This window comes from Streptomyces sp. NPDC001717 (assembly GCF_042892775.1).
Classification (GTDB): Bacteria; Actinomycetota; Actinomycetes; order Streptomycetales; family Streptomycetaceae; genus Streptomyces.
The window spans coordinates 16,537-71,873 of record NZ_JBIAUK010000005.1; the positions used below are offsets into that span (position 1 = coordinate 16,537).

Below are 55,337 nucleotides of genomic sequence, written 5' to 3' on the forward strand. Positions count from 1 at the left end.
CCTCCCCCCGGCCGGGGGGCGCGTCACCCGCCCGGGCGGGGTGAGTGGCCCCCCCGGGTCCGGGCAGAGCCCGGGGAACGGTGGAAGGGCGGGGAGGGGCAGGCCGCCCGCAGGGCCCGTCCCGCCCCTCAGCCGCGGCCCCGGAGGGGGCGACGCAGGCGCAATGCCGCCAGGCGGGCCGACGCCGCCGTGGTCGCGGAGGACCAGCGGGCGGAGACGGCCCAGGAGAGGCGGGCCGCCGAGCGCGGCAGCAGGAGCGCGCGCAGGCGCGACCGGCGGGACAGCGCCGACAGGAGGCCGGCGCGGGCCAGCAGGACGTCGGAGGCCAGACCGGGGTACGAGTCCTCCGCGCCGGGCGGCGCGTACAGGGAGCGTTCCACCGCGCCCGCCACCCGGTGCACGGCAGCCGCCGCGTCCGGCTCCAGCCGGCCCAGGTCCACCACGCGCGCCGCGGCCCGCCGCGGGGACAGCGCCCCGTCCGGCGGCACGCCCACGTCCCACGCCGCGTCACCCAGCTCCCGCCAGGCCGTCAGCACGTCACCCGAGCCCAGCCGGCGCGCCCGCAGCCTGCCGCGCCACAGCATCGGCAGCAGCGGGAGGCCCAGCACCGCCAGCGCGGCACCCGCCCACAGCGCGACCGTCGTCGCCGACGGCCCGCCGCCACCCGTCGAGCCCTGAGCCGCCTTGGCCGCACCGCACTCGCCGAGCTTCTTCATGTCCGGCGGGCAGTCGTCCGCCTGCGACGGGGCGGCGGAAGGCGCGGGCGTGCTCGCCGACGGCAGCGGCGCCGGCGCGGACGGCTGAGCCGGCTGCGCCTGCGGGCGGGAGTAGTCCGGAACCGTGATGCCCGACCGGGGCGTCGGCTCGAACCGGGTCCAGCCCACGCCCTCGAAGTACAGCTCGGGCCAGGCGTGCGCGTCCCGCATCGAGACGTTCACGCTGCCGTCCGCCTGCTTCTCGCCGGGCGTGAAGCCCACGGCCACCCGCGCCGGGATCCCCAGCGAGCGGGACATCGCCGCCATCGAGAACGCGAAGTGGACGCAGAAGCCCTCCTTCTGGGCGAGGAACTTCGCGACCGCCTCCGAACCCGTGCCCGAGGCGGTCTTCGTGTTGTAGCGGAAGCCGCCGTTCACCGCGAACCAGTCCTGGAGCCGGACCGCCCGCGTGTAGTTGTCCTTCGCCCCCTGCGTCACCTGGCGGGCGGTCTCCGCGACCACCGGCGGCAGGTCGTCCGGCAGCTTGGTGTACTCGGCCAGGACGGCCGCATCCGGTGCCGGGGCCTTGGAGAGCTGTTGGGCCGTCGGCTTCAGCAGCAGGCTCCGTACGGTGTACTGCGCGCCCTGGACGTTCTGGAACCTGTCCTTCGCCAGCTGGTCGCCGACCAGGGTCCGGCCCTCCGGCTCGAACCGCCACTTCCCGCCGATGTCCACCTGCGTCGCCGGATACGGCATCGGCAGGTAGCGCTGGGTGTAGCTGTCCGCCGCCGAGACGCTCGTCCGCACCTCGATCGCGCCCGCCCGGACCGCCGGGCTGAGCCCCGCGGGCTTCGGCAGTTGCTCGGGGACGTCGGTCAACGCCCGCCCGGACGCCTCCCACTTGACCCCGTTGAACTCGTCGAGGGCCAGGATCCGCAGGTACTGGTCGCTCTGCTGGGGGCTGTCGGTGCGGTACTTCAGCACCACCCGGTTGTCCTGTGCGTTCAGGCTGCTCTGCAGGGACACCAGCGGGTTCACGGCCGAGATCGTCCCGCCGACACCGCTGCCGCCGCCGTCCTCGCCCCGCGCGCCCAGCAGTCCGCCGCCGAGCGCGGGCAGCGCCGCCGGAACCGCCAACGCGACCCCGAGCGCCACCGCGCCGATCCGCCGCCCGGTCCGCACCGGGGCCGTCGCGTGTCCGCCCGTACCGCCACCCAGGCCGGTGGAGGCCGAGACCCGGTCCCGGGGGGCCGCGCCGAAGACCCGGCCCCACTGGGCGAGCCGGTCGCGGCCCTCGGCGAGCAGCATCAACAGGTAGCCGCAGCCCGCCAGGAGGAAGGAGAACCAGGAGGCCTTCCCGCCACCCGACAGGCCCGCGGCCACCGAGTACAGCGCGAGCAGCGGCAGGCCGGCCGCCGCGGCGGTCCGTGCGGTGACCGCGAGCGTGTCGACCAACAGTCCGATGAGCAGCACCCCGGACAGCAGGAGCAGCCGTATGCCGTCCGTCAGCGGGGCGGGGATCGCGAACTCGTTCACGTCCTGCACGCCTTGCGCGTACAGCGCCCCGAAGTCCGTGACGAGGTAGGCGAACGGCCCCTGGCCGGTCGACTCGCCCTTGCCCAGGAACACGAACATGAGCACCAGCAGCGACACCAGGGCCTGCGCGGCCACGGTCAGCGACCGGGCCAGCGGCACCCGCTGGGCCCCGGCCCCCACCGCGCTCTGCACGGCCAGCAGCAGCGCCGCCTGGAGCAGCCAGGCCGACGACTGCACCAGCGGGGTCAGTGACCACGAGGTGAGCAGGGTCGCCAGTGCCGCGAACAGCGTCAGTCTCGCCCGCCCGCTCATCCGCGTCCTCCGGAGGTTGCCGTGCCGAGGGGAGCGGCCCCGGCGTGTCGCCACAGCTCGCCGAAGGCCGCCCCGGGCGGGACGGCCACCGCCGTCCAGCCCGCGTCGCGCAGCCTGCGCAGCCGCTCCGCCGGCGAGGGCAGGTCCTGCGCGAGCGCGGGTTCGCCGGCCCAGGTCGCCGAGTCGAGCACGAAGGCCACCGCGGCCCCGGCCCGCTGGCGCATCCTGGCCGCCAGCTCCGTCTGTACGTCGTCCAGGTCCCCGAAGAAGGCCACGAGGAGGCCGTCGCCGCCGAATCCGCCGCCCTGGCCGGCGCCGCGCAGCGCGTCGTGTGCGCGGGAGATCCCCGCGCCGTCGGAGTGCCCGATCACCGCGAGGGTGTCCATCATCAGACCGGCCGCCTCCGCGGACTCGTGGCCGCCGGAGGAGAAGCCGCCGGCGCCCTCGCCGGGCACCGAGGTCCCGGTGTCCGTGAGCAGCCGCACCGAGAAGCCCTGCTCCAGCAGGTGCACCAGCGAGGAGGCGGCCGCGGACACGGCCCATTCGAAGGCGGAGTCGGGTCCCGCGCCCTCGAAGGCGACGTCGCGGGTGTCCAGCAGGACGGTGGCCCGGCTGCGCTGGGGCTGTTCCTCGCGGCGCACCATCAGCTCGCCGTAGCGGGCGGTGGAGCGCCAGTGGACCCGGCGCAGGTCGTCGCCGCGCCGGTAGGTGCGGGGGATCACGTCGTCGTCGCCGGCCAGGGCCAGCGAGCGGCGGCCGCCGTCGCCGTAGCCGGAGGAGTCGCCCGCCAGCCGGACCGGCGGCAGGGGCTCGGTGCGCGGGATGACGGTGAGCGTGTCGTACGTGCTGAAGGAGCGGGTCAGCTCGACCAGCCCGAAGGGATCGGTCAGGCGCAGCTGGAGCGGGCCCAGCGGGTAGCGGCCGCGCAGGTCGGAGCGGACCCGGTAGGACACCTCGCGGCGCCCGCCGGGCTCCACCCGGTCCAGGACGAACCGCGGGCGCGGGCCCAGTACGTAGGGCATCCGGTCCTGGAGCATCAGCAGTCCGGTGGGCATGCGCGACACGTTGTCCATGCGCAGCTGCACCCGGGCCTCGGCGCCCGCGGGAACCCGCCCGGGGCTCAACCGGCGGCTGCCGGACACCCGGTGGCGGGTGCGGTGCAGGGCGACGACGCAGATCAGCGGCAGGGCGACGAGCAGCAGGCCGACCCGCAGCAGTTCGCTCTGGCCCAGTACGTAGGCACACGCGGCGGCGGCGATCCCGGCGGCCAGGAACGAGCGGCCGCGGGTGGTCAGGCCGGACAGCGACGCGCGCAGCCCGCCGCCGCTGTCCTCGCCACCGGCGCCGCGCGGGGCACCGGCGCTCATCAGAAGCCCCGGAGGCCGGCGCCGGGCGGCATCTCGCCGCCGTGGTGTGCGGCCGGTACGGGGGTGCGTTGCAGGATGTCGGCGACGACCTGCTCGGCGGTGCGCCGGTTCAGCTGGGCCTGCGCGGTGGGCAGCAGGCGGTGCGCGAGGACCGGGGCGGCGAGCGCCTGGACGTCGTCGGGCAGGACGTAGTCACGGCCGGCGAGCGCGGCGGAGGCCTTCACGGCGCGCAGCAGGTGCAGGGTGGCGCGGGGCGAGGCGCCCAGGCGCAGGTCGGGGTGGGTGCGGGTGGCGGACACCAGGTCGACGATGTACCGCTTGACGGGCTCGGCGACGTACACCTCGCGGACGGCCTCGATGAGCTTGACGATCTCGTGGGCGTGCGCGACGGCCGTCAGGTCGTCGAGCGGGGAGAGCCCGCCGTGCACGTCGAGCATCTGCAGCTCGGCTTCGGGGCCGGGGTAGCCGACGGAGACGCGGGCCATGAAGCGGTCGCGCTGGGCCTCGGGGAGGGGGTAGGTGCCCTCCATCTCGACCGGGTTCTGGGTGGCGACGACCATGAAGGGGCTCGGCAGCGTGTAGGTGGTGCCGTCGATGGTGACCTGGCGTTCCTCCATCGACTCCAGCAGCGCGGACTGGGTCTTGGGGGAGGCGCGGTTGATCTCGTCGCCGATGACGATCTGCGCGAAGATCGCGCCGGGCTTGAACTCGAACTCGCGGCGCTGCTGGTCGTAGATGCTGACGCCGGTGATGTCGGAGGGCAGCAGGTCCGGCGTGAACTGGATGCGCTGCACCGAGCAGTCGATGGACTTGGCGAGCGTCTTGGCGAGCATCGTCTTGCCGACGCCGGGGACGTCCTCGATGAGCAGGTGTCCCTCGGCGAGGAGCACGGTCAGCGCGAGGCGGACGACCTCGGGCTTGCCCTCGATCACGCTCTCGACCGAGTGGCGCACCCGCTCCGCCGTGCTCGTCAGATCCGCGAGGCTCGCTCGGTCGTCATACGTCGTCACCTTGGTACTCCTCGGCCCAAAATCCAGGGCCGACGCCCTTGGCGCATGACCGGCCCACCCCAAAACGCGGACACCGGCCCGGGAGGTCCCGGGTGGCGTCTCCCCGCATTGTTGACGGCTTCACGGCCTTGTGTCACTCAAGAGCTGGGATCGATCTCCCGCAGGAGTCCGGTGTGCACGTCGAAGACGAAGCCTCGCACATCGTCGCGGTGGGGCAGGAAGGGATTCGTGCGGACGCGCTGCATGGACTGGCGAACGTCCTGGTCCACGTCCCGGAAGGCCTCGACGGCCCAGGAGGGGCGCTGGCCGACCTCGTCCTCCAGCTCGTGCCGGAAGTCCTCGGTCAGACGTTCGAGGCCGCATCCGGTGTGGTGGATGAGTATGACCGAGCGGGTGCCGAGGGCGCGCTGGCTGATGGTGAGGGAGCGGATGGTGTCGTCGGTGACCACGCCGCCCGCGTTGCGGATCGTGTGACAGTCGCCGAGCTCCAGGCCGAGGGCCTTGTGCAGGTCGAGGCGGGCGTCCATGCAGGCGACGACCGCCACCTGGAGCACGGGGCGCGCGTCCATTCCCGGATCGGTGAACTCCGCCGAGTAGGCACGGTTCGCCTCGACCAGTCGGTCGGTGACGGTGCCTCCGACGGAAGCCTTGTGTGCGGACTCGGCGGGCGCGGATGCGGAAGTCGTCATGGATACGACGTTAGTGGTCACAGCTGGTCCGGGCACCGGGTGAGGACGGACAAAGAAGGTCAACCGGTTTTGTTGTGAGCTAATCCACAGGGGTGGCAGGAGGGGGCCGTACGGGTGGTTCACGGCATTTGCGGGTTCCGTACGAGAGGGGCGCACCGCACGCGGGGCGGTTCGTTGACCGCGGCGACCGTTGCACTAAAGTGACGCGAACCGGCCGGAGCCCGGCCCTCACCGGCCGCCCGGCCCCCTGGTAACACTCCGCGTGCGCGGCGCGGCGTATGCCTGCCGCGCCGTTATCTGAGAGGGCGCTTTGACCAGCGAGTCCCGACATGTCCCGGTAATGCTCCAGCGGTGCCTGGACCTGTTGGCCCCGGCGCTGCAGAAGCCGGGGGCCGTCGTCGTCGACTGCACCCTCGGCCTCGGCGGCCACAGCGAGGCCCTGCTGACCCGGTTCCCCGAGGCGCACCTGATCGGCCTCGACCGCGACAAGGAGGCCCTGCGGCTCTCCGGGGAACGCCTCGCGCCCTTCGGCGACCGGGCCACCCTCGTCCACGCGATCTACGCCGACCTGGCCGAGGTCCTCGACAACCTGGGGATCCCCACCGTCCAGGGCATCCTCTTCGACCTCGGCGTCTCCTCCATGCAGCTCGACGAGGCCGACCGCGGGTTCGCGTACGCGCAGGACGCCCCGCTCGACATGCGCATGGACCAGACGACGGGCATCAGCGCCGCCGAGGTGCTCAACACCTACGCGCCCGGCGAGCTCGTACGGATCCTGCGCCAGTACGGCGAGGAGAAGCAGGCCAAGCGGATCGTGTCGGCGATCGTCCGGGAACGCGAGAAGGAGCCGTTCTCGAACAGCGCCCGCCTCGTGGAGCTGATCCGCGACTCGCTGCCGCAGGCCGCCAAGCGGACCGGCGGCAATCCCGCCAAGCGGACCTTCCAGGCCCTGCGCATCGAGGTCAACGGAGAGCTGTCCGGGCTGGAGAGGGCGATCCCGGCGGCGGTGGACCGGATCGCGGTCGGCGGCCGGATCGCCGTCCTCTCGTACCACTCGCTGGAGGACCGCCTGGTGAAGCAGGTCTTCGCGGAGGGCGCCACCTCCACGGCCCCGCCCGGGCTGCCGGTCGTACCGGAGAAGTACCAGCCGAAGCTGAAGCTGCTGACGCGCGGGGCGGAACTGCCGACGGAGGAGGAGGTCGCCGAGAACCGGCGGGCCGCGCCGGCGAGGTTCCGCGGGGTGGAGCGCATCCGGGAGGCGCGACTGTGACGAAAGCCGCCGGGGCAGGGGCAGGGGCCAAGGCCGGGGCCGGGCCGGGGAAGTTCGCGACGCTGACGCGTCGGGCGCTCGGCGGGCGGCCGGTCCGCGACGCCCGGCCGGCGCGGCCCGTCCGGCCCGCCCGGCCCGCCCGGTCGGGAGGGCAGGCGGCGCGGACGCCGTTCGTGCTGCTGGTCGTGGCCCTGCTCGCGGGCGGCCTCATCAGCCTGCTGCTGCTGAACTCGGCGCTGAACGAGGGCTCCTTCCAGCTGTCGAAGCTGAAGAAGGAGACCACCACGCTCACGGACGAGGAGCAGGCGCTCCAGCGGGACGTGGACGGGTACTCGGCGCCGGACGCCCTGCAGCGGCGGGCGCAGGAGCTCGGCCTGGTCCCGGGCGGCAGCCCGGTCTTCATCGGCGCGGACGGCAAGGTCGCGGGCACCGCCGCCGAGGCGGAGCCCCCACCGGCCCCGTCGCCGCCGCCGTCCGCCGCGGCGTCCGCCCCGGGCCAGGCCCCGGCCCAGCCGCCTTCGGCTTCCGCCGCTGCTCCGAGCCAGACCCCCGGGGGATCCTCCCCCGCGCCCCAGCCCGCTCCTGGAAGGTGACGTCGTGACGCGGATCCCTGCGGGGCCTTTCCCCACCCCGCCCTTCCACCGTTCCCCGAGCTCCGCCCGGACCCGACCCCGGGGCTCCGCCCCGGACCCCGCGGGGGCTCCGCCCCCGGACCCCCGGTCCTCAAACGCCGGACGGGCTGGATTTGCCTCCGGCGGCGCCTCAAACGCCGGCGGGGCTGAAGTTGCCCCCGGCGGGGCTGGGGTCGCCCTGCGGGCAGAACAGCCGCGCCTGGCGGACGGCAGCGGCCAAAACCCAGCCCCTCCGGCGTTTGAGGAGCGGGGTCCGGGGCGGAGCCCCAGGGGGTCCGGGCGCAGCCCGGGCGTGCTTGTGCAGCGGCGCGGCCTGGCGGCGGTGGCCCAGTGAGCCCCGCGCCGCGGGACCCCCGGCGGGTGCCCGGGCCGGGGCGGCCGCGCGGGGGTGCCACGGCCCGCCCCGCATCGCGGCCCGCGACCCGTCGCCCCGCCGCGCAGCGCACACCGCACACCATCCGGCTCGGCAGCCCCCGCCCCCGGCTGCGTCTCGTCGGCGTCGGGCTGACGCTGGTCATGGTCGCCTTCGTCGTCCGACTGCTCCAGGTGCAGGCCGTCGACGCCTCCGCCTTCTCCGCCGAGGCCTCCAAGAACCGCTACACCAGCGTCAAGCTGGCCGCCGAACGCGGGGAGATCACCGACCGCAAGGGCGTGGCCCTGGCCACCAGCGTCGACGCGTACGACATCACCGCCGACCCGAAGATGTTCACGCCGCAGGAGAGCAAGGCCCCCGACGCCCCCGAGCAGGCCGCCGCCCTCCTCGGGCCCATCCTCGGCGCGGACGCCAAGGCGCTCACCGCCAAGCTGAAGACCAAGAACTCCCGCTACGTGGTGCTGGCCCACCGCCAGACCCCGCAGGTGTGGAACCAGATCAAGGACCTCAAGCGGGTCTTCGCCGACAAGGCCGCGGCCGACAAGAAGAACAACGGCCCCGGCGCCAACGTCCTGGCGGGCGTGTTCAAGGAGGACAGCAGCAAGCGCGTGTACCCGAACGGCGACCTCGCCGCCGGGATACTGGGTTACGTCAACGCCGACGGCAAGGGCGCCGGCGGGCTGGAGTCCTCCCTCGACAAGAAGCTGTCCGGCAAGGACGGCGAGATCACCTACGCCCAGTCCGGCGGCCGCAAGGTCCCCACGGCCGGTTCCAGCGAGAAGCCCGCCGTGCCCGGCGAGGACGTCGAGCTGACCATCGACCGCGACATCCAGTGGGCCGCGCAGAGCGCCATCGCCGAGCAGGTCGAGAAGTCCGGCGCCGACCGCGGCTACGTCGTCGTCCAGGACACCCGCACCGGCGAGGTGCTGGCCATGGCCAACGCCCCCGGCTTCGACCCCAACGACCTGACCCGGGCCCGCTCCACCGCCATGGGCAACGCCGCCCTCCAGGACGTGTACGAGCCCGGCTCCACCGCCAAGGTGATGTCGATGGCCGCCGTACTGGAGGAGAAGAAGGCGACGCCCGAGACGCACGTCGAGGTCCCCAACCGGCTGCACCGCGGCGACCGGCTCTTCAAGGACGACATCGACCACCCGACCTGGTACCTGACCCTCAACGGGGTCCTCGCCAAGTCCTCCAACATCGGGACGATCCTGGCCACCGGCCAGCTCGCCCCCACCCAGCCCGAGGCCAACCGGGTCCTGTACTCGTACCTGACCAAGTTCGGCATCGGCAGGCCCACCGGCCTGAACTACCCGGGCGAGTCCCGGGGCATCCTCGCCAAGCCCGAGGACTGGTCCACCTCCCAGCAGTACACGATTCCTTTCGGCCAGGGCCTGTCCCTCAACGCCATGCAGGCGGCCTCCGTGTACTCGACCATCGCCAACGGCGGCCTGCGCATCGAGCCGACGCTCGTGCGCGGAACCAAGGGCCCCGACGGCCGCTTCACGCCCGCCCCGGCGCCCGAGCAGAACCAGGTCATCAGCAAGGAGACCGCCAAGACCCTGGCCGAAATGCTCGAATCGGTGGTAGACGACCAGGAGGGCACCGGGACCAAGGCGAAGATCCCCGGCTACCGGGTCGGCGGCAAGACGGGCACCTCCAACCGGGTGGATCCGGCCACCGGCCGCTACAAGGGCTACACCGCCTCGTTCGCCGGTTTCGCCCCGGCCGACAACCCCCGCATCACCGTCTACTGCGCCATCCAGAACCCCACCAAGGGCAGCTACTTCGGCGGCCAGATCTGTGGCCCCATCTACAAGAAGGTCATGGAGTTCGCCCTCAAGACCCTCCAGGTCGCCCCCACCGGATCCGCCCCCGCCGGACTTCCGGTCACCTACGAACCCGGCCAGCAGCCCGCTGCGCAGCCGGCTCGGTGACCGGCCGTACCGGCCCGAAAAGCGCGAGGCACCACCAGTGACAACGATCACCCCGAAAACGGGGAACCAGTCGGCCGACGGCTCCGAGGCCGGGCCCTCACTTCGCGGGCGGCCCGCCGCGCCCGGTACGCTCACCGCCGTGCCCCACGCTGATCAGCCCAGAACCACCCAGAAGGACGCCCCGGCAGTGCCGCCGGGAGCGCCGCGGCCCGAGTCCGTCCGCCAGAGCGCCCTCGGCGAGCTGGCAGCCCTGCTGGGGCTGCCCGAACCGGACGCCGCCGCGATCACCGGCATCACGCACGACTCCCGTGCCGTCCGCCCGGGCGACCTGTACGCGGCCCTCCCCGGAGCCAGGACGCACGGCGCCGACTTCGCCGCCCAGGCCGCCGGCCTCGGTGCGGCCGCCGTGCTGACCGACCCCGCGGGGGAGGAGCGCGCGGCCGCCACCGGACTGCCCGTCCTGACCGTCGACGACCCGCGCGGCCGGATGGGCGAGCTCGCCGCCGCCATCTACGGCAGGCCCGGTGAGGACCTGCTCCAGATCGGGATCACCGGAACCTCCGGCAAGACCACCACGGCGTACCTCGTCGAAGGCGGCCTGCGTGCCGCGGGCCGCCGCACAGGGCTCGTGGGCACCGTCGAGATGCGCATCGGCGACGAACGCATCAAGTCCGAGCGGACCACCCCCGAGGCCACCGACCTCCAGGCCCTCTTCGCGGTCATGCGCGAACGCGGGGTCGAGGCCGTCGCCATGGAGGTCTCCAGCCACGCCCTGGTGCTCGGCCGGGTCGACGGCTGCGTCTTCGACGTGGCCGTCTTCAACAACCTGAGCCCGGAACACATGGAGTTCCACACCGACATGGACGACTACTTCCAGGCGAAGGCGGGGCTCTTCACCCCCCGCCGCTCCCGCCTGGGCGTGGTCAACCTCGACGACGAGTACGGCCGCCGCCTCACCAAGGAGGCCACGGTCCCGCTCGTCACCTTCTCCGCGGTCGGCGACCCGGCCGCGGACTGGCGTGCCGAGGACGTGGTCTTCGGGCCGGCGAGCTCCACGCTGACCCTGCTGGGCCCCGAAGGACAGCGCGTACGGGCCACCGCGCCGCTGCCCGGTCCGTTCAACGTCGCCAACACCGTCGCCGCGATCGTCACGCTCGCCGCCGCCGGACTCGACCCGCAGACCGCCGCCGACGGCGTCGCCGCGGTCCCCGGGGTACCCGGCCGGCTGGAGCGGGTGGACGCGGGACAGCCGTACCTGGCCGTCGTCGACTACGCCCACAAGACGGACGCCGTCGAGTCGGTGCTGCGCGCGCTGCGCGAGGTCACCACCGGCAAGCTGCACATCGTGCTCGGCTGCGGCGGCGACCGCGACACCACCAAGCGCGGCCCCATGGGCGCCGCGGCCGCCCGGTACGCCGACGTGGCCGTCCTGACCTCCGACAACCCGCGCTCCGAGGACCCCCTCAAGATCCTCGCCGCGATGTTCGAGGGCGCCGTGTCCGTACCGGCCGCCGAGCGGGGCACCGTCCTCGTCGACGCCGACCGGGCCGCGGCCATCGCCGCGGCCGTCGCGCGCGCCGAGCCCGGCGACACCGTGCTCGTGGCCGGCAAGGGCCACGAGCAGGGCCAGGACACCGCGGGCGTCGTACGCCCCTTCGACGACCGCGAGGTGCTCCGCGCGGCCATCGAGACCCAGCAGAGCAGCGCCCGACAGGCCGAGGTGAACCAGTGATCCCCCTTTCCCTCGCCGAGATCGCCGACATCACCGGCGGGCGGCCCCACGACATACCGGATCCGTCGGTGCGGATCAGCGGGCCCGTGGTCATCGACTCCCGCCAGGTGGAGGCCGGCAGCCTGTTCGCCGCCTTCGAGGGCGAGCACGTCGACGGCCACGACTACGCCGAGCGCGCGGTCGCCGCCGGAGCCGCGGCAGTCCTCGCGGCCCGGCCGGTCGGCGTGCCCGCCGTCGTCGTCCCCGACGTGGAGAAGGCGCTCGGCGCACTCGCCCGCGCCGTCGTCGAGCGGCTCGGCACCGACGTGGTGGCCCTGACCGGTTCCGCCGGCAAGACCTCCACCAAGGACCTCATCGCCCAGGTGCTCCAGACCCACGCGCCCACGGTGTGGACACCCGGCTCCCTCAACAACGAGATCGGCCTGCCGCTCACCGCGCTCAAGGCCACCCCCGAAACCCGCCACCTGGTACTGGAGATGGGGGCCCGCGGGATCGGTCACATCGCCTACCTCACGGGCCTGACCCCGCCCCGGATCGGCCTCGTCCTCAACGTCGGCACCGCCCACATCGGCGAGTTCGGCGGCCGCGAGCAGATCGCACAGGCCAAGGGAGAGCTGGTCGAGGCCCTGCCGGCCGAGGCCGAGGGCGGCATCGCCGTCCTCAACGCCGACGACCCGCTGGTACGGGCGATGTCCACCCGCACCAAGGCCCGTACCGTCCTGTTCGGCGAGGCCGACGACGCCGAAGTCAGGGCCACCGAGGTCCGGATGACACCCTCGGGCCAACCCTCCTTCACACTCCACACACCGACCGGGTGCAGCGATGTGACCTTGCGGCTGTACGGTGAGCACCACGTGTCGAACGCGCTCGCCGCGGCCGCCGTAGCCCATGTACTGGGAATGTCCGTCGAGGAGATCGCCACCGCGCTCTCCGGGGCGGGCACGCTGTCACGGTGGCGGATGGAGGTCACCGAGCGGGCGGACGGTGTGACGATCGTCAACGACGCCTACAACGCGAATCCCGAGTCCATGCGGGCCGCACTGCGCGCACTTGTCGCGATGGGCGGCCCGGCCAGGGCGAACGGGGGGCGCACGTGGGCGGTGCTCGGTCCCATGGCCGAACTCGGTGACGAATCGCTCGCCGAACACGACGCGGTGGGACGGCTCGCCGTCCGGCTCAACGTGAGCAAGCTCGTCGCAGTCGGGGGCAGGGAAGCGTCCTGGCTGCAACTGGGCGCATATAACGAGGGTTCGTGGGGTGAGGAGTCGGTGGTCGTGTCCGACGCGCAGGCGGCGGTCGACCTGTTGCGCAGTGAACTGCGCCCGGGTGACGTCGTGCTGGTGAAGGCTTCCAGGTCGGTCGGTCTGGAGCGGGTGGCGCTGGCGCTGCTCGAGGGCGAGGTCGCCGGCCGATGAGGCAGATCCTGTTCGCCGGTGTCATCGGCATGTTCCTCACGGTCATCGGCACGCCGCTGCTCATCAAGCTGCTGGCCCGCAAGGGCTACGGCCAGTTCATCCGCGACGACGGCCCCCGCGGTCACGCCGGCAAGAAGGGCACGCCCACCATGGGCGGTATCTCCTTCATCCTGGCCACGATCGTCGCGTACGTCCTGACGAAGGTCATCACGGGCAGTGAGCCGACCTTCTCGGGCCTGCTGGTCCTGTTCCTGATGGCGGGCATGGGGCTGGTCGGCTACCTCGACGACTACATCAAGATCGTCAAGCGCCGCTCGCTGGGTCTGCGGGCCAAGGCGAAGATGTCGGGCCAGCTGATCGTCGGCATCGCCTTCGCGGTGCTCGCACTCCAGTTCAAGGACTCGCGCGGGCTCACCCCGGCCTCCACCAAGCTGTCGTTCGTCACGGACTTCGGCTGGTCGATCGGCCCGGTGCTGTTCGTGGTCTGGGCGCTGTTCATGATCCTGGCGATGTCCAACGGCGTGAACCTGACCGACGGCCTCGACGGCCTGGCCACCGGCGCCGCGGTGATGGTCTTCGGCGCGTACACCTTCATCGGTGTGTGGCAGTTCCAGGAGTCCTGCGCCAACGCGGCCACGCTGACCAACCCCAACGCCTGCTTCGAGGTGCGCGACCCCCTGGACCTGGCGGTCGTCGCCTCGGCCCTCATGGGCGCCTGCTTCGGCTTCCTGTGGTGGAACACCTCGCCCGCCAAGATCTTCATGGGCGACACCGGTTCGCTGGCGCTCGGCGGCGCGCTCGCCGGTCTCGCGATCTGCTCCCGCACGGAGTTCCTGATCGCCCTGCTCGGCGGCCTCTTCGTCCTCATCACCATGTCGGTCGTCATCCAGGTCGGCTCCTTCAAGCTGACCGGCAAGCGCGTCTTCCGGATGGCACCACTGCAGCACCACTTCGAACTCAAGGGCTGGTCCGAAGTCCTCGTCGTCGTGCGGTTCTGGATCATCCAGGGCATGTGCGTGATCGTGGGCCTCGGTCTCTTCTACGCGGGATGGGCAGCCGACAAGTGAGCACCACCGACCTGGCCGACGTGCTCGGCCCCGATGCCCTGGGCCGGTTCGGTCTGCCAGGCCGGATCACCGTGGCGGGCCTCGGCATCAGCGGCATCAGCGCCGCCCGGGCCCTGGCCCGCCTCGGCGCCGCCGTGACCGTCGTCGACAACGGCGACGGCGACGCGCACCGCGCGAAGGCCGCCGACCTCGCGGAGCTCGGCATCGAGGTCCGCCTGGGCCGCCTGGAGAGCGGCTCCAAGGCCGGCGAGACCCTCCCCGAGGGCACCGGGCTCGTCGTCACGTCGCCGGGCTGGAAGCCCGACAGCCCGCTGTTCCTGGAGGCCGCCAAGGCCGGCGTGGACGTCGTCGGCGACGTCGAGATCGCCTGGCGCCTGCGCGAAGCGGGCGTCGCGCTCCGCGCCGCCCGCGCCGAGGCCCGGGTGAAGGGCGCCTCGGGCGATGCACCGGGCACCGCCGACCCGGCCCCGGCCGGCACGGCCGACGCGGCGCAGGCCCCGGCGGGCACCGGCGCCGCGGCCGGGACCGCCGAAGTCCCCGTACGCGGCGCGGCCGAGTGGCTCGCCATCACCGGGACCAACGGCAAGACCACCACCACCCAGATGCTGGCGTCGATCCTGAAGGCCGCGGGGCTGCGCACCGCGGCCGTCGGCAACATCGGCACCCCCATCGTCGACGTGGTCCTCGGCGAGCAGGAGTACGACGTACTCGCCGTCGAGCTCTCCAGCTACCAGCTGCACTGGGCGCCCTCGCTGCGCGTCCACTCCGCGGCCGTGCTCAACCTGGCCCCGGACCACCTCGACTGGCACGGCTCGATGGAGGCGTACGCCGCCGACAAGGGCCGGATCTACGAGGGCAACACGGTGGCCTGCGTCTACAACGTGGCGGACAAGGCCACCGAGGACCTGGTGGTCGAGGCCGACGTCGAAGAGGGCTGCCGCGCCATCGGCTTCACCCTCGGCGCCCCCGGCCCCTCCATGCTCGGCGTCGTCGACGGCATCCTCGTCGACCGAGCCTTCGTCGAGAACCGGCAGAAGAACGCCCAGGAACTCGCGCAGGTCGAGGACGTCAACCCGCCCGCCCCGCACAACATCGCCAACGCGCTCGCCGCCGCGGCCCTGGCCCGCGCCTTCGGCGTGGAGCCGCGCGCGGTCCGCGACGGGCTGCGCGACTTCCGCCCGGACGCCCACCGCGTCGCGTACGTGGACGAGGTCGACGGGGTCACCTACATCGACGACTCCAAGGCCACCAACACGCACGCCACCGAGGCCTCCCTCGCCTCCTTCGAGCCGGTCGTCTGGATCGCCGGCGGCCTCGCCAAGGGCGCCACCTTCGACGAGCTCGTCCAGAAGGCGGCGAAGCGGCTGCGCGCCGCCGTGCTGATGGGCGCCGACCGGGCGCTGATCGCCGAGGCGTTGGCGCGACACGCGCCCGAGGTCCCGGTCGTCGACCTCGACCGGACCGACACTGGGGCGATGCTCGCAGCGGTCCGGGAAGCGGCCCGGCTCGCCGAGCGCGGCGACACGGTCCTGCTGGCGCCCGGCTGCGCCTCGATGGACATGTTCGCGAACTACAACGAGCGTGGGGACGCGTTCGCCGACGCGGTGCGCGAACTGGCCGCCGAGAGCGCCGCGAACACGGCCTAGGCCGGGGGCTCCGGGAGCGGCTCCCTCCGGCCGGCGGCTCGCTCCGTACGAGTGGAGGGGAAGATCACAGATGCCGGCCAAGCAGATGCTGCCGGGGCGGCGGCCTTCCGTCGTGAGGGCGCAGGGCCGCAAGCGCCCGGCGACGGGCCCGAAACGGCCCGCCGGGCGCGGGCCGCTGGCCGGTGTCCGGCGTACGCAGCGGAAGTTGCGCAAGGCCTGGGACCGGCCGCTCACGGCGTATTACCTGATTTTCGGCAGCTCGCTGCTCATCACCGTGCTCGGCCTGGTGATGGTCTACTCGGCCTCCATGATCAAGGCGCTCCAGCTCGGCCTGGGCGACGCCTACTTCTTCAAGAAGCAGTTCCTCGCGGCCCTCATCGGCACGGGGCTGATGCTCGTCGCCTCCCGGATGCCCGTCAAACTCCACCGGGCGCTGTCCTACCCGGTGCTCGCGGGCACGCTCTTCCTGATGGTCCTCGTCCAGATCCCCGGGATAGGGGTGTCCATCAACGGCAACCAGAATTGGATCTCCCTTGGTGGTCCGTTCATGTTGCAGCCCAGTGAGTTCGGCAAGCTCGCACTGATCCTGTGGGGCGCCGACCTGTTGGCGCGCAAGGGCGACAAGGGACTGCTCAGTCAGTGGAAGCACCTGCTGGTGCCGCTCGTCCCGGTGGCCTTCCTGCTGCTCGGGCTGATCATGCTGGGCGGGGACATGGGCACCGCGATGATCCTCGGCGCGATCCTCTTCGGCCTGCTGTGGCTGGCCGGGGCTCCGACGCGGATGTTCGTGGGAGTGCTGGTCTTCGCTGGTGCGATCGTCGCACTGCTCATCAGGACGAGCCCCCACCGGATGGACCGGCTGGAGTGCATCGGCGCGACGGACCCGGGCAAGAACGACCTCTGCTGGCAGGCCGTCCACGGAATCTACGCCCTCGCATCCGGCGGATGGTTTGGTTCCGGGCTGGGTGCCAGTGTGGAAAAATGGGGCCAACTACCCGAAGCCCACACCGACTTCATCTTCGCCATCACCGGGGAGGAACTGGGTCTGGCGGGGACGCTGTCGGTGCTCGCCCTGTTCGCGGCTCTAGGCTATGCGGGTATCCGCGTGGCCGGACGCACGGAGGACTCCTTCGTACGGTTTGCCGCGGGAGGCGTGACCACCTGGATCACGGCCCAGGCCGTGATCAACATCGGTGCGGTGCTCGGCCTGCTGCCGATCGCCGGTGTCCCGCTCCCGCTGTTCTCCTACGGAGGGTCGGCCCTGCTGCCGACCATGTTCGCGGTCGGACTGCTCATCGCCTTCGCGCGGGAGGAGCCGGCGGCGCGCGCGGCCCTGGCGATGCGACAGCCGAAGACGGGCTGGTGGCGGACCGGGGTGAGATGGAAGTCGATGAGACGGCGCGTCAAGAAGCGTCCGTCCGGAGAGCGGTGAATTTCGGTGCATGTCGTACTCGCCGGTGGGGGGACCGCCGGCCACATCGAGCCGGCGCTCGCCCTCGCGGACGCCCTGCGCAGGCAGGACCCTTCAGTGGGCATCACCGCCCTCGGCACCGAGCGCGGACTCGAGACCCGCCTGGTGCCGGAACGCGGCTACGAGCTGGGCCTGATCCCCGCCGTACCGCTGCCCCGCAAGCCCACCCCCGAGCTCATCACCGTCCCCGGACGGCTGCGCGGCACCATCAAGGCCGCGGAGGAGATCCTGATCCGCACCAAGGCCGACTGCGTCGTCGGTTTCGGCGGCTACGTGGCCCTGCCCGGCTACCTGGCGGCCAAGCGGCTCGGGGTGCCGATCATCGTCCACGAGGCCAACGCCCGGCCCGGACTGGCCAACAAGATCGGCTCCAGGTACGCGCACGCCGTCGCGGTCTCGACCCCCGACAGCAAGCTGCGCGGAGCCCGCTACGTGGGCATCCCGCTGCGCCGCTCCATCTCCACCCTCGACCGGGCCGCCGTACGCCCCGAGGCGCGCGCCGCCTTCGGCCTGGACCCCAACCTGCCGACGCTGCTGGTCTCCGGCGGTTCGCAGGGCGCCCGCCGCCTCAACGAGACGATCCAGCAGGTCGCCCCGAACCTCCAGCGCTCCGGGGTGCAGATCCTGCACGCCGTCGGGCCGAAGAACGAACTGCCGCGTGTCGACAACATGCCCGGGATGCCACCCTACGTGCCGGTACCGTACGTGGACCGGATGGACCTCGCGTACGCCGCCGCGGACATGATGCTGTGCCGCGCGGGCGCGATGACCGTCGCCGAACTCTCCGCCGTCGGGCTGCCCGCCGCCTACGTCCCGTTGCCGATCGGCAACGGCGAACAGCGGCTCAACGCCCAGCCGGTGGTCAAGGCCGGCGGCGGCCTGCTCGTGGACGACGCGGAACTGACGCCCGAGTGGGTGCTCGGCCAGGTCCTCCCGGTGCTGTCCGACCCGCACCGCCTGTACGAGATGTCCCGAGCCGCAGGCGAGTTCGGCCGCAGGGACGCCGACGAGCTGCTGGTCGGGATGGTGTACGAGGCGATCGCGGCGCACAACAGCCGCTGAGGCAGGAGGCACAGGAGTGGCCGGAGCGACGACCGCACAGCGCGGCAACCCGGGCTCTGACCGGCCCGCCCGCAAAGGCAGCACCGGCTCTCCGAAGCCGCCGAGGACACCCAAGCCACCCAAGGCGCCCAAGCCGGAGAAGCGGTCCGGCCCGCGGGGCCCCGGCGCGCGCCTGCGCCGAGGCCCCGTGCTGCTGGCCGCCCTCGCCGCGACGTTGCTCCTCGCGGGGGGCGGCACCTGGGTGCTCTACGGCTCCTCCTGGCTGCGCGTCGAGAAGGTCACCGCCGGTGGCACCGAGGTGCTGACCCCCGAACAGGTCGTCGCCGCCGCGGCGGTGCCGGTCGGCGCACCCCTCGTGAGCGTGGACACCGACGAGATCGCGGACCGCGTCCGCGGCCGTCTGCCCCGCATCGATTCGGTCGACGTGGTGCGGGCCTGGCCGCACGGAATCGGGCTGAAAGTGACGGAACGCAAACCGGTACTGCTCATCAAAAAGGACGCCAACTTCGTGGAAGTGGACGCATCGGGTGTGCGTTTCGACACGGTTCCGAAAGCGCCGGCCGGTGTTCCGGTCCTCGAATTGAACGCGGGCGGCTCCCCGAGCGCCCGCCGCTTCGACGAGGAACGGCTGCTGCACGAGGCCGTGCTCATCGCGGGAGCCCTCCCCGAGCCCGTCTCGAAGCAGACGGTGCAGGTCAAGGTGGGTTCGTACGATTCGGTGGTCCTGGAGCTCACCGGGGGGCGGTCCGTGACGTGGGGGAGTGGTGAACAGAGCGAAGCGAAGGGGCGTGCGCTGACCGCTTTGCTCAAGGCCGCGCCCAAGGCCGGTCACTTCGACGTGAGCGTTCCCACCGCCCCTGCGGTGTCCGGGAGTTGACTCCCGGTCGAACAGCGGAGCACCCTGGTTGGCCAGCGATACGGGTGATCACATAGGGTGAAAAGAAAAACGGGAGGTTCGGCGTGTTCGTTGAACACGCGCTACTTGTCGACTTAGTGTCCTGTTCGGAAGAGTCCAAGGAACAGACACACCCCTAACCCTAAACTTCAGGGTGAGGGTTCGGGTCGGCGCGTTCGGACCGTCCCTATTTCGGCATCAGTCGTCGCAACGCAGACCGCGAGGCGACGACACGTAATCGAGGCGAGAGGCCTTCGACGTGGCAGCACCGCAGAACTACCTCGCAGTCATCAAGGTCATCGGTGTCGGCGGCGGTGGTGTCAATGCCATCAACCGAATGATCGAGGTCGGTCTCAAGGGCGTCGAGTTCATCGCCATCAACACGGACGCCCAGGCGCTGTTGATGAGCGACGCCGACGTCAAGCTCGACGTCGGCCGTGAACTCACCCGGGGCCTCGGCGCCGGAGCAAATCCGGCCGTCGGTCGCAAGGCGGCAGAAGACCACCGCGAGGAGATCGAGGAGGTCCTCAAGGGGGCCGACATGGTCTTCGTGACCGCCGGCGAGGGCGGCGGCACCGGCACCGGCGGCGCACCCGTCGTCGCCAACATCGCGCGCTCGCTCGGCGCCCTGACGATCGGTGTGGTCACCCGACCGTTCACCTTCGAGGGCCGGCGTCGCGCGAACCAGGCGGAGGACGGCATCGCCGAGCTCCGCGAAGAGGTCGACACCCTCATCGTCATCCCCAACGACCGCCTGCTGTCCATCTCGGACCGCCAGGTCAGCGTCCTCGACGCCTTCAAGTCGGCCGACCAGGTCCTGCTGTCGGGCGTCCAGGGCATCACCGACCTCATCACCACCCCGGGCCTGATCAACCTCGACTTCGCCGACGTCAAGTCCGTGATGTCCGAGGCCGGCTCGGCACTGATGGGCATCGGCTCGGCCCGCGGCGACGACCGCGCCGTGGCCGCGGCCGAGATGGCGATCTCCTCGCCGCTGCTGGAGGCGTCCATCGACGGCGCCCGCGGCGTGCTGCTCTCCATCTCCGGCGGCTCGGACCTCGGTCTCTTCGAGATCAACGAGGCCGCGCAGCTGGTGAGCGAGGCCGCGCACCCCGAGGCGAACATCATCTTCGGTGCCGTCATCGACGACGCGCTCGGCGACGAGGTACGGGTCACCGTCATCGCGGCCGGGTTCGACGGCGGACAGCCCCCGGCCCGCCGGGACAACGTCATCGGCGCCGCTTCCACGAAGCGCGACGAGCCGGCCCCGGCCCCCGTCCGCGCGCCGGAGCCGGTCCGTCCGGCCTTCGGCGGGCTCGGCACGGTCCCGCCGCGCGAGGAGCCCCCGGTTCCGGTCGAGCCGGCCCCGGCCCTGGTCGAACCCCCCGCGCCGCAGGTCCCCACGGCCCGTCCGTACCAGGACAGCCCGGCCGAGGAACTGGACGTACCGGACTTCTTGAAGTGACACCGGAGCAGCACCACGTGGGCGGCGCCCACTTCGCCTTCACCGACAGGTGGGGCGGAGTGAGCGCCGTTCCGTACGAAGAGCTCAACCTCGGCGGCGCGGTCGGAGACGACCCGGCCGCCGTTCTGGCGAACCGGGCACTCGCCGCGAACTCCCTCGGCCTGGAACCGGACCACGTGGTCTGGATGAACCAGGTGCACGGCCGGGACGTCGCGGTGGTCCCCGGACCCTGGGGTGCGGACTCCGCGGTCCCCGCCGTGGACGCGGTGGTGACCGCCCGTCGGGGACTGGCGCTCGCGGTGCTCACCGCGGACTGCACGCCCGTCCTGCTCGCCGACCCCGTCGCCGGGATCGCCGGAGCCGCCCACGCCGGGCGGCCCGGACTGGTGGCCGGAGTGGTGCCCGCCGTCCTGGAGGCCATGGTCTCCCTCGGCGCCGAGCCCGGCCGGATCGTCGCCCGTACCGGACCCGCGATCTGCGGACGCTGCTACGAAGTGCCCGCCGAGATGCGGGAGGCCGTCGCCGAGGCGGTGCCGGCGGCCCGGGCCGAGACCAGTTGGGGGACACCGGCCGTCGACGTGGTCGCCGGGGTGCACGCGCAGCTCGCGGAGGCGGGGGTGGTGGACGTCCACCGTTCCCCGGTCTGCACACTGGAGTCGCGGGACCACTACTCGTACCGCCGTGACCGGGTGACCGGGCGGCTTGCCGGATATGTCTGGTTGGACTGATGACGGATCGTAAGTCGGAACTCGCAGGGAACCTGGAGCGGGTGGAGGAGCGCATCTCGTCCGCCTGCGCGGCGGCGGGACGCGAGCGCGACGAGGTGACCCTCATCGTGGTCACCAAGACCTACCCCGCGAGCGACGTACGACTGCTGGCGGAGCTGGGCATCCGCCATGTTGCGGAGAATCGGGACCAGGACGCCGCCCCCAAGGCCGCCGCCTGCGCGGATCTGCCGCTCAACTGGCACTTCGTCGGACAGTTGCAGACGAACAAAGTCCGTTCCGTGGCGGGATACGCGCACGTGGTGCAGTCGGTCGACCGCCCGAAGCTCGTGACCGCCCTCTCGGCGGCCGCGGAGGCGGCGGGGCGCGAGCTCGGCTGTCTCGTGCAGATCGCCCTCGACGCGGAGTCGGGTGAGCGCGGGTCCCGCGGCGGCGCTGCGCCGGAGCAGCTCGCGGAGCTGGCGGACCTCGTCGCGAAGGCCCCGGGACTGCGGATCGACGGGCTGATGACGGTCGCTCCGCTGGCCGGCGAGTACGCGGGACGCGAACAGGCCGCTTTCGAGCGGTTGGTGGAATTGTCATCCCGCCTGCGCGCGGACCATCCTGCTGCCACGATGGTGTCGGCCGGGATGAGCGCAGACCTGGAACAGGCCGTTGCGGCCGGTGCGACACATGTACGCGTCGGCACTGCGGTACTCGGCGCGAGACCCCGGCTCGGGTAACGTCGCGAAGAAAGTCGAACCACAGCAGAAAATATGGTCATTCCCGCAAATGGGCGGGCGGGCCACGTGGATCGCGGGCAGTTGGTGACATTCGTGACACGGCGGCACCTGCGACAGGGCGATCCACCACAGAGCGGAGGACTCAGAGAATGGCCGGCGCGATGCGCAAGATGGCGGTCTACCTCGGCCTCGTGGAGGACGACCGGTACGACAACCCGGGGTACGACCCCGACGACGAGTTCGAGCCCGAGCCGGAACCGGAACGCGTGGCCCGGGACCGGGATCGCCGACAGCAGCCCGTGCATCAAACGCCCGTATCGGACGAACCGGTACGAGCCGTACAGCCCCCGCCGCAGCGCGAACCCGTCTCAATCCCTGTTGAAAATGGACGTCCTGCGCGAATCGCCCCCGTGGCGTCTATCACACCCGACCGTTCGAACCTGGAGAAGAACGCCCCCGTGATCATGCCCAAGGTCGTCTCCGAGCGGGAGCCGTACCGCATCACGACGCTGCACCCCCGGACCTACAACGAGGCCCGTACCATCGGGGAACACTTCCGTGAGGGCACTCCGGTGATCATGAATCTCACGGAGATGGACGACACGGATGCGAAGCGTCTCGTGGACTTCGCCGCCGGACTCGTCTTCGGTCTGCACGGCAGCATTGAACGCGTGACACAGAAGGTGTTCCTGCTGTCGCCTGCTAACGTCGATGTCACGGCGGAGGACAAGGCCCGCATCGCGGAGGGCGGGTTCTTCAACCAAAGCTAGACCGATCCGTCAGATACGGGACCGGGAACAGAGCGGGAAACGGGGAGAGGGAAGCGCGGGATGGGCGTCGCACTACAGGTGGTCTACATCGCGCTGATGTGCTTCCTCATCGTGCTGATCTTCCGACTGGTCATGGACTACGTGTTCCAGTTCGCACGTTCATGGACACCCGGCAAGGCGATGGTGGTCGTCCTGGAGGCCACCTACACTCTTACCGATCCACCGCTCAAGCTTCTTCGGCGGCTCATCCCGCCGTTGCGTCTCGGGGGCGTGGCACTCGACCTGTCCTTCTTCGTTCTGATGATCATCGTTTACATCCTCATCAGTTTCGTGAGCACCGCTGCGAGAAGCGTGTGAACGATGAGCTTCTCCGCGCGCGCGGGGACAGTCCCGATACGGTCTTGCCGACTGCCGACGACTACGTAGAGGTGAAGAAGACATGCCGCTGACTCCCGAGGACGTGCGGAACAAGCAGTTCACGACCGTCCGCCTCCGAGAAGGCTATGACGAGGACGAGGTCGATGCCTTCCTCGACGAGGTCGAGTCCGAGCTGACGCGCCTGCTGCGCGAGAACGAGGACCTGCGCGCCAAGCTGGCTGCCGCCACGCGTGCCGCCGCGCAGAACCAGCAGCAGCAGGGCATGCGCAAGCCCGAGCCCCAGGACCAGCGTGGCCCCGGTGGCCCCGGCGCCCCCGTGCCCGCGGCCATATCCGGCCCGCCGCAGCAGCCCCAGATGGGCCCGCCGCAGCTCCCGGGCGGCCCGCCGCAGCTTCCGGCCGGTCCCGGCGGACACGGACCGCAGGGTCCGGGCCCGATGGGCGGCCCCATGCAGCAGCACCCCATGGGCGGACCGCAGGGCATGGGTCAGCAGGGCATGGGCCAGCCCTCCATGGGCGGCCAGAACCCGCTCGGCCAGCAGATGCAGCCCATGGGCCAGCAGATGCAGCCGATGGGTCAGCCGATGCAGCCCATGGGCCAGCAGATGCAGCCGATGGGCCAGCCGCAGCAGCAGCTCCCGCAGCAGGGTCCCGGTGGCGACAGCGCCGCCCGCGTCCTGTCGCTGGCGCAGCAGACCGCCGACCAGGCGATCGCCGAGGCCCGCTCCGAGGCCAACAAGATCGTCGGCGAGGCACGCAGCCGCGCCGAGGGCCTGGAGCGCGACGCCCGCGCCAAGGCCGACGCGCTGGAGCGGGACGCGCAGGAGAAGCACCGCGTCGCGATGGGCTCCCTGGAGTCCGCCCGCGCCACGCTGGAGCGCAAGGTCGAGGACCTGCGCGGCTTCGAGCGTGAGTACCGTACGCGTCTGAAGTCCTACCTGGAGTCGCAGCTGCGCCAGCTGGAGACCCAGGCCGACGACTCGCTCGCCCCGCCGCGCGGTCCGGCCGGTCCGGCGCTGCCGCCTTCGCCGTCCCCGTCGATGGCTCCGGCCGGCGCCATGGGCCACTCCATGGGCGGCCCGTCGATGGGCAGCGGCCCGTCGCCCATGGGCGGTCCCTCGCCGATGGGCGGCCCCTCCTACGGTGGCCAGCAGCAGATGTCCCCGGCGATGACCCAGCCGATGGCTCCGGTCCGGCCGGCGGCTCCGCAGCCGATGCAGGCGCCGTCGCCCATGCGGGGCTTCCTGATCGACGAGGACGACAACTAGGCGCCGCCGCCGCGTCTGTCGGCAGTCGCCTTCACGGGCCGGGCCCGGTTCCCCTTCGGGGGCACCGGGCCCGGCCCGTTCCCGTACCCGGGCGGCTGTGGGCTCGTGCCGGGTGCGGGGTGTGCGCCGCTGCGCGGGGCCGTCCCCTACCCGCCCTTCCACCGTTCCCCGGGGCTCCGCCCCGGACCCCGCGCCTCAAACGCCGGCGGGGCTGGAGTTGCGCTCGACGGGGCTGGAGAATCCAGCCCCGCCGGCGATTGAGGCGGGAACGGTGGAAGGGTGGGGCAGGGAGAGAAGACGACTGTGGCCCGGACCCCCACCGGGGGACCGGGCCACGAAGGGTGCCGTTACGCCTTGCGGAGGCGGAACGTCAGGCCGAGGGGCTCGTCCGTGAACGCGTCGCCGTAGCCGGCTTCCGCGTCGCCCGAGGCGAAGTCCGTGGACAGGACCTCGTCCGCGATGAGCGTCGCGTGGTCCGTCAGGGCCGAGACGACCTCCGGGTCCGAGGAGGACCAGCGCAGCGCGATGCGGTCCGCCACGTCGAGGCCGGAGTTCTTCCGGGCCTCCTGGATCAGGCGGATCGCGTCACGCGCCAGGCCCGCCAGCCGCAGCTCCGGGGTGATCTCCAGGTCCAGGGCGACCGTCGCGCCGGAGTCGGACGCCACCGACCAGCCCTCGCGCGGGGTCTCCGTGATGATGACCTCCTCGGGGGTGAGCGTGACCTCCTCGCCGTTCACCGAGACGACCGCGGAGCCCGCGCGCAGGGCCAGGGAGAGGGCTGCGGCATCGGCGGCCGCGACCGCCTTCGCCACGTCCTGGACACCCTTGCCGAAGCGCTTGCCCAGCGCCCTGAAGTTCGCCTTCGCCGTCGTGTCGACGAGGGAGCCGCCGACCTCGGAGAGGGAGGCCAGCGAGGAGACGTTCAGCTCCTCCGTGATCTGCGCCTGCAGCTCGGGGGAGAGGGACTCGAAGCCCACCGCGCCGACCAGGGCCCGGGAGAGGGGCTGACGGGTCTTGACGCCCGACTCCGCACGCGTGGCGCGGCCCAGCTCCACGAGGCGGCGCACCAGCAGCATCTGCTGGGACAGGTTCCGGTCCACCTGGGAGGCGTCCGCCTCCGGCCAGGTGGACAGGTGCACCGACTCCGGGGCCTCCGGGGTGACCGGCGCGATCATGTCCTGCCAGACCCGCTCCGTGATGAAGGGGGTCAGCGGGGCCATCAGGCGCGTCACCGTCTCGACCACGTCGTGCAGGGTGCGCAGCGCGGCCGCGTCGCCCTGCCAGAAGCGGCGGCGGGAGCGGCGGACGTACCAGTTGGAGAGGTCGTCCACGAAGGCGGACAGGAGCTTGCCGGCGCGCTGGGTGTCGTACGCCTCCATGGCCTCGGTGACCTCGGAGACCAGGGTGTTCAGCTCGGAGAGCAGCCAGCGGTCGAGGACCGTGCGGTCGGCCGGGGCCGGGTCGGCCGCGGAAGGCGCCCAGTTCGACGTACGGGCGTACAGGGCCTGGAAGGCGACCGTGTTCCAGTACGTGAGGAGGGTCTTGCGGACGACCTCCTGGATCGTGCCGTGGCCGACGCGGCGCGCCGCCCACGGGGAGCCGCCGGCCGCCATGAACCAGCGCACGGCGTCCGCGCCGTGCTGGTCCATGAGCGGGATCGGCTGGAGGATGTTGCCCAGGTGCTTGGACATCTTGCGGCCGTCCTCGGCGAGGATGTGGCCCAGGCAGACCACGTTCTCGTAGGACGACTTGTCGAAGACGAGGGTGCCGACCGCCATCAGGGTGTAGAACCACCCGCGGGTCTGGTCGATGGCCTCCGAGATGAACTGCGCCGGGTAGCGCTTCTCGAAGATCTCCTTGTTCTTGTACGGGTAGCCCCACTGCGCGAACGGCATCGAGCCCGAGTCGTACCAGGCGTCGATGACCTCCGGCACGCGGACCGCGGTCAGGGAGCAGCCGTCGGCCGTGCAGGCGAAGGTGACGTCGTCGATGTACGGGCGGTGCGGGTCGAGGGAGGAGAGGTCCTGCCCGGTCAGCTCCGACAGCTCGGCGCGGGAGCCGACGCAGGTGAGGTGGTTCTCCTCGCAGCGCCAGATCGGGAGCGGGGTGCCCCAGTAGCGGTTGCGGGACAGCGCCCAGTCGATGTTGTTGTTCAGCCAGTCGCCGAAGCGGCCCTGCTTGACCGAGTCCGGGAACCAGTTGGTCTTCTCGTTCTCGCGCAGCATCGCGTCCTTGACGGCGGTGGTGCGGATGTACCAGGACGGCTGCGCGTAGTAGAGCAGGGCCGTGTGGCAGCGCCAGCAGTGCGGGTAGCTGTGCTCGTAGGCGATGTGCTTGAAGAGCAGGCCGCGGGCGTCGAGGTCGGCGGTCAGCTTCTCGTCGGCCTTCTTGAAGAAGACGCCGCCGACCAGCGGGACCTCCTCCTCGAAGGTGCCGTCGGGGCGGACCGGGTTCACGACGGGCAGGCCGTACGCGCGGCAGACCGCGAGGTCGTCGGCGCCGAAGGCGGGGGACTGGTGGACCAGACCCGTGCCGTCCTCGGTCGTGACGTACTCGGCGTTGACGACGTAGTGGGCCGGCTCGGGGAACTCGACCAGGGAGAACGGGCGCTCGTACGTCCAGCGCTCCATCTCCTTGCCCGTGAAGGACTCGCCGGTGGCCTCCCAGCCCTCGCCGAGGGCCTTCTCCAGCAGCGGCTGGGCGACGACGAGGTGCTCCTCGCCGTTCGTGGCGACGACGTAGGTGACCTCAGGGTGCGCGGCGACCGCCGTGTTGGACACCAGGGTCCAGGGGGTGGTCGTCCACACCAGGAGGGCGGCGCGGCCGGCGAGCGGGCCGCTCGTCAGCGGGAAGCGGACGAAGACCGAGGGGTCGACGACGGTCTCGTAGCCCTGCGCCAGCTCGTGGTCGGACAGGCCGGTGCCGCAGCGCGGGCACCAGGGGGCCACGCGGTGGTCCTGGGTCAGCAGCCCCTTGTTGAAGATCTCCTTCAGCGACCACCACACGGACTCGATGTACTCGGGGTCCATCGTCCGGTAGGCGTCGTCCAGGTCGACCCAGTAGCCCATCCGGGTCGTGAGCTCGGTGAACGCGTCGGTGTGGCGGGTCACGGACTCGCGGCACTTGGCGTTGAACTCGGCGATGCCGTACGCCTCGATGTCCTGCTTGCCGTTGAAGCCCAGTTCCTTCTCGACGGCGAGTTCGACGGGCAGGCCGTGACAGTCCCAGCCGGCCTTGCGGGCCACGTGGTAGCCGCGCATCGTGCGGAAGCGGGGGAAGACGTCCTTGAAGACGCGGGCCTCGATGTGGTGGGCACCGGGCATGCCGTTCGCGGTGGGCGGGCCCTCGTAGAAGACCCACTCGGGGCGGCCCTCGGACTGCTCCAGGGTCTTGGCGAAGATCTTGCTCTCGCGCCAGAAGTCGAGGACCCCGTGCTCAAGGGCAGACAGGTCGACCTGGGCGGGTACCGGGCGGTATTGCGGCGGTGTGGTCATGAGGCTGAACTCTTCCTCCGGCGGTGTGTCACTTCCGTCCGGAGGGACGAGAACAAGGACTGTTCCCGCGGTACCACCCTCCTTGGCCCCCGAACGCGCCGGTGACCCCCTCATTGGGGTGCGAAGCCGGTTCTAGCGGCCCTGCGGCTCCCTGCGGGATCCGTGCGGGCTTTCTTCCGGCGGCTCCGGGGTGATCCTTCGCGTCGCGCTCGCCCCCGGGCTCTCACCGTCCCCGGGTCGCTCCTGGCTGCGTCCGACGCTACTCGTCCCCATCCATGCCTTTCGCTGGGCCCAGTGTACGGGCCCGGGCGGCGGTCGGCAGACCGGTTTTCGGCGGCGCGGGGGCCGGCAGGGGCCCTCGTACGGGCTCCCGTGCCGGGCCCGCGGGGGCGCCGGGGGTGCCCCGAACGGGCTGACGGGCCGGAAGGGATCCAGGTGGGGCGGGTGGGGCGGATTACGAGGCCCCCTGCTGGGCACAACGGATGCAGGTTGGCCTCGACGGAAGCGTGCCCCGTTGCCGCGGGACTGGAGTCGATTTATCGTTCCGGCACGATTCGCGAGCAAAGATCACAGTATGTGAAGGGGCCGCGTCCATGGTGGCGAAAAAGACCGCCGGGAGTACCGCCGGGAGTACTGCCAGGACGGCTGCCGCATCGGCCGCCGCCGGGGAGGAGCCGGCCAGGAAGGCCTCGACGAAGAGCGCCGCGGACGGGAAGCCGCCGAGCGGAGCGACCGGGAAGGCCGTCGCGAAGAAGGCCGCCAGGAAGGCCGTGGCCGCGAAGACGGCTCCCGCCGCCAAGGCGGCGGCCGCCGGCGCCGAGAACACCACCGCCGTGAAGGCGACGCGGAAGGCCCCGGCCAAGAAGGCCGGAGCCGAGGGGGCGGCGCAGGCCGCGAAGAAGACGGGAGTCCGGAAAGTGGTTGCCAAGAAGAGCAGCGGCGCGGCGAGGAAGACGGCCGCGGCCGCCACGAGCGGACTGCCCAAGACGAGTGTCACGACGGTCACCGAACCGGGCGAGCTCGCCGTACGGCCCGGGGAGGACCCCTGGACCCCCCAGGAGGTCGCGGAGGCCCGCAGCGAGCTCATGACGGAGGTCCTGCGGCTGCGCGCGGAACTCGACGCCTCGGAGGTGGCCATCTCGGGCCTCATGCGCGACTCGGGCGACGGCGCGGGCGACGACCAGGCCGACACGGGCACCAAGAACATCACCCGGGAGTCCGAGCTGGCCCTCGCGGCGAACGCGACCTCGATGCTGGAGCAGACCGAGCGGGCCCTGGAACGCATGGACGCGGGCACCTACGGGCTCTGCGAGAACTGCGGGAAGCCGATCGGCAAGGCGAGGATGCAGGCCTTCCCGAGGGCCACGCTGTGCGTGGACTGCAAGCAGAAGCAGGAGCGCAGGCACTGACTCCGCGGAGGCGCGCGGGCGGCCGGAAAGCGGGCGGGCGGTGGGAGGCCGGCCCGACGGCGGCCTGACGTACCCTCGTGTCTGGTCAGCAAGCCGGTTCGAGCTAGTTCGAGGGACTCACGTGGCAGAGGCGGAGAGCATCATCGGTACGCCGGAGGTCGGGGACGATGCCCAGCCGGAGACCGCTCAGCCCAAGGGGCGCCGGCGGATCGTCGCGCTGCTCGTCGTCGCGGTGCTCGCGTACCTGCTGGACCTCGGCAGCAAGATGGTGGTCGTGGCGAAGCTGGAGCACCAGCCGCCGATCGAGATCATCGGCGACCTGCTGAAGTTCGAGGCGGTCCGCAATCCGGGAGCCGCCTTCGGCTTCGGCGAGGCCTTCACGATCATCTTCACCTGCATCGCGGCCACCGTGATCGTGGTGATCGTCCGGCTGGCACGCAAGCTCTACAGCCTGCCGTGGGCGATCGCGCTGGGCCTGCTGCTCGGCGGTGCGCTGGGCAATCTGACCGACCGGATCTTCCGTTCGCCGGGCGTCTTCCGGGGCGCCGTCGTCGACTTCATCGCACCGGCCCACTTCGCCGTGTTCAACCTCGCGGACACCGCGATCGTGTGCGGCGGCATCCTGATCGTCCTGCTGTCGTTCAAGGGCCTGGACCCGGACGGCACCGTCCACAAGGACTGACAAGGCATACTCGACGGGTGAGTACCAATCCCGAGATCCGCACCCTGCCCGTTCCCGATGGCCTCGAAGGCGAGCGCGTCGACGCCGCCATCGCCCGTATGTTCGGGTTTTCCCGGACGAAGGCGGCCGAACTCGCGGCCGACGGGAAGGTGGCGGTCGACGGAAGCGTCGTCGGGAAGTCCGAGCGCGTCCACGGCGGCGCCTGGCTCGAAGTCGAGATGCCCACGCCGCCGCGCCCGGTCGAGGTCGTCGCCGAGCCGGTCCCCGGCATGGAGATCGTCCATGATGACGACGACATCGTCGTCATCATGAAGCCGGTCGGCGTCGCCGCCCACCCGAGCCCCGGCTGGACCGGCACCACCGTCATCGGCGGGCTCGCCGCCGCCGGCTACCGGATCTCGACCTCCGGCGCGTCCGAGCGCCAGGGCATCGTGCACCGCCTCGACGTCGGCACGTCCGGTCTGATGGCCGTCGCCAAGTCGGAGCGCGCGTACACCTCGCTGAAGAACCAGTTCCGCGAGCGCGTCGTCGACAAGCGCTACCACGCGCTGGTCCAGGGCCACCCGGACCCGATGAGCGGCACCATCGACGCGCCGATCGGCCGGCACCCCAGCGCGGACTACAAGTGGGCCGTGACCCAGGACGGCAAGGCCTCGGTCACGCACTACGACCTGATCGAGGCGTTCCGCGCGGCCTCGCTGCTCGACATCAAGCTGGAGACCGGCCGCACGCACCAGATCCGCGTGCACATGTCCGCGCACCGGCACCCCTGCGTCGGCGACCTCACCTACGGCGCGGACCCGACGGTGGCGAAGCGGCTGGGGCTGACCCGGCAGTGGCTGCACGCGGTGCGGCTCGGCTTCGAGCACCCGGCGGACGGGCAGTGGGTGGAGTTCGAGAGCAACTACCCGGCGGACCTCCAGCACGCGCTGGACGTGATCCGCGCGGAGAGCGAGTGACCTCGCAGGCGGGTTCGGACGCGGCTTCGGCGGCGGCCTCGGAGTCGGCCGGCTTCGAGGTGAGGGTCGCCTCGGGGGAGGCCGACATGGCGGCTTGCTTCGCCGTGCGGACCGAGGTGTTCGTGGTCGAGCAGTCCGTACCGGAGTCGATCGAGTACGACGCGTACGACGCGGGCGCGGTGCACGTGCTGGCCGTGGGCGCGGACGGGCTCCCGCTGGGTACCGGACGGCTGCTGCACGGCGCTGCCGCGCTGGGCAAGACCGGCTCGCCGGAGGTCGGTTCGCTGGGGCGGCTGGCCGTGCGGAAGGTCGCGCGCGGGCTGGGTGTGGGGGTCGCGCTGGTGCGGGCGATCGAGGCGGAGGCCGTCGCCCTCGGGCTGGCCGCCGTGGATCTGGGCGCGCAGACGCACGCGCTCGGCTTCTACGAGCGGCTCGGGTACGTGGCGTACGGGCCGGAGTTCCAGGACGCGGGCATTGCGCACCGGGCGATGCGGCGGGCCCTGCCGTAACCCTGCGGGGCTCGTCCCCCACCCGGCCTTCCCCCGTTCCCCGGGGCCTGCCCTGGCCCCCGCTCGTACAGGTCACAGCACGGCGCTCCGCGCCCGCGCCTCAAACGCCGGCGGGGCTGGAATTGCCCTGCGGGCAACTCGGCCCCGCTTGGCGGACGGCAGCAGCCGAATCCAGCCCCGCCGGCGTTTGAGGCGCCGCCGGAGGCGAACCCGAGCCGCGCCGGCGATCGAGGCGCGGGGTCCTGGGCGGAGCCCCGGGTGCCTGCGCGGCGGGGCACAGCCTTCCGCGGCGAGCGGTGCGGCAGGGTGTGGGGGATGGATCAGCTTGCCCTGCTGTTCGTGCTGCTGCTCGGGGCCGTCGTCAGCGTGCCGTTCGGGGACCGGCTCGGGCTGCCCTCGCCCGTCCTGATGACCATCGGCGGAGCGGTCCTCGCGCTGGTGCCCGCCGTGCCCAACGTCGACATCCCGCCCGAGTACATCCTGCCGCTGCTGCTGCCGCCCTTGCTGTACGCCTCCGCGCAGCGCACCTCCTGGCGGCAGTTCGCCGCCAACGTGCGGCCCATCTTCCTGCTGGCCGTGGCCCTGGTGTTCGTCACCACCGCGGCCGTCGGCTTCGTCGCGCACGCCATCGTGCCCGGGCTGCCGATCGCCGCCGCCGTCGCGCTCGGGGCGCTCGTCGCGCCGCCCGACCCGGTCGCGGCCACCGCCGTGGCGGGATCGCTCGGGCTGCCCCGCCGGATGGTGTCGATCCTGGAGGGCGAGGGGCTCTTCAACGACGTGACCGCCATCGTGCTGTACCACGTGGCCATCGCCGCCGCCGTCAGCGGCAGCTTCTCCTGGCCCGACGCGCTCGGGGAGTTCGTGCTGTCGGCCGTCGTCGCCGTGGCCGTCGGGCTGGCGCTGGGATGGGCCACCAATCGGCTCATGGGGCGGCTCGGCGACGCCACGCTGCAGATCGGTCTGACGCTGCTCGTGCCGTTCGTCTCGTACGTGGTGGCCGAGGAACTGCAGGGTTCGGGGGTGCTGGCCGTGCTGACGACGGCCCTGTTCCTCGCGGAGTACGCGTCCGACGCCGACGACGTGCTGGGGCGGCTGGCCGGGCACACCTTCTGGGAAGTCGTCGACATGCTGGTCACCGGGGTGGCGTTCGGACTGATCGGGTTGGAGCTGCACAACGTCTTCACCGCCGCGACGGGCCGTCCCTGGGAGCTCGTCGGGTGGGCCGCAGCCATCGTCGGCGTGGTGGTCGGCGTGCGGCTGGTGTGGCTGCTGCCGGCCGGCTGGCTCGCCAAGCGGCTGCACTCGCTGCGTGACCTCGACGAGGAGATCCCGCTGAGCTGGCGGGAGAGCGTGGTGATGTGGTGGGCCGGGATGCGCGGGGTGGCCTCGGTGGCGCTCGCGCTGGCGATCCCGTTCAAGACGGATGCCGGCGACCCGTTCCCGGCGCGCGACGAAATCGTCTTCATCGCCTTCGCCGTGATCATGACGACCCTGGTGTGCCAGGGGCTCACCCTGCCGTGGCTGGTGCGGAGGCTGGGGGTGGAGGCCGACGCGGACGCGGAGGCGGAGAGCCGGCGCAGGCTCGCGATCCGCGCCGCGAAGGCCGCGAAGCGGCGGCTGAAGGAGATCGAGGAGGTCGAGGAGCTGCCGGAGGACCTGGTCGAGCTGCTGCAGCGGCGCGCGTACGACGTGGGCGCCAGGATCAGCCCCGACATGGTCGACGAGGAGCGGCGGGAGGCGTACGCGAAGCGGGTGGAGCGGCTCCGGGACATCCAGCGGATCCAGCGCGAGATGATGTCGGCGGCCCGGCACGAAGTGCTCTCCGCCCGCAGCGAGCCCGGCGCCGATCCGGAGATCGTCGACCAGGTCCTGCGCCACCTGGACGTGCGGAGCCTGCGGAGTCCGTAGGGGGCGCAGGCTCCTGCGGAGTCCGTAGGCGTCGCGTTCCGCTCAGTTCCGGCGGAGCAGCGCGCGCAGGAAGCGGACGTACGGGCTCCAGCGGGCGGGGCGGGCGAGGGCGCCGGTGCAGGCGAGCTCCGCGCGGTCCAGGCAGTCCTCCAGCACGGCGTCGTGCAGCGGGCGGTAGACGAGCGGCCAGGTCGCGCGGGCCGGACCGGTGGCGCGCATCGCGAGCGTGTGGCGCAGCACGGTGCGGTCCTCGTCGACGGGCAGTACGACGAACTCGTGGAAGCCGTGGAAACCGCGCGGCCCGGTGAACGTGCAGCGGATCCAGGTGCCGGGCACGTACGCCGTGATCGTGTAGCGGACCGGGCCGTGGCCGCCGGCCGAACCGACCGTCAGGCCGCGGTCGAAGCGCACCGCGGGCCAGTCCGCGTGCGGCCAGAGCCGGTCCGCCGGGCCTGCGGAGATCGTGTCGATCAGCGCCCCCACCTCGCTGTCCTTGGCGGTGAGCAGGCGTTCGTGCACGTTGTAGACGGCCATGCGGCATCCTCCCCTGGATATTGGAGATTGGTCTCCAATAATTTGGAGGGTACTCTCTGATTCATGGCCAGACCACCCCGCTTCGACAGCGACCAGATCCTCGACGCCGCCGTCCGCCTCGCAGCCGCCGCCGGACCGGGCGGCGTCACCATGTCCGCCGTCGCCCAGGCGATCGGCGCGCCCAGCGGATCCGTGTACCACCGCTTCTCCGGACGCCCGGCCCTCCTCGCCGAGGTGTGGCTGCGGACCGTCGAGCGGTTCCAGGAGGGCTGGGTCGACGCGCTCCACGGCGATCCCGACCCGTGCCGGGCCGCCGTCGCGGCCGCCCGGCACGTGGTCTCCTGGAGCCGGGCCCATCCGGAGGAGGCCTCGCTCCTCCTTCACGGTGCCGGGGCATTCGGCGAGTCCGACTGGTCCGAGGAGCACCGGGAGCGGGCGAACACGGGCAACCGCCGTGTCTTCGCCTCCCTCCGCGAGCGCGGCACGGCGCTCGGCGCCGCCGGGGCCCAGGACTGGGAGCGGGTCACCCTGGCCCTCATCGACCTGCCGCTGACCGTGGTGCGCCGGCACCTGCGGGCCGGGGAACCGATGCCTCCGTACGCCGAGGACCTCGCGGAGCGGTGCGCCCAGGCGTTGCTTCAGACCTGATAGCGGTCCGGGGCGAAGAGGTGCAGGTTCGCCGCGATCCAGTCCGAGGTCCGGCGCAGGCCCTCGGGGAGGGAGACCTGCGGCTTCCAGCCCGCCCAGTGCAGGGCGCGCGAGTTGTCCGACAGGAGCCGGTGGACCTCGCTGCCCGAAGGGCGCAGGCGGGCCGGGTCCACCACCACCTCCGCCTCCCGGCCCGAGGCCGTGATCAGCGCCCGGGCCAGGTCGCCGATGGAGATCTCCTCGCCCGTGCCGAGGTTGACCACCTCGCCGAGCGCCCGGTCGCACTCCGCCACCGCGAGGAAGCCCTCGGCCGTGTCCGTCACGTACGTGAAGTCCCGGGTGGGAGTGGTCGAGCCGAGACGGATCTCCCGGGAGCCCGCGTGCAGCTGCGCCAGGATCGTGGGGATCACCGCACGGGCCGACTGGCGCGGGCCGTAGGTGTTGAAGGGGCGGACCACCGTCACCGGGAGGTCGAAGGCGTGGTGGAACGAGAGCGCCATCATGTCCGCGCCGATCTTCGAGGCGGAGTACGGGGACTGCGGCTGGAGCGGGTGGCTCTCGGAGATGGGCGCGGTGAGGGCCGTTCCGTAGACCTCGCTCGTGGAGGTGTGCACCAGGCGGCGCACGCCGTGGCGGCGGCAGGCCTCCGCCATGTTCTCCGTGCCCGTCACGTTCGTCTGCACGTACGCGCCCGGCGAGGCGTAGCTGTACGGGATGCCGATCAGGGCCGCCAGGTGGAAGACGGTGTCGCAGCCCGCCACCGCGTCACCGACCCGGCCCGCGTCACGCACGTCGCCCGCCCACATCTCCACCGGGCCGCCGGGGTCGGCCAGGTAGCGGGCCAGGTGGCCCTTCTCGGCGTACGGCTTGTAGTGCACGAAGGCGCGCACCCGCGCCCCGCGCGCCACCAGCAGGTCGACGAGGGTCGAACCGATGAATCCCTCGGCTCCTGTGACCAGGACGGTGCGGTCGGCCCAGCTGTCGTTCGTCGGGATGTTCATACGCGCTCCAGGGTCGGAAGGGGAAGGGGGAAGCCGGCCACGCGCAGGACCTCCGCGGCCAGCAGTTCGGCGGCCCGCGCGTGCGGGCCGGGGTCGGCGGCGCCGGCCATCGCCGACAGCCGGGCCGGGTCGGCCAGCAGCGGGCCCACCAGCTCGGCGAGGCGCTCGGCGGTGGCCTCCGCGTCGGGCAGCAACAGCCCCGCGCCCGCGTCGGACAGCACCCGCGCGTTGTGGGTCTGGTGGTCGCCCGGGGCGTGCGGGTAGGGGACGAGGACCGACGGGACGCCCGTCGCCGCCAACTCCGCCACCGTCGCCGAACCCGCCCGGCACACCACCAGGTCGGCCGCCGCGTACACCAGGTCCATCCGGTCCAGGTACGGCACGGCCCGCGCGATCCGCTGCCCGCCCGACGCGGCGAGATCGGCCACCGTGTCCGGCAGGGCCGCCGGGCCCGTCTTGACCAGCAGTTGCACGTCGTCCCGCCACTGCCAGAGCCCGGCCAGCCCGGCCGCGGCCCTGGTCAGCCGGACCGCGCCGAGGCTGCCGCCGTTGAAGACGACCAGGCGCCGCCCGTCGGGAACCCGCAGCGCCCGCCGCGCCTCGGTGCGCAGCGCCGCCCGCCGCGGCCGGGAGAGTTCCGCGAGCCCCGACAGGGCCGCCGAGATCGGCATCCCCGTGGTCAGCGCCCGCGCCCCGCCCGCCAGATGCTCCCGGCTGCGGTCGAAGGCCACCGCCACGTGCGGGGTGAGCCGGGCCGCGAACCGGTTGGCCCGGCCGGGCACCGCGTTCGACTCGTGGATCACCGCCGGCAGCCCCGCCAGCCGGGCGCCCAGCACGGCCGGCGCGCTCGGATAGCCGCCCATGCCGACCACGACCTGTGCGCCCTGCGCCCGGATCACGGACCGGGCCTGGTGCGCCGAGTGCAGCAGGGCGGCGGGCAGCAGGTACCGCTTCGCGCCCAGCGCCGGATCGAAGGGGATCATGTCGACGGTGTGCAGGCGGTGGCCGGCGCCCGGGATCAGCTCGGTCTCCAGCCCCCGCTCGGTGCCGATGAACGAGACCACGGCGCCCGGGACGGCCGCGCGCAGCGCCTCGGCGAGGGCGAGCCCCGGATAGATGTGGCCACCGGTGCCGCCCGCACCGATCACGACGGAGAGTGTGGTTCGAGTGCTCATGGCCGCACCCTCCCGGTGTGCCCTAAGAAGGTTCTAAGAGGTTCACATCACCGGGTTTGGCAGGCTTTGCCCCATGAGCGCGCAGCGGATTCTGGTGGTCGACGACGAACCCGAGGTGAGGGCCGCCGTGGAGGACGGCCTCGCCGTCGAGGGGTACGAGGTGCGGGGAGCGGCGGACGGGCTCGCCGCGCTGTCCGAGGTGGCGGGCTGGGAGCCGGACGCCGTCGTCCTGGACGTGATGATGCCGGTGCTCGACGGGCTCGGGGTGTGCCGGCAGCTGCGCGCGATGGGGGACCGTACGCCCGTACTCGTCCTGACCGCGCTCGATTCCGTCAGCGAACGGGTCGACGGGCTGGAGGCGGGGGCCGACGACTACCTCGTCAAACCGTTCGCACTGGACGAGCTGGTCGCCCGGGTACGGGCGCTGCTGCGGCGGGCCGCGCCGGAGCCGGCGGGCGGCGCCCCGCTCGCCTTCGGCGATCTCGAACTGGACCCGGAGACCCGCACCGGGCGGCGGGGCGGGCGGCCGCTGGAGTTCAGCCGCACCGAGGCCGCGCTGCTGGAGCTGCTGCTGCGGCACCCCGGGCAGGTGCTGCCGCGCGAGCTGATCCTGGAGCTGGTGTGGGGGCGGGACTTCGGGCCGGACTCCAACTCCCTCGCGGTGTACGTCGGCTACCTGCGCCGGAAGCTGGAGGCCGCGGGCGAGCCGCGGCTGGTCCACACCGTGCACGGGGTCGGCTACCGGCTGGACGCGGTGTGAGCGGGGGCCGGCGGCGGCTCGGGGGCGTCTGGCGCAGGCGGCGGCCGCTGCGGACCAGGCTGGCGCTGGCCGTCACCGCGGCGGTGGCGTTCGTGGCCGTCGGGGTGTGCGCGGCCGCCTACCTCGTCGTACGGTCCGCGCTGTACGAGCAGCTCGACCTCAGCCTCACCCAGTCCGCCCGGCTCGCCGCCCAGCGCAACCCGGGCGAGCCGGCGGGCACCCTCGCGGGGGAGTGCCGGTTCCTGGCCGCCCCCGCCTGCGCGGAGGTGGTGGCGGCCGACCCGGCCGACGATCCGCAAAGGCCCGGGCAGCTCCCCGTGGCCCCGGCCGCGCGGGAGGTCGCGGCCGGGGAACGGGCCCCGTACCACACGAACATCGCGGTGGCCGGTCACCCCGCGCGGATGCTCACCACCGACTACGCCAAGGGGCGTGCGCTGCAGGTGGCGCTGCGGGCGGACACCGTCGAGGCCGGCATCGAGGAGGCCTCCCGGTGGCTCCTGCTGACGGCGGCGGCCGGGGTACTGCTGGCCGCCGTACTGGGGTACTGGGTGTCCCGGACCGGGCTCGCGCCGGTGACCCGGCTGACCGCGACGGCCGAGCGGATCGCGGCGACGAGGGACCCCCGGCACCGGATCGAACTGCCCCCGCCCGGCAGGGAGGACGAGATCACGCGGCTCGCCGGGAGCTTCAACACCATGCTCGGCGAGCTGGAACAGTCCGTCACCGCCCAGCGGCGGCTCGTCGCGGACGCCTCGCACGAACTGCGGACCCCGCTGACGGCCCTGCGGACCAACGCGGAGCTGCTGGCGAGGGCCGAGCGGCTGACCGACGCCCAGCGGGAGCGGGCGTCGGCCGCGCTGGGGCGGCAGCTGCGGGAGGTGACGGGGCTGGTGAACGACCTGATCGAACTGGCCCGGGACGAGGAGCCGACGCCGCTGGTCGAGCGGGTACGGCTGGACGCGGTGGTGGAGCGGTGCGTGGAGGGGGCGCGGGCGCACTGGCCCGGCGTGCCGTTCGTGGTGCGGACGGAGGCGGTGGTGGTCGCCGGGGTGCCGGCGCGGCTCAGCCGGCTGCTGTCCAATCTGCTCGACAACGCGGCGAAGTTCAGTCCCGGGGGTACGCCGGTGGAGGTGGACCTGGCTCACGGTTCCGGCGTGCCGGAGGTGACGGTACGGGACCACGGGCCGGGGATCGCGGCGGAGGACCTGCCGTACGTCTTCGACCGGTTCTACCGGGCGGGGGCGGCGCGGGCCCTGCCGGGGTCGGGGCTGGGGTTGGCGATGGCGCGGCAGATCGCGCGGGCGCACGGGGCGGAGCTGGTTGCCGAGGCGGCGCCGGGGGGTGGGGCGCTGTTCCGTGTCGTCTTCCCCGCCGCCCCCACCTGACCGCCCTTCCCGGGGCTCCGCCCCGCACCCCGCGAGGGGCCGTCTGGGCCGCCCCCGGCCCCCGGGTCCTCAATCGCCGGACGGGCTGATGTGCCTCCGGCGGCGCCTCAAACGCCGGCGGGGCTGGATTGGCTGCCGCCGTCCGTCAGGCGCGGCGGGTCTGCCCGGAGGGCGCGGCCATCTCAGCCTCGCCGGCGTTTGAGGCGCGGGGTCCGGGGCGGAGCCCCGGGGAACGGTGGAAGGGCGGGTAGGGGACCGGCTCCGCGCAGCGGCACCCTGCCAGAGCCGGGCCGCAGGGTGGGCCGTCGGGGCCGGGCCGTTGAGCACCGGCGTTCGCTCTGCGGGGGCGCGCAACCGGCCCCGACGGCGCGGGGTGTCAGGGGGCCGGGTCCGGAGGGGCCAGGCGGGGGAGGGCGTCGGGGTGGTGGGTGGAGAGCCAGGTGATCAGCTGTTCGCGGATCGTGCAGCGCAGCGTCCAGACGTCGGCGGAGTCCTTCGCGGTCGCCGTCGCCCGGATCTGGATGGTGTGCGGTGTGGTGTCCGTCACCACGAGGGCCCAGGCGCGGCCGTCCCACTCCGGGATGTCGGGCAGCAACCGCTCCAGGTGGTCCCGCAGCAGCGGGACCGGCGCGCCGTGGTCCAGGTGGAGGTAGACCGTCCCGGTCATCTCCGCGCCGCCGCGCGACCAGTTCTCGTACGGCTTGCTCGTGAAGTACGACACCGGCATCGTGATGCGGCGCTCGTCCCAGGTGCGGACGGTGAGGAAGGTCAGCGTGATCTCCTCGACCGTGCCCCACTCCTTGTCGACGACCACCGTGTCGCCGATGCGGACGGTGTCGCCGAAGGCGATCTGGAGGCCGGCGAAGAGGTTGCCCAGCGCGGCCTGGGCCGCGATGCCCGCGACGATGCCGAGGACGCCCGCCGAGGCCAGCATCGAGGCGCCGACCGCCCGCATCTGGGGGAAGGTCAACAGCATGCTCGCGACGGCGACCACGATCACCACCGCGCTGACCACCCGGTGGATCAGCGTGACCTGGGTGCGGACCCGGCGGACCCGGGCCTCGTCCGCGGCCGCCCGGGCGTAGCGCGCGTACACCGAGTCGACGGCGGCCGTCGCGATGCGGACCGCCAGCCAGGCCACCGAGGCGATCAGCACCAGGTTGAGGACGCTGCCGACGACGAAGGCGTGGTCGGGAAGGATCCCGGCCTGCCGGTAGGCGCCTCTGAGCAGCGAGGCGCAGAGCACCACCTGGAAGGGCAGTCGGCAGTGGCGCAGCAGACCCCAGAGCGGGGTTTCGGGGTGCCGGTCGGCCGCCCGGCGGAGCACCAGGTCGGCGGCCCAGCCCGCGATCAGGGTGACCGCCAGCGAGCCGCCGAGGACCGCCGCGGGACGCAGAACGCTCTCGATCTCCATGGGGGAGAACGTATCGGGAAGGCGCGCGGGCGAACTGGCACGATGGGGGCATGAACATCATGCTTTTCCACTCGACGTACGGGCTGCGGCCCGCGGTGCACGCGGCGGCCGACCGGCTGCGCGCGGCCGGGCACCAGGTCCAGGTGCCGGACCTCTTCGAGGGGCGCACCTTCGAGACCGTCGAGGAGGGCATGGCCCACCGGGACGAGATCGGCCGTGACGAGCTGCTCAAGCGCGCGGTGCTGGCCTCCGCGCCCCACTCCGACCAGGGGCTGGTGTACGCGGGCTTCTCCTTCGGCGGTTCCGTGGCGCAGCACCTGGCGATGGCCGACGAGAAGGCGCGCGGCCTGCTGCTCCTGCACGGGACGGCGGACCTGGAGGAGGACGCCTCGGTGGACGAGCTGCCCGTCCAGTTGCACATCGCGGACCCGGACCCCTTCGAGCCGCACGACTGGCTGACGGCCTGGTACCTGCGGATGCAGCGGGCCGGGGCCGACGTGGAGGTCCACAGCTACCCGGGCGCCGGGCACCTGTTCACCGACCCGGGGCTGGACGACTACGACGCCGAGGCCGCCGAGCAGACCTGGAAGGTCGCCCTGGCGTTCCTGGATTCCCTGTAGGCCCTGCGGGTTCTGTGGGTCCAGTGGGTCCAGCGGGTCCTGTGGGGAAATTTCTGCGAAAAGGTGCGGGGCACGGGTCGGCGTTCGCCGGTCCGTGCCCCGCACCCGTGTTCACGCGGCCGGGGTTCAGCCCGCCCGGTAGGCGGTCCAGCTGCTCTTCATGCGGGCCACCTGGCCCGCGGTGAACTGGTACATGCAGGAGTCGTACGTGTAGTCCATGAAGTTGTGGATCGGGTCCACGCCCGGCTTGCTGGTGCAGCTGTCGCGGCCGGTCGGGCACTCGTAGGCCGCGGTCTTCTCGGCCGGGGTGTCGGAGACGTAGTCGCCGTTGCCGTTACAGCCGCCCTGGAAGGTGTGGTACAGCCCCATCCAGTGGCCGACCTCGTGGGTCGCGGTGTCGCCCTCGTTGTAGTTGGTGGCGGAGCCGCCCGGCAGGGAGGTGTCGAGCACGACCACGCCGTCCATGTTGGGGGCGGAGTTGTAGGACGTCGGGAAGGTCGCCCAGCCGAGCAGGCCGCCGCCGAGGTTGGCGGTGTAGAAGTTCAGCGCGCCGGCGCCGCCCTTGCGCAGGGTCGTCTTCATGTCCTTCTCGGCCTGCGAGCCGTCGGTCAGGTTGTACCAGGTGGCGTTGTCCGTGTAGTCGGTGCCCGCCAGCGTGAACTGGAAGTTGGTGTTCACGTTCCCGGTGCCCTGGCCGCCGTAGGCGGCGTTGAGGACCGAGATCTGGTTGTTGATCTGGGTGGACGTCAGCTTTCCGGTGGTGCCGGAGTGCACCACGTGGACGTACACCGGGATGGTGACGACGGCCTCGGCGGCGGCCAGGCCGCGCTGGGGCTGGTTCTTCAGCGCCTTGTCGAGCTTCGCCTTCATGTCGGCGTCCATGGCCTTGGCCTGGGCGTCGGTGAGCTCGTTGGGGTCGGCGGCGTGCTGCTCCTTGGGGCGGGCGGCACGGGCGTTGGCGGCGATGCCGGATTCCTGGGCGCACGCCTCGGCGGGGGACTTGGCGGCGGCCAGGGTGGTGGGGGCGGCGAGCGGGGTGAACGCCAGGGTTCCGGCCAGGACCGCCGTGCCCATCAGGCGGCGGCGAAGAAGGGGGGATATGCGGGCGACAGCGCGCACGTGTGCTCCTCGCGTGGGGGGGGATTGGCGTGAAGGATCTTCTCCACGTTGGCGGGAAGCTTATGTGTTCATGACATGCAGGGGTCAAGACCCTTGCGTAAAAGATTTGTTGCATGTGATGACAGAGGGGCGCCTGGTCTGCACCAGACGCCCCTCTGCGGCGTAAAATTGACGGTCAGTCAGTTATTTTGTCCGGAAATCCTGTGGTGGCCGGCGAGTCAGCGGACCGGCTGCCACACCCGCTCCACCTTCTGGGTCCCGTTGAGCGTCCGGTACGAGCGCTCCCACGCGGACGTGGCGTCCTGGCGCCGCTTGTCCGAAACCGCGTAGTAGTCCATCTGCGAGCGCTCGGCCGTCACGTCGAGGACGCCGTAGCCGTGGGAGTCCATGTCCAGCCACTTCACGTGCCAGTTGGCGGCCTTGATGGCAGCCTCCGCGACCAGCGAGGCGGTGTCCGCCGGCACGTGCAGGATGTCGTCGATGTTGTCGGAGGTCACCGAGGTGACGACGAACTCCGTGGCCGCCGTGCCCGAACCCGGGTACGTGGCCATGTTCACCGGCACCTCGTTCGCCCACGCCATGTGGATGTCGCCGGTCAGGAACACCGTGTTCTTGATGTTCCGGTCCTTCAGGTGGCCGAGCAGTTCCTTGCGGTCGTCCGTGTAGCCGTCCCACTGGTCCACGTTGATCGCTATGCCGCCCTCGGGGAGGCCCAGCAGCTTCGTCAGCGGCCCCAGCAGGTGCGCGGGCAGCGAGCCGAAGGCCACCGGCGAGATCATCACCGAGGTGCCGACCAGCTTCCAGGTCGCGTTCGAGTTCGCGAGCCCCGCCTTCAGCCAGTCCAGCTGGGCGCGCCCGGTGATGGTGCGCTCCGGGTCGTCCACCGAACCGCTGCCGACCTTGACCTGCTGCGAGCGGAACGAGCGCAGGTCGAGCAGGTGCAGATCGGCGAGGGTGCCGAAGCGCAGCCGCCGGTAGACGGTGCCGGCGATGGAGGCGCGTACGGGCATCCACTCGAAGTAGGCCTGCTTGGCGACGGCCGCGCGGGCCGCCCACTCGCCCTCGGCGCCGGGCGTGTGGTTCTCGGCGCCGCCCGACCAGGCGTCGTTCGCGAACTCGTGGTCGTCCCAGATGGCGACGATCGGGTGGGCGTGGTGCAGGGCCTGGAGGTCGGCGTCCGTCTTGTAGTTGCCGTGCCGGGTGCGGTAGTCGGCGAGCGAGAGGATCTCGTGCTTCGGCTCGTGCCGGCGCACCACGTACTTGTCCTCCGGGTAGCCCCCGGTCTGGTACTCGTAGATGTAGTCGCCCAGGTGCAGGACCGCGTCCAGGTCGGTACGGGCGGCCAGGTGGCGGTACGCGGAGAAGTAGCCGGACTCCCAGTTGGCGCAGGAGACCACGCCGAAACGGACCCCGGCCGTGGTGACGTCGTGCCCCGCCGTGGTCCGGGTGCGGCCCGCGGGGGAGACGGTGGTGCCGGCGGTGAACCGGTACCAGTACGCGGTCTGCGGCTGGAGTCCGCGCACGTCCACCTTGACCGTGTGGTCGGTGGCGGCGCTCGTGGAGGTCGTGCCACTGGCGACGACCCGGGAGAAGGCCTTGTCCGCGGCCACCTCCCAGCTCACCGAGGTGGCGGGGCCGAGCCCGGAGCCGGGCACGGCCTCGGGGGTCGGGGTGACGCGGGTCCACAGCAGGACCCCGTCGGGCAGCGGGTCTCCGGAGGCGACGCCGTGCAGGAACGCGGGCGCGCCCGCGGCGGCGTGGGCGGCGGGGGCGCCCAGTGTGGCGGCCATCGGGGCGAGGGCGGCCGTGGCGGCCGCGGCGAGGACGACCGTACGGCGGCGGGGGTTCGCGGCGTCGGCGGGGTGCTCGGAGGAGGAATCGAGAAGACTGGTCACGGATGATCACATTACTGACGGGTAGGCCGTCCGTACCATCCCCCGAAAGGCAACGGACGGGCGAACTCTGGGAGTTCACCCGCCCGTGTTGCCGGACATCATCCGGACATCATCCGCGAAACGGCTCGAATCAGCCGGCGATGGCCTTGTCGATCGCCGCCGTGAACTGGTCCGCCGTCTGCGGGGTCTCGATCTTCTTGCCGTCCATCTTCAGCGTCGGCGTGCCCTGGACACCGCTCTTGTCGAAGACCTTGGACATCTCGATCGCCCAGCGGTCGTAGGTGCCGCCCTCGACCGCCTTCTTGAACTCGGCGTTGCCCTTGAGCGCCGGGACCTGGTCCGCGACCTTCAGCAGGTACTCGTCCTTGGCGAACTTGTCGTCCTTCTCCTCCGGGTGGTTCTCCGCGGAGTACAGGGCCGACTTGTACTCCAGGAACGCCTCGGGGCTGACGTTGAGGGCCGCGCCCAGCGCGCTCAACGCGTTCTTCGCGCCGGTGCCGCCGAAGCCCTTGTCCAGGAAGGTGGCGCCGATGAACTGGATCTTGTACTTGCCCGCGTCGACGTCCTTCTTGATCTGCGAGCCGGAGGTCTGCTCGAACTGCGCGCAGACGGGGCAGCGCGCGTCCTCGTAGAGCTCCAGGGTCTTCTTGGCGTCGGCCTTGCCGATGACGACGGTCGTGCCGTTGTCCCCGGTGGTGTTCTTCGGCGCGACCAGGGCCGCGTCGGCGGCCTTCTCCCACTCCGAGGGCTGGTTCGCCTTGACGACCGCGTAGCCGATGCCGCCGGCCAGCGCGAGGGCGGCGACGACGGCGCCCGCCACGATCACCTGGCGGCGCGCCTTGTCCTTCTTGGCCTGCTTCTCGCGCTCGATGCGCAGCTTCTCGCGGGCCGCCGCCTTGTTCGCCTGGCTGTTGCGTGCACTCATCGTGATCTCCGTGGGGTGTGACATGGGAAGGGGTGGACTGCCGTACGTGTCTCAGGCGCGCGCGAACGCGCCGGGTACGGGAGGCCCCCGCCGTCCCACGGAGTGCGCGGGGAACCGCGTACGGGCCCCCACGCCGGGGAGGGCCGGCCGCGACGGCCGCGGCTTCGGCCCGACGGACCCCGCCGCCCCGGCCGCGGCCAGCGACAGGGGTCGGAACGCGAAGGCGGCCACCGCCCGCAGCAGCCGGCCCAGCGCCCGCTCGCCGCGGTGCAGCCACGCGGCGGCCAGCAGCCCGACCGAGACGTGCGCGCCGAGCAGCAGCCAGGGGGCCCACGGCCCGGGCGACGCGAGGAGCGCGGCCGGATCGGCGGCGGGCCCGGTCACCCCGGTCAGCGCCCCGCCCACGGGGGTGCCGCCGCACAGCGCGTCCAGGCCCAGGGCGCGCAGCGGGCCCGCGACCGGGCCGCCCGCGGCGCCGTAGCAGACGTGCTGTCCGGAGGTGAAGACGGTGTCGGCGGCCAGCTCCAGCGGCACGAGCAGCCCGGCGATGGAGCCGAAGCCCCGCTCGCGCCCGGCGAGCGCGTAGGCGAGCCCGAACACGGCGGCGAAGGCCCCGACGACCGGCGCGGGCGGCAGCGGGACCCGGGACATGAGGACGTGCGAGCCGGCCGAGAGCAGCACGACGAGCGCGCTGAACAGCGCGGCCCGCAGCCCCCGGAGTCTCACCCCTGATATGTCCATCGCCGCGAGTCTGTCACGTGAGTCTGTGAACGCGGGCCGGAGGTCGGACCTACGGCGTGATGCGGCCGTTGCGGAAGAGGTCCACGAAGATCTGGTGGTCCGACCGCGCGCGGGCCCCGTAGGCGTGGGCGAAGTCCACGAGCAGCTCCGCGAAGCCCTCCTCGTCGGCGGCGATCGCCGCGTCGATGGCCCGCTCGGTGGAGAAGGGCACCAGCGACTGACCGCTTTCCGCCTCGTCGGCGGAGGCGTGCATGGTGGCCGTGGCCCGGCCGAGGTCCGCGACCACCGCCGCGATCTCCTCCGGGTCGTCCAGGTCGGACCAGTCCAGGTCCACCGCGTACGGGGAGACCTCCGCGACCAGCTGCCCGGAGCCGTCCAGCTCCGTCCAGCCCAGCCACGGGTCGGCGTGCGCCTGGAGGGCGCGCTGCGAGATCACCGTGCGGTGGCCCTCGTGCCGGAAGTACTCCCGCACCGCCCGGTCCGTGATGTGCCGGGAGACGGCCGGGGTCTGCGCCTGCTTGAGGTAGATCACGACGTCGTTCTCCAGGGCGTCGCTGTGCCCCTCCAGCAGGATGTTGTAGGAGGGCAGGCCGGCCGAGCCGATGCCCACGCCCCGGCGACCCACCACGTCCTTGACCCGGTAGGAGTCCGGGCGTACGAGGGACTCCTCCGGCAGGGTCTCCAGGTACCCGTCGAAGGCGGCCAGCACCTTGTAGCGGGTGGCCGCGTCCAGCTCGATGGCCCCGCCGCCCTCGGAGAAGCGGCGCTCGTGGTCGCGGATCTCGGTCATCGAGTCCAGCAGGGAGAAGCGGGTGCGGGAGCGGGCGTCGCGCAGGGCGCCCAGCAGGGGCCCCTCGGCGGTGTCGAGGGTGAAGGAGGGGACCTCCTCGTTCTTGGCGCCGATGGCCAGCCGGTGGATGCGCTCGCGGTAGGCGGCCGCGTAGGTCCGCACCAGGGAGCTGATCTGCTCGTCGCTGAGCGCCTTGGTGTAGCCGATCAGGGCGACGGAGGCGGCGAAGCGCTTGAGGTCCCAGGTGAAGGGGCCGACGTAGGCCTCGTCGAAGTCGTTGACGTTGAAGATCAACCGACCGTTGGAGTCCATGTAGGTGCCGAAGTTCTCGGCGTGCAGGTCACCGTGGATCCACACCCGGCCCGTGCGGTCGTCCAGGTAGGGTCCGCCGTGCCGCTCGCGCTCCAGGTCGGCGTAGAAGAGGCAGGCCGTGCCCCGGTAGAAGGCGAAGGCCGAGGCCGCCATCTTGCGGAATTTGACCTGGAAGGCGGCGGGGTCGGCGGCGAGCAGCTCACCGAAGGCGGTGTCGAACACATCGAGTATCTGCTCGGCGCGCTGCTCGTCGGTCGTCTCGGGAACCGCCATGGCGGATGCCTCCTGGTGCACGGGGTGGTACGGGTTCTGACCGACTGGACGTCGGACACGTGTTCCTGGTTCTGCAACGCCCGACCGTATCTCTCCGTGCCCCGGAAGTGTCACTCGTGGGACGTAGGATTCATAGCTGCCGCCCCTCTCGCCCCCGGAGGCCCCCACCGTGTCAAAGACGCCGTTCACGCACCTGCACGTCCACACCCAGTACTCGCTGCTGGACGGTGCCGCACGGCTCAAGGACATGTTCGCGGCGTGCAACGAGATGGGCATGACGCACATCGCCATGTCCGACCACGGCAACCTGCACGGGGCGTACGACTTCTTCCACACCGCCCAGAAGTCCGGGATCACGCCGATCATCGGCATCGAGGCGTACGTGGCGCCCGAGTCCCGGCGCAACAAGCGGCGCATCCAGTGGGGCCAGCCGCACCAGAAGCGGGACGACGTCTCCGGTTCCGGCGGTTACACGCACAAGACGATCTGGGCGGCGAACGCCACCGGCCTGCACAACCTCTTCCGGCTGTCCTCCGACGCGTACGCCGAGGGCTGGCTCACCAAGTGGCCGCGCATGGACAAGGAGACCATCTCCAAGTGGTCGGAGGGCCTGATCGCCTCCACCGGCTGCCCCTCCGGCGAGCTCCAGACCCGACTGCGCCTCGGCCAGTTCGACGAGGCCCTGAAGTCGGCCTCCGAGTACCAGGACATCTTCGGCAAGGACCGGTACTTCCTGGAGCTGATGGACCACGGCATCGAGATCGAGCGCCGGGTCCGCGACGGCCTGCTGGAGATCGGCAAGAAGCTCGGCATCCCGCCGCTGGTGACGAACGACTCCCACTACACCTACGCGAGCGAGGCCGGCGCCCACGACGCCCTGCTCTGCATCCAGACCGGCAAGAACCTCTCGGACCCGGACCGCTTCCGCTTCGACGGCTCCGGCTACTACCTGAAGTCCACGGACGAGATGTACGCCATCGACTCCTCGGACGCCTGGCAGGAGGGGTGCGCCAACACGAAGCTGGTCGCGGACCAGATCGACACCGAGGGCATGTTCAAGTTCCGGAACCTGATGCCGAAGTTCGACATCCCGGACGGCCACACCGAGGTCAGCTGGTTCCGCGAGGAGACCATGCGCGGCATGCACCGCCGCTACCCCGGGGGCATCCCGGACGACCGGATGAAGCAGGCCGAGTACGAGATGGACACCATCATCTCGATGGGCTTCCCGGGCTACTTCCTCGTGGTCGCCGACTTCATCATGTGGGCCAAGAACCAGGGCATCGCCGTGGGCCCCGGCCGAGGCTCCGCGGCCGGCTCGATCGTCGCGTACGCCATGGGCATCACCGACCTCGACCCGCTCACGCACGGCCTGATCTTCGAGCGCTTCCTCAACCCCGAGCGCGTCTCCATGCCCGACGTCGACATCGACTTCGACGAGCGTCGGCGCGTCGAGGTGATCAGGTACGTCACCGAGAAGTACGGCCAGGACAAGGTCGCCATGATCGGCACCTACGGCACCATCAAGGCCAAGAACGCGATCAAGGACTCCGCGCGCGTCCTCGGCTACCCGTACGCCATGGGCGACCGGCTCACCAAGGCCATGCCCGCCGACGTCCTCGGCAAGGGCATCCCGCTCTCCGGCATCCTCGACCCCTCGCACCCCCGCTACGGCGAGGCCGGCGAGATCCGCGGGATGTACGAGAACGAGCCCGACGTGAAGAAGGTCATCGACACCGCCCGCGGCGTCGAGGGCCTGGTCCGCCAGATGGGCGTGCACGCCGCCGGCGTGATCATGTCCAGCGAGACGATCACCGACCACGTGCCCGTCTGGGTGCGGCACACCGACGGCGTCACCATCACCCAGTGGGACTACCCGAGCTGCGAGTCGCTCGGCCTGCTGAAGATGGACTTCCTGGGCCTGCGCAACCTCACGATCATGGACGACGCCGTCAAGATGGTGAAGGCCAACAAGGGGATCGACATCGACCTCCTGGCCCTCCCGCTCGACGACCCCAAGACCTTCGAGCTGCTCGGCCGCGGTGACACCCTCGGCGTCTTCCAGTTCGACGGCGGGCCCATGCGCTCCCTGCTGCGCCTGATGAAGCCCGACAACTTCGAAGACATCTCCGCCGTGTCGGCCCTGTACCGGCCGGGCCCGATGGGCATGAACTCGCACACGAACTACGCCCTGCGCAAGAACAAGCAGCAGGAGATCACCCCGATCCACCCGGACCTGGAGAAGCCCCTCGAAGAGGTGCTCGCGGTCACCTACGGCCTGATCGTCTACCAGGAGCAGGTGCAGAAGGCCGCCCAGATCATCGCCGGCTACTCGCTCGGCGAGGCCGACATCCTGCGCCGCGTGATGGGCAAGAAGAAGCCCGAGGAACTCGCGAAGAACTTCACGATCTTCCAGGAGGGCGCCCGGAAGAACGGCTACACCGACCAGGCCATCCAGGCCCTCTGGGACGTCCTGGTGCCCTTCGCCGGCTACGCCTTCAACAAGGCGCACTCCGCCGCGTACGGCCTGGTCTCCTACTGGACCGCCTACCTCAAGGCGAACTACCCCGCCGAGTACATGGCAGGGCTCCTCACCTCGGTCAAGGACGACAAGGACAAGTCCGCGATCTACCTGAACGAGTGCCGCCGCATGGGCATCAAGGTGCTCCCGCCGAACGTGAACGAGTCGGAGCCCAACTTCGCCGCCCAGGGCGACGACGTGATCCTCTTCGGCCTCACCGCCGTCCGCAACGTCGGCCAGAACGTCGTCGAGTCGATCATCAAGACCAGGAAGGCCAAGGGGAAGTTCTCCTCCTTCCCCGACTTCCTCGACAAGGTCGAGGCCGTGGTCTGCAACAAGCGGACCGTCGAGTCGCTGATCAAGGCCGGCGCCTTCGACGAGATGGGCCACACCCGCAAGGGGCTGGTCGCCCACCACGAATCCATGATCGACAACGTGGTCGCCGTCAAGCGCAAGGAGGCCGAGGGTCAGTTCGACCTGTTCGGCGGAATGGGTGACGAGGGCGGCGGCGACGAGCCCGGCTTCGGGCTCGACGTGGAGTTCTCCGACGTCGAGTGGGAGAAGTCCTACCTGCTCGCCCAGGAGCGCGAGATGCTCGGCCTCTACGTCTCCGACCACCCGCTCTTCGGCCTGGAGCACGTCCTCTCCGACAAGACGGACGCCGGCATCTCCCAGCTCACCGGAGGCGAGCACTCCGACGGCGCCGTCGTCACCATCGGCGGCATCATCTCCGGCCTCCAGCGCAAGATGACCAAGCAGGGCAACGCCTGGGCCATCGCCACCGTCGAGGACCTGGCCGGCTCCATCGAGTGCATGTTCTTCCCCGCGACCTACCAGCTCGTCTCCACCCAGCTGGTCGAGGACACCGTCGTCTTCGTCAAGGGCCGCCTCGACAAGCGCGAGGACGTCCCGCGCCTCGTCGCCATGGAGATGATGGTCCCCGACCTCTCCTCCGCCGGCACCAACGCACCCGTCGTCCTCACCATCCCGACCGTCAAGGTCACCCCGCCGATGGTGACCCGTCTGGGCGAGATCCTGCGCCACCACAAGGGCAACACCGAGGTACGGATCAAGCTCCAGGGGCCCCGCACCACCACCGTGCTCCGCCTCGACCGGCACCGCGTCCAGCCCGACCCGGCCCTCTTCGGCGACCTCAAGGTGCTGCTCGGACCGTCGTGCCTGGCCGGATGAGGCCGTAGCCGCACACGCGCGAGGGCCTGCCCGGTCGACCGGGCAGGCCCTTTTTCGTCACTGAGCGCGCCGAGCGCGCCGTGTGCGCGTCGGCCGCGGGTCAGTTGTGGCCGAACTTCTTCTGCTTGCTCTTGTGGGCCATGTCCATCGGACTCGGCGACGGGTTCACCGACTCGCCGGATTCCATGGAGCTCTTCGACGGGTCCTGCGAAGAGCGGGCCTGCTGCTTCGCCGGCTGCTTCTGGTTCTTGTTCTTGGCCATGGGGGGAGCCTCCGTGAGGTCTAGGGGCCAGGACCGCCTTCACACTCACACAGCGCCAGAAACCGCGCATTTTGGATCATTACTGCGCGTAGCCGGTAGAACCAAAACTTCCGCCACGCCGATGATCGAGTTCCGGCCGTCAACACCCTTGCGGTCGGGCAGACTCGGGGGACCCGCCGAAGAACTCAGAGGATTCCCCAGGGAAGAGGTGGAACGCGTGGACCGCTGCGTCGTCCTGGTGGACGCCGGCTACCTGCTGGGCGCCGCCGCGAGCCTTCTCGCAGGGGAGCCCTCGCGCTCCCGCATCACCGTCGACCACGCCGCCCTCATCCAGGGGCTGCGCGAACGCGCCGAGGCCGACACCGAGCAGCCCCTGCTGCGCATCTACTGGTTCGACGGCGCACCCGACCGGGTGCCGCAGCCCGAACACCGCCGGCTGCGCGTCATGCCCCGCGTGACCGTCCGGCTCGGCGCCCTGACCCGCAGCGACGGCCGCTGGGCGCAGAAGGGCGTCGACGCGGCCATGCACGCCGAACTCACGGAACTCGCCCGCAACCGGGCCTGCTCCGACGTGGTCCTCGTCACCGGCGACGGAGACCTGCTGCCCGGCCTGATGTCCGCCAAGGAACACGGCGTCGCCGTCCACCTGTGGGCCGTACAGGCTGCCGACGGGGACTACAACCAGTCCGAGGACCTCGTGGCCGAAGCCGACGAACGCCGCGTCCTCGACCGGGCCTGGATCACCCGGGCCGTCCGCGCCAAGGACCTCGCCGGACTCTGCGCCCCGCCGACCGCCCCGCGCCCCGACATCGCCGCGATCCTCTCCGCCCCGCTGCCCGAGGCCGCCCTCGCCGAAGCCGCCCGCAACGGCGCCGCCGCCGGGGACGAGGAGGCCGAAGGGGTTCCCGTACCGGCTCCCGCCACCGGTGGCGGCAAGACCGTACCCACCCCCAAGGACCTCGCCGGAGCCCTGCGCGCCCCCGGACAGCAGGCCGGACCCCCGCCGGCGGCGGCCGGGCAGCACCCCGTCGGCGCACAGCCCGCCGGAAGCGCCCTGCGCTGGTCCTCCGACAAGGGCTGGATCGACCGGTCCGGACCGCTCGGCGAACCCGCCGAGACCGCCTCGCTGCCCACCCTCGCCCAGCTCACCAGCGCCGAACAGCGCTGGGCCGACCGCGAGGAGGACATCACCACCGTCGGCGGAGACCCCTTCGAGGTCGGCCAGGTCTTCGCCCGGCGCTGGATGGAACGGCTCCCCGAGCAGGTGCACCTGCAGAAGCTCGCCACCATGTACCCGCGCATCCCGCACCGCATCGACGGCGAGCTGCTGCGCTACGCCGCCCGGTTCGGACTGCTCGCCCACAAGGACGACCAGATCGACGAGCACGACCGTTACGCCATCCGTGCCGGGTTCTGGCGCGAGATCGACGTGCGCGCCGCCGCCGAGCACGTGGTCGCCGTACCCGCGGCGGGCCCGATGGGACTCCCCCTGGGACCCGCGGGCGCGGCGACCCCGGCGGCCGAGTAGGGCCGGAAGCCGCGTAGGCTGCTCCCTCGTGAGTACGGGCACGGCGCAACACCAGAGCAGTACGGCGGCAGCCGCGGGAGGACCCGCCGACGTCGTCTGCGCGGTACGTGACCTGGTCAAGACGTACCCCGCGGTACGCGGCCGGCGTGGGGCCCCCGCCCTGCCCGAGACCCGCGCCAACGACGGGATCTCCCTGGACGTGCGGCGCGGCGAGGTCTTCGGCCTGCTAGGCCCCAACGGCGCCGGCAAGTCCACCCTGGTCCGCCAGCTCACCGGCCTGATGCGCCCCGACGCGGGCAGCGTCACCCTCCTCGGCCACGACCTCGTGCGCCACCCCGAGCGGGCGGCCCGGCTCCTCGCCTACCTGGGGCAGGAATCCACCGCCCTCGACGAACTCACGGTGGCCCTGGCCGCCGAGACCACCGGACGGCTGCGCGGACTGCCGCTGCGCGCGGCCCGGGCCGCGCGCGACGAGGTCCTGGAGGAACTCGGGCTCACCGAGATCGCCGGCCGGCCCCTGAAGAAGCTCTCCGGCGGACAGCGTCGCCTAGCCTGCTTCGCCGCCGCACTGGTGGGGGAGCGGCCGGTGCTCGTCCTCGACGAACCCACCACCGGGATGGACCCCGTGGCCCGGCGGGCCGTCTGGAACGCCGTCGACCGGCGGCGCGCGCAGCACGGCGCGACGGTCCTGCTGGTCACCCACAACGTCATCGAGGCCGAGACCGTCCTCGACCGGGTCGCCGTCATCGACCAGGGCAAGGTCATCGCCTGCGACACCCCGACCGGACTGAAGGCCACCGTCTCCGGCGAGGTCCGGCTCGAACTGGTGTGGCGCGAATCCGCCCCGCTGGACGTACCGGAGGTCGCCGCGCTGCGCGAGCTCGCCGCCGAGTCGGGGCGGCGCTGGGTGCTGCGGCTCGGCCCCGACGACGCCCGGGCCGCGGTCGCCGCGGTGACCGGCGGTCCGGCCTTCGCCTCGCTGGACGACTTCACGCTGGCCACGCCGAGTCTGGAGGACGTGTACCTCGCGCTCGGCGGGAAGACGAAAGGGCTGGTGAAGCAGTGAGCGACAGTCCGGCAGGCACTGCCACGGCGACCGAGGCCGCGGCGACCGGAGGCGTGCCGCACTCCGCCGCCCGGCAGGCGGCCGCGGCGCCACTGGCCGCGCGGGCCCGGCTCCTGCCGGCGCTGGCCGCCGTGTACCGGGCACAGCTCTCCCGGGCCCGGGTGGCGCGGATCCCGCTGCTCTTCGTGGCCACCTTCCAGTCCGTCGGCATCATGATCCTGATGCGGGGGGTGGTGGACGGCGGCTCGGAGGCCCGCGCCGTCGTGGCCGGCTCCTCGGTCCTGGTCGTCGCCTTCGTCGCGCTCAACCTCCTGGCCCAGTACTTCGGGCAGCTGCGGGCGGGCGGCGGGCTCGACCACTACGCCACCCTGCCGGTGCCGCCCGCGTCGGTGGTGCTGGGCGCGGCCGCCGCGTACGCCTCCTTCACCCTGCCCGGGACGCTGGTCACGGCGGTCTTCGGGTGCGTGCTGTTCGGGCTGCCGATGGGCGGGCTGTGGATCCTGCTGGCGGTGGTGCCGCTCGCCGGGGCCGCGCTCGCCGGGCTCGGCGCGGCGCTGGGGCTGTTGGCACCGCGGCAGGAGCTGGCCACGCTGGCCGGGCAGCTCGGCATGTCGGCGGCGCTGCTGCTGGGCGTGCTGCCGCCCGAGCGGATGCCTGAGCCGATCGTGTGGGCGCGGGACCTGCTGCCGTCCACGTACGGGGTCGAGGCGTTCGCCCGTACCTTCGCGCCCGAGCCGGACTGGGCCGCCGTCGCCCTCGACCTGGGGGTGTGCGGGGCCGTGGGCGTCCTCTCGCTGGCCGTCGCCACCTGGGCGTACCGGCGGGCGGCGGTGCGCTGACGCCGCCGGCGCCGGTGGTGCCCGCGTGACGCCGGTGGCGCCCCGGCCGGGCGCACCTGGCACGATGTGGGTGTGACCGAAGCCGTGACCCCTCCCTCCCCCACCGACCCGCCGTCGCTCCCGCCCGAGAAGTCGGGTGGCGGCACGGGCATCACCCCGGCCGACGTCCGCGACGGGGCCGCCGTGGCCCTGGCGGTCGGCGTGGCCGGTGTGATCCTCGCCGTGCTGTGGGCGTGGCTGGCGCCGCGGGTGCAGTACGTCTCCAACGGGGAGGCCGTGTTCCTGCGCAACAGCGAGGGCGAGGGCCGGATCGGGACCGACGGGACGTTCTTCCTGCTGGCGGCCGGACTGGGCGTGCTCAGCGGCGTCGGCACGTTCCTGTGGCGGCGGGCGGGTGGCGTGCCGCTGGTCATCGGGCTGGCGTTCGGTTCCTTCTTCGCGGGGCTGGTGGGATGGCGGTTGGGCCTCGTGCTCGGGCCGACGTCGAACCTGGTCGCCGCGGCGCGGGCGGCGGGCAAGGGAGTGCCGTTCGACGCGCCGCTGCAGTTGCTGGCGTACGGGGTGCTGTTGGCCTGGCCGATGGCCGCGGTCCTGGTCCACCTGGCCCTCACGGCCCTGTGGACCCCCCGGGACCCGGACCCGTCCCCGGAGTGGTCGGCCTACCCGCCGCCGCACGTCCACGCCGACCCGAACCCGCCGATCGCCTGACCTCCGTCTTCCCGGGGCTCCGCCCCGCACCCCGCTCCTCAAACGCCGGAGGGGCTGAAGGTGCCGCGCGGCACCCTGGGGCTCCGCCCCAGACCTCGCGCCTCAAACGCCGGGGGGGGGGGGGTGTGGGGGCCGGCCCAACACCCCCCCCCGGGGCGGGGTGGGCCCCCGCGGGCAACCCCCCCATCCCCCGGTAGGCGCGGCGGGGGTCGGGGCGCGCCCCCCCCCCC

45 protein-coding genes are annotated in these 55,337 nt (G+C 72.1%); 30 read left to right on the plus strand and 15 right to left on the minus strand.

The genetic code is table 11. The features are described 5' to 3' along the window. Nucleotides 1-128 precede the first annotated feature (128 nt). From ACFYZL_RS11385 to ACFYZL_RS11400, 4 genes are all read right to left on the minus strand, one after another. A complete protein-coding gene (locus ACFYZL_RS11385; RefSeq protein WP_388678203.1) occupies nucleotides 129-2,543 on the minus strand; it encodes a transglutaminaseTgpA domain-containing protein in 2,415 nt (804 codons plus the stop codon). Next, entirely contained in the window at nucleotides 2,540-3,910 is a 1,371-nt protein-coding gene (locus ACFYZL_RS11390) for a DUF58 domain-containing protein (RefSeq protein WP_388678206.1), read from the minus strand. Before ACFYZL_RS11390 ends, ACFYZL_RS11385 begins: the two co-directional genes overlap by 4 nt. Continuing rightward, nucleotides 3,910-4,920 (minus strand): AAA family ATPase, encoded by a 1,011-nt coding sequence (locus ACFYZL_RS11395; protein WP_388678209.1) that lies wholly within the window; start codon nucleotides 4,918-4,920, stop codon nucleotides 3,910-3,912. Before ACFYZL_RS11395 ends, ACFYZL_RS11390 begins: the two co-directional genes overlap by 1 nt. 137 nt (nucleotides 4,921-5,057) lie before the next feature. Then, entirely contained in the window at nucleotides 5,058-5,672 is a 615-nt protein-coding gene (locus tag ACFYZL_RS11400) for a beta-class carbonic anhydrase (protein ID WP_384758215.1), read from the minus strand. Nucleotides 5,673-5,919: 247 nt separating this feature from the next. On the opposite strand from ACFYZL_RS11400, the gene rsmH reads away from it, so the two are divergent. From rsmH to ACFYZL_RS11480, 16 genes are all read left to right on the plus strand, one after another. Next, nucleotides 5,920-6,879 carry a 16S rRNA (cytosine(1402)-N(4))-methyltransferase RsmH gene (rsmH, locus tag ACFYZL_RS11405; protein ID WP_384758218.1) on the plus strand — a complete coding sequence of 320 codons (960 nt, stop codon included), beginning with the start codon at nucleotides 5,920-5,922 and terminating at the stop codon, nucleotides 6,877-6,879. Continuing rightward, a complete protein-coding gene (locus tag ACFYZL_RS11410) occupies nucleotides 6,876-7,472 on the plus strand; it encodes a hypothetical protein (protein ID WP_388678214.1) in 597 nt (198 codons plus the stop codon). The genes rsmH and ACFYZL_RS11410 overlap by 4 nt, the downstream gene beginning before the upstream one ends. Before the next feature lie 369 nt (nucleotides 7,473-7,841). Further along, nucleotides 7,842-9,824, plus strand: a complete 1,983-nt coding sequence (locus tag ACFYZL_RS11415) for a peptidoglycan D,D-transpeptidase FtsI family protein (protein WP_384758990.1) — start codon at nucleotides 7,842-7,844, stop codon at nucleotides 9,822-9,824. A 37-nt stretch (nucleotides 9,825-9,861) separates the two neighbouring features. Continuing rightward, entirely contained in the window at nucleotides 9,862-11,556 is a 1,695-nt protein-coding gene (locus ACFYZL_RS11420; protein ID WP_388678217.1) for a UDP-N-acetylmuramoyl-L-alanyl-D-glutamate--2,6-diaminopimelate ligase, read from the plus strand. Further along, on the plus strand, nucleotides 11,553-12,971 hold the full coding sequence (gene murF, locus ACFYZL_RS11425) for a UDP-N-acetylmuramoyl-tripeptide--D-alanyl-D-alanine ligase (RefSeq protein WP_384756076.1): 1,419 nt from the start codon (nucleotides 11,553-11,555) through the stop codon (nucleotides 12,969-12,971). The genes ACFYZL_RS11420 and murF overlap by 4 nt, the downstream gene beginning before the upstream one ends. Next, complete coding sequence (mraY, locus tag ACFYZL_RS11430) at nucleotides 12,968-14,038, plus strand: phospho-N-acetylmuramoyl-pentapeptide-transferase (protein ID WP_376660688.1); 1,071 nt, start codon at nucleotides 12,968-12,970, stop codon at nucleotides 14,036-14,038. The genes murF and mraY overlap by 4 nt, the downstream gene beginning before the upstream one ends. Before the next feature lie 20 nt (nucleotides 14,039-14,058). Continuing rightward, the gene (gene murD / locus ACFYZL_RS11435; RefSeq protein ID WP_388678594.1) at nucleotides 14,059-15,684 is read left to right on the plus strand and encodes a UDP-N-acetylmuramoyl-L-alanine--D-glutamate ligase; all 1,626 of its coding nucleotides are present in this window, start codon (nucleotides 14,059-14,061) and stop codon (nucleotides 15,682-15,684) included. Nucleotides 15,685-15,754: 70 nt separating this feature from the next. Further along, nucleotides 15,755-17,116 carry a putative lipid II flippase FtsW gene (gene ftsW, locus ACFYZL_RS11440; protein ID WP_384756069.1) on the plus strand — a complete coding sequence of 454 codons (1,362 nt, stop codon included), beginning with the start codon at nucleotides 15,755-15,757 and terminating at the stop codon, nucleotides 17,114-17,116. A 6-nt stretch (nucleotides 17,117-17,122) separates the two neighbouring features. Beyond that, nucleotides 17,123-18,217, plus strand: a complete 1,095-nt coding sequence (murG, locus tag ACFYZL_RS11445; RefSeq protein WP_384756066.1) for an undecaprenyldiphospho-muramoylpentapeptide beta-N-acetylglucosaminyltransferase — start codon at nucleotides 17,123-17,125, stop codon at nucleotides 18,215-18,217. 16 nt (nucleotides 18,218-18,233) lie between these two features. Further along, nucleotides 18,234-19,094 carry a cell division protein FtsQ/DivIB gene (locus ACFYZL_RS11450; protein ID WP_384756063.1) on the plus strand — a complete coding sequence of 287 codons (861 nt, stop codon included), beginning with the start codon at nucleotides 18,234-18,236 and terminating at the stop codon, nucleotides 19,092-19,094. A gap of 277 nt (nucleotides 19,095-19,371) precedes the next feature. After that, nucleotides 19,372-20,577 (plus strand): cell division protein FtsZ, encoded by a 1,206-nt coding sequence (gene ftsZ, locus ACFYZL_RS11455; RefSeq protein ID WP_384593334.1) that lies wholly within the window; start codon nucleotides 19,372-19,374, stop codon nucleotides 20,575-20,577. After that, the gene (gene pgeF / locus ACFYZL_RS11460; protein WP_384756060.1) at nucleotides 20,574-21,305 is read left to right on the plus strand and encodes a peptidoglycan editing factor PgeF; all 732 of its coding nucleotides are present in this window, start codon (nucleotides 20,574-20,576) and stop codon (nucleotides 21,303-21,305) included. Before ftsZ ends, pgeF begins: the two co-directional genes overlap by 4 nt. Further along, nucleotides 21,305-22,024: a YggS family pyridoxal phosphate-dependent enzyme gene (locus ACFYZL_RS11465; RefSeq protein ID WP_388678225.1), complete on the plus strand. Its 720-nt coding sequence runs from the start codon at nucleotides 21,305-21,307 to the stop codon at nucleotides 22,022-22,024. Before pgeF ends, ACFYZL_RS11465 begins: the two co-directional genes overlap by 1 nt. A 149-nt stretch (nucleotides 22,025-22,173) precedes the next feature. Further along, complete coding sequence (locus tag ACFYZL_RS11470; protein ID WP_384593326.1) at nucleotides 22,174-22,794, plus strand: cell division protein SepF; 621 nt, start codon at nucleotides 22,174-22,176, stop codon at nucleotides 22,792-22,794. Nucleotides 22,795-22,854: 60 nt separating this feature from the next. After that, the gene (locus ACFYZL_RS11475; protein WP_384593323.1) at nucleotides 22,855-23,151 is read left to right on the plus strand and encodes a YggT family protein; all 297 of its coding nucleotides are present in this window, start codon (nucleotides 22,855-22,857) and stop codon (nucleotides 23,149-23,151) included. A gap of 82 nt (nucleotides 23,152-23,233) precedes the next feature. Beyond that, nucleotides 23,234-24,439 carry a DivIVA domain-containing protein gene (locus tag ACFYZL_RS11480; protein ID WP_388678229.1) on the plus strand — a complete coding sequence of 402 codons (1,206 nt, stop codon included), beginning with the start codon at nucleotides 23,234-23,236 and terminating at the stop codon, nucleotides 24,437-24,439. Between the two features lie 347 nt (nucleotides 24,440-24,786). Here ACFYZL_RS11480 and ileS read toward each other — a convergent pair whose 3' ends face one another. Then, nucleotides 24,787-27,933, minus strand: a complete 3,147-nt coding sequence (gene ileS / locus ACFYZL_RS11485) for an isoleucine--tRNA ligase (protein WP_384758106.1) — start codon at nucleotides 27,931-27,933, stop codon at nucleotides 24,787-24,789. Nucleotides 27,934-28,526: 593 nt separating this feature from the next. Here ileS and ACFYZL_RS11490 point away from each other — a divergent pair. The 5 genes from ACFYZL_RS11490 (at nucleotide 28,527) to ACFYZL_RS11510 (ending at nucleotide 33,400) form a co-directional block, all read left to right on the plus strand. Further along, nucleotides 28,527-29,342 (plus strand): TraR/DksA family transcriptional regulator, encoded by an 816-nt coding sequence (locus tag ACFYZL_RS11490; RefSeq protein ID WP_384758109.1) that lies wholly within the window; start codon nucleotides 28,527-28,529, stop codon nucleotides 29,340-29,342. Between the two features lie 121 nt (nucleotides 29,343-29,463). Then, nucleotides 29,464-30,024 carry a signal peptidase II gene (gene lspA / locus ACFYZL_RS11495; protein WP_384594531.1) on the plus strand — a complete coding sequence of 187 codons (561 nt, stop codon included), beginning with the start codon at nucleotides 29,464-29,466 and terminating at the stop codon, nucleotides 30,022-30,024. 17 nt (nucleotides 30,025-30,041) lie between these two features. Further along, nucleotides 30,042-30,983 carry an RluA family pseudouridine synthase gene (locus tag ACFYZL_RS11500; RefSeq protein ID WP_384594528.1) on the plus strand — a complete coding sequence of 314 codons (942 nt, stop codon included), beginning with the start codon at nucleotides 30,042-30,044 and terminating at the stop codon, nucleotides 30,981-30,983. 86 nt (nucleotides 30,984-31,069) lie between these two features. Beyond that, entirely contained in the window at nucleotides 31,070-31,492 is a 423-nt protein-coding gene (locus ACFYZL_RS11505) for a GNAT family N-acetyltransferase (protein ID WP_384758114.1), read from the plus strand. A 315-nt stretch (nucleotides 31,493-31,807) separates the two neighbouring features. Beyond that, entirely contained in the window at nucleotides 31,808-33,400 is a 1,593-nt protein-coding gene (locus ACFYZL_RS11510) for a Na+/H+ antiporter (RefSeq protein ID WP_384758030.1), read from the plus strand. Between the two features lie 42 nt (nucleotides 33,401-33,442). On the opposite strand, the gene ACFYZL_RS11515 is transcribed toward ACFYZL_RS11510, so the two are convergent. Next, the gene (locus ACFYZL_RS11515) at nucleotides 33,443-33,934 is read right to left on the minus strand and encodes an SRPBCC family protein (protein WP_384758033.1); all 492 of its coding nucleotides are present in this window, start codon (nucleotides 33,932-33,934) and stop codon (nucleotides 33,443-33,445) included. Between the two features lie 63 nt (nucleotides 33,935-33,997). Here ACFYZL_RS11515 and ACFYZL_RS11520 point away from each other — a divergent pair, with 63 nt between their 5' ends. After that, nucleotides 33,998-34,582: a TetR/AcrR family transcriptional regulator gene (locus ACFYZL_RS11520; protein WP_384758036.1), complete on the plus strand. Its 585-nt coding sequence runs from the start codon at nucleotides 33,998-34,000 to the stop codon at nucleotides 34,580-34,582. Here the strand turns inward: ACFYZL_RS11520 and ACFYZL_RS11525 are convergent. After that, nucleotides 34,573-35,583 (minus strand): SDR family NAD(P)-dependent oxidoreductase, encoded by a 1,011-nt coding sequence (locus tag ACFYZL_RS11525; protein ID WP_384758038.1) that lies wholly within the window; start codon nucleotides 35,581-35,583, stop codon nucleotides 34,573-34,575. The genes ACFYZL_RS11520 and ACFYZL_RS11525 overlap by 10 nt on opposite strands. Further along, a complete protein-coding gene (locus ACFYZL_RS11530) occupies nucleotides 35,580-36,758 on the minus strand; it encodes a glycosyltransferase (RefSeq protein WP_384758041.1) in 1,179 nt (392 codons plus the stop codon). The genes ACFYZL_RS11525 and ACFYZL_RS11530 overlap by 4 nt, the downstream gene beginning before the upstream one ends. Nucleotides 36,759-36,831: 73 nt before the next feature. Between ACFYZL_RS11530 and ACFYZL_RS11535 the strand changes: the two genes are divergently transcribed. Next, nucleotides 36,832-37,518: a response regulator transcription factor gene (locus ACFYZL_RS11535; RefSeq protein ID WP_384758044.1), complete on the plus strand. Its 687-nt coding sequence runs from the start codon at nucleotides 36,832-36,834 to the stop codon at nucleotides 37,516-37,518. After that, on the plus strand, nucleotides 37,515-38,903 hold the full coding sequence (locus ACFYZL_RS11540; RefSeq protein WP_384758047.1) for an ATP-binding protein: 1,389 nt from the start codon (nucleotides 37,515-37,517) through the stop codon (nucleotides 38,901-38,903). The genes ACFYZL_RS11535 and ACFYZL_RS11540 overlap by 4 nt, the downstream gene beginning before the upstream one ends. A 376-nt stretch (nucleotides 38,904-39,279) precedes the next feature. Here ACFYZL_RS11540 and ACFYZL_RS11545 read toward each other — a convergent pair whose 3' ends face one another. Next, nucleotides 39,280-40,311, minus strand: coding sequence for a mechanosensitive ion channel family protein (locus tag ACFYZL_RS11545; RefSeq protein ID WP_388678597.1), 1,032 nt, complete (start codon nucleotides 40,309-40,311; stop codon nucleotides 39,280-39,282). A gap of 56 nt (nucleotides 40,312-40,367) precedes the next feature. Here ACFYZL_RS11545 and ACFYZL_RS11550 point away from each other — a divergent pair, with 56 nt between their 5' ends. After that, nucleotides 40,368-40,937: a dienelactone hydrolase family protein gene (locus ACFYZL_RS11550; RefSeq protein WP_384593508.1), complete on the plus strand. Its 570-nt coding sequence runs from the start codon at nucleotides 40,368-40,370 to the stop codon at nucleotides 40,935-40,937. Between the two features lie 126 nt (nucleotides 40,938-41,063). Here the strand turns inward: ACFYZL_RS11550 and ACFYZL_RS11555 are convergent, their stop codons facing one another. The 5 genes from ACFYZL_RS11555 to ACFYZL_RS11575 form a co-directional block, all read right to left on the minus strand. After that, the gene (locus tag ACFYZL_RS11555) at nucleotides 41,064-42,011 is read right to left on the minus strand and encodes a zinc metalloprotease (protein ID WP_384754777.1); all 948 of its coding nucleotides are present in this window, start codon (nucleotides 42,009-42,011) and stop codon (nucleotides 41,064-41,066) included. 263 nt (nucleotides 42,012-42,274) lie between these two features. Continuing rightward, entirely contained in the window at nucleotides 42,275-43,951 is a 1,677-nt protein-coding gene (locus tag ACFYZL_RS11560; RefSeq protein WP_388678241.1) for an alkaline phosphatase D family protein, read from the minus strand. Nucleotides 43,952-44,081: 130 nt separating this feature from the next. Next, nucleotides 44,082-44,876, minus strand: coding sequence for a DsbA family protein (locus ACFYZL_RS11565; protein WP_384754755.1), 795 nt, complete (start codon nucleotides 44,874-44,876; stop codon nucleotides 44,082-44,084). A 51-nt stretch (nucleotides 44,877-44,927) separates the two neighbouring features. Next, nucleotides 44,928-45,617 carry a hypothetical protein gene (locus tag ACFYZL_RS11570; RefSeq protein ID WP_384754758.1) on the minus strand — a complete coding sequence of 230 codons (690 nt, stop codon included), beginning with the start codon at nucleotides 45,615-45,617 and terminating at the stop codon, nucleotides 44,928-44,930. 49 nt (nucleotides 45,618-45,666) lie between these two features. Further along, nucleotides 45,667-46,992, minus strand: a complete 1,326-nt coding sequence (locus ACFYZL_RS11575; protein ID WP_388678246.1) for a DUF2252 domain-containing protein — start codon at nucleotides 46,990-46,992, stop codon at nucleotides 45,667-45,669. 169 nt (nucleotides 46,993-47,161) lie between these two features. Here ACFYZL_RS11575 and dnaE point away from each other — a divergent pair, with 169 nt between their 5' ends. Continuing rightward, the gene (gene dnaE / locus ACFYZL_RS11580; protein ID WP_384754764.1) at nucleotides 47,162-50,704 is read left to right on the plus strand and encodes a DNA polymerase III subunit alpha; all 3,543 of its coding nucleotides are present in this window, start codon (nucleotides 47,162-47,164) and stop codon (nucleotides 50,702-50,704) included. Between the two features lie 100 nt (nucleotides 50,705-50,804). Here the strand turns inward: dnaE and ACFYZL_RS11585 are convergent, their stop codons facing one another. Then, complete coding sequence (locus tag ACFYZL_RS11585; RefSeq protein WP_384593490.1) at nucleotides 50,805-50,966, minus strand: hypothetical protein; 162 nt, start codon at nucleotides 50,964-50,966, stop codon at nucleotides 50,805-50,807. A gap of 208 nt (nucleotides 50,967-51,174) precedes the next feature. Here ACFYZL_RS11585 and ACFYZL_RS11590 point away from each other — a divergent pair, with 208 nt between their 5' ends. The 4 genes from ACFYZL_RS11590 to ACFYZL_RS11605 all read left to right on the plus strand — a co-directional run bounded on the left by ACFYZL_RS11590 (nucleotide 51,175) and on the right by ACFYZL_RS11605 (nucleotide 55,107). After that, nucleotides 51,175-52,494 carry an NYN domain-containing protein gene (locus tag ACFYZL_RS11590; protein ID WP_384754767.1) on the plus strand — a complete coding sequence of 440 codons (1,320 nt, stop codon included), beginning with the start codon at nucleotides 51,175-51,177 and terminating at the stop codon, nucleotides 52,492-52,494. A gap of 28 nt (nucleotides 52,495-52,522) precedes the next feature. Continuing rightward, nucleotides 52,523-53,560 (plus strand): ABC transporter ATP-binding protein, encoded by a 1,038-nt coding sequence (locus ACFYZL_RS11595; RefSeq protein WP_384754769.1) that lies wholly within the window; start codon nucleotides 52,523-52,525, stop codon nucleotides 53,558-53,560. A 53-nt stretch (nucleotides 53,561-53,613) separates the two neighbouring features. Beyond that, nucleotides 53,614-54,399: an ABC transporter permease gene (locus ACFYZL_RS11600; RefSeq protein ID WP_384754780.1), complete on the plus strand. Its 786-nt coding sequence runs from the start codon at nucleotides 53,614-53,616 to the stop codon at nucleotides 54,397-54,399. 72 nt (nucleotides 54,400-54,471) lie between these two features. Next, nucleotides 54,472-55,107 carry a hypothetical protein gene (locus ACFYZL_RS11605; protein WP_384754772.1) on the plus strand — a complete coding sequence of 212 codons (636 nt, stop codon included), beginning with the start codon at nucleotides 54,472-54,474 and terminating at the stop codon, nucleotides 55,105-55,107. Nucleotides 55,108-55,337: the final 230 nt, after the last annotated feature.

What these genes read in the sequence shown, in the direction of transcription:
- ACFYZL_RS11505 (WP_384758114.1), top strand. Translation starts at nt 31,070, where the DNA reads ATGGCGGCTTGCTTCGCCGTGCGGACCGAGGTGTTCGTGGTCGAGCAG.
- ACFYZL_RS11480 (WP_388678229.1), top strand. Translation starts at nt 23,234, where the DNA reads ATGCCGCTGACTCCCGAGGACGTGCGGAACAAGCAGTTCACGACCGTC.
- ACFYZL_RS11555 (WP_384754777.1), bottom strand. Translation starts at nt 42,011, where the DNA reads ATGGGCACGGCGGTCCTGGCCGGAACCCTGGCGTTCACCCCGCTCGCC.
- ACFYZL_RS11385 (WP_388678203.1), bottom strand. Translation starts at nt 2,543, where the DNA reads ATGAGCGGGCGGGCGAGACTGACGCTGTTCGCGGCACTGGCGACCCTG.
- ACFYZL_RS11465 (WP_388678225.1), top strand. Translation starts at nt 21,305, where the DNA reads ATGACGGATCGTAAGTCGGAACTCGCAGGGAACCTGGAGCGGGTGGAG.
- mraY (WP_376660688.1), top strand. Translation starts at nt 12,968, where the DNA reads ATGAGGCAGATCCTGTTCGCCGGTGTCATCGGCATGTTCCTCACGGTC.
- ACFYZL_RS11470 (WP_384593326.1), top strand. Translation starts at nt 22,174, where the DNA reads ATGGCCGGCGCGATGCGCAAGATGGCGGTCTACCTCGGCCTCGTGGAG.
- ACFYZL_RS11530 (WP_384758041.1), bottom strand. Translation starts at nt 36,758, where the DNA reads ATGAGCACTCGAACCACACTCTCCGTCGTGATCGGTGCGGGCGGCACC.
- ACFYZL_RS11585 (WP_384593490.1), bottom strand. Translation starts at nt 50,966, where the DNA reads ATGGCCAAGAACAAGAACCAGAAGCAGCCGGCGAAGCAGCAGGCCCGC.
- ACFYZL_RS11550 (WP_384593508.1), top strand. Translation starts at nt 40,368, where the DNA reads ATGAACATCATGCTTTTCCACTCGACGTACGGGCTGCGGCCCGCGGTG.
- ACFYZL_RS11520 (WP_384758036.1), top strand. Translation starts at nt 33,998, where the DNA reads ATGGCCAGACCACCCCGCTTCGACAGCGACCAGATCCTCGACGCCGCC.
- ftsW (WP_384756069.1), top strand. Translation starts at nt 15,755, where the DNA reads ATGCCGGCCAAGCAGATGCTGCCGGGGCGGCGGCCTTCCGTCGTGAGG.
- ACFYZL_RS11565 (WP_384754755.1), bottom strand. Translation starts at nt 44,876, where the DNA reads ATGAGTGCACGCAACAGCCAGGCGAACAAGGCGGCGGCCCGCGAGAAG.
- ACFYZL_RS11475 (WP_384593323.1), top strand. Translation starts at nt 22,855, where the DNA reads ATGGGCGTCGCACTACAGGTGGTCTACATCGCGCTGATGTGCTTCCTC.
- ileS (WP_384758106.1), bottom strand. Translation starts at nt 27,933, where the DNA reads ATGACCACACCGCCGCAATACCGCCCGGTACCCGCCCAGGTCGACCTG.
- ACFYZL_RS11390 (WP_388678206.1), bottom strand. Translation starts at nt 3,910, where the DNA reads ATGAGCGCCGGTGCCCCGCGCGGCGCCGGTGGCGAGGACAGCGGCGGC.
- ACFYZL_RS11515 (WP_384758033.1), bottom strand. Translation starts at nt 33,934, where the DNA reads ATGGCCGTCTACAACGTGCACGAACGCCTGCTCACCGCCAAGGACAGC.
- ACFYZL_RS11535 (WP_384758044.1), top strand. Translation starts at nt 36,832, where the DNA reads ATGAGCGCGCAGCGGATTCTGGTGGTCGACGACGAACCCGAGGTGAGG.
- ACFYZL_RS11570 (WP_384754758.1), bottom strand. Translation starts at nt 45,617, where the DNA reads ATGGACATATCAGGGGTGAGACTCCGGGGGCTGCGGGCCGCGCTGTTC.
- ACFYZL_RS11575 (WP_388678246.1), bottom strand. Translation starts at nt 46,992, where the DNA reads ATGGCGGTTCCCGAGACGACCGACGAGCAGCGCGCCGAGCAGATACTC.
- ACFYZL_RS11525 (WP_384758038.1), bottom strand. Translation starts at nt 35,583, where the DNA reads ATGAACATCCCGACGAACGACAGCTGGGCCGACCGCACCGTCCTGGTC.
- ACFYZL_RS11490 (WP_384758109.1), top strand. Translation starts at nt 28,527, where the DNA reads ATGGTGGCGAAAAAGACCGCCGGGAGTACCGCCGGGAGTACTGCCAGG.
- ACFYZL_RS11510 (WP_384758030.1), top strand. Translation starts at nt 31,808, where the DNA reads ATGGATCAGCTTGCCCTGCTGTTCGTGCTGCTGCTCGGGGCCGTCGTC.